The organism is Paraburkholderia sp. FW306-2-2C-D06C (assembly GCF_058781505.1).
Map to the genome: position 1 here is coordinate 1 of NZ_JBYSWU010000041.1, position 57,065 is coordinate 57,065.

Here is a 57,065-nt window from a genome sequence, read left to right on the forward strand (position 1 = left end):
CCCGCCCCCGACGCACTCCCATTCCTGGCACCGCTATCGCCCGCGCTACCTGACGAAATCCCGTTCCCGTTTCCCTTTCCGCTCCCACTGCCGTTCTGCGAACCGGTCGCCGATGTCGAGCCAATAGCCGCAGTCATCCCAGTCCCGCCAGCCACCACCAAACCGTCGTATTCGCGCTTGCAACCAATCGTGTCGACTATTGGACAATCGGTCGGCAAAGCTTGCGCCAGCGTCGGCCTCGCCGAGTCGGTCGGCGGCGCGACAGGTGCCGCCGGATTAGTTTGAGCACCAGCCATCGCAGCATACAGACTCACGGCAACTGCCAGGACCGCCTTGCATGTCCCCAATGCCCTTGTTTCCCCTTTGTACTTTTTCATTTCCCTCTCCTAACCATCTTACAAAGTCAGATTCATATAGCCAGCGAATCTCTGTTCACTGTCGAAAGTGAAACGTCAAAACCTGTTCACCAGTGCTTCGCGCCACTCGAAAATCGCGTCGCGCCCGGCATCTTTCTCGCGGAAAAGCCCGGTCCGATTTGATATGCCCTGAGAGAAACCGTTGGCTGTGCGCGAACAAAGTCGTGGAAAGATCACAGCAGGACTTGATGGAAGTTCACGTTATGCAGAGATCAACTCACCGACCGTGCGCTACCCCACGCAAAGCGATATCGCCAGCTTTTTTCAATCAAATTCGCAGTCGATTCGTCAAATAGCGTCATTTCCCGATCTTGAAGACCGCTACATTTTTTCTTCGATCAGGCAGTCCGAATGGTTATTTTTATTTAACATTCAGCCCGCCTCGGCATATGAATCAGGCGGTTGTACTTCGGGGCCGAGCCTTGGCGCAGAAGCCGCATGAAGGTGCGACCGAGGTCTGCTTTCGAGGCGGGAAACAGGCGGCGAAACGACGATGAAGCGTTCGAACGCTTCATATAAGCGTTTATCCGAACATAGGGGAGAGATTAGAAGGGCGGGAGTGAGGGCAATCACACAGACAGCGCAAACCGAGCGGGTTTACTCTGCCATCCAATTGCCCTTTGTCTGTCAGTATTACGCTGAATACGGCGCTCGAATCAAAGCGCCGCAATTACGCCGCCACCGACATACAAAATATGTCCATTGACGAAATTCGATGCATCGCTGAATAGAAAGACCGCGGCGCGTGGGAACCAATCGGCACGCGGTAACCGGTCAGAACCGGACCGTCGGCGCCGGGTGCGCCGAGAAAATCAGCAGCGCCGCCAGCGACAGCAAACCGAACATCACCGCGCGACTGTTGAAGTGCGTCGTCAGCGGCAACAACGCGATCGACGCGCCACCGGCACGGGTGCCCTATAAGAGCAAGATGTGGGCGAACGTGAGGCGCGCGTCGACATGGCGTAACAGCAGATTGCCTGGCACTTCGAATAACACGTGCGAAGGCCTGTTGCGACAACTGGCGGTTGACGCGGCGAGGGCCGATTGAGCGCCAGCGGGACTGCGCGCCGCTCCGCTCCGCTCCGCTCAGCTCAGCTCAGTTCAGTTCAGTTCAAACAGTCCCGCCCCGCTCAAGCCACCTCGACCACGATCTTGCCTCGCGCGCTGCCGTCGGTCAGCGCGTCATAAGCCTGCTGTGCCGAACCTGGATCGAAGCGGCGCGCGTCGAGACGCGGCGCGAGCTTGCCTTCTTCCGCGAGCCGCGTCGCCGTGCGCAGCATTTCGCCGTGATGCGCGCGGCCTTCGCCGGAAAGCAGCGCGTGCAGCGTGAACACACCCGAATACGTGGCTTCCCTAAACGAGAGTGGCGCCAGCGCATGCGTGCCCCAGCCGAGCGCGCTCACCACATGGCCGAAGTGCTTCACGGCGGCAAACGAGGCATCCAGCGTCGCCCCGCGCCGGCTCGGGCCGCGGCAGTTCAGTGAGTTCGAGCGGACCGTTGTATTGCTTCAGAACCAGCGCTTGCACGGACATGATGGTTTCCCGGAGGTTGGCGACGATTGTGTCGATACGCGCATAATCGTCCATGCGAAAAGGCAGCCGCGCCGACCTGGCAGCGGCGTACACGGGCGAAGACGGTGGCGCCGGTCAGACGCTCATCAGCATGGACAGCGCCTTCGGCGCGCTGCCCGACGTCGTGTGGATCAAGCGGATGCTGCCGCAAGCGCGCGTTGCGTTCGGCAGCAACAATCGCGGCGCGCAGGCACGCATGTGCGCGGAAGGCGCGGGCCTCGCGGTGCTGCCGTGCCCGCTCGGCGACAGCACGCCCGGCCTCGTGCGCATCGAACTGAACGAAGCGCCGCCGGGCCGCTACGTCTGGTTCGGCCTTCACCGCGACTTGCGGCGCCTGGCACGGCTGCGGGCGCTGCTCGATATGACGATCGAGGCCGTGGGTCATATTTAGCGCGTCGGTGAAGCGCATCGATTGAGCACGTCGCAAAGTCGTGACAGCCGCTCTCGAAGCAGTGACATCAGGGGCCGCGTGATTCATCAGGGGAAAAATTGGCGCGTCCCGATGCGGCTGGAAATTTTCAAACGGGGACTACCGTGTTCTATTTTTTTGCGATTCCTGTGGTCGTCATCTTTCTGGTCAAAGCCCGCTTTGGACTATTGATCGGACTACTCAGCGGCGTGGCGACACTGGTCACCGAATACGTGCTCGTCTCCTGGCTCGGAGGAAGAGCGATGCGCAAGCAAGCCGCTCTGGCGGCGGCATCCGGCGCGGCTGCGCACGCGCAGCCGTCGGCCGACACGCTCGCGCTGGCGGCATCGCTCGCTGCGCCGGCCGCGCCGGCCACGGTCGACACCAGCGTGCGCGTCTGGCGGCCGACCGATCGCTACCTGCCGGTCGACGAATTACCTTACCCAATCGGCCGCCGTTCCTTCGACGAGCGCGACAACGAACAATTGCTGCCCAGCTATATCGGCGAGACCGCCTGCTTCGATCGCATCGGGTTCGCTTTGAGCGATAACGTCAAGCGCGAACCGAACGCCGAAGCGCTTTTACACAAGCAGTTGTACGAGGGCTTCAGGGAAGCGATCGGCTCGTATCTGGACATCGAAACAGGCGAGGACGGCACGCCGGCCGCGATGGTCAGTTTCGATGAGCTGGCGACGTTTCCCACCTTCGCGCACTTCAGGAACGGCTCGCGCGCGCTGCTTACCGCTGCGTTCCGCTCGCGTGACGCGGTGTGGGGCGGACTGCGCCACGACGGCGAGAGCTTTCGCTTCCCGCTCGGTCATCTGGTCGGCATCCGTTTCATGGTGTGGGTGCCCGCGCGCGGCGGTGGCGGGTATACGGTCGATCTCGTCTTCAACGTGCCGCGCAAGCAATCGGCGCTGAAAGGCCCCTCGCCCTACAACTCGTTTTACACCGGCTTCAACCTCGATTTGCCCTACTCCGAGCTGAATTCGTTTTCGGTATTTGCCGCCCTCACCGACATCGCACTGCTGTTCGACGTACGCGCGCGATGCGACACGGCATCGGATGTTTGAGCCGCAGCTTGAGCCGCGCTCAGACAGAAAAATAGCGGCCCCAGCCCCCGAGTGCAGGACGTGCAAAGTCTGCGCGATTCGACTGAAGAATTTTCGCTGGTGCTCGGCGACCTGTTCGGTCTCGCCGAGCGGATCAAGCTTCTGCAGGAAGAAATCGCCGCGCGCCTGACCGAACCAGCCAATCGCACGCTCTTCACGCTGACGCTCGTTACGGTCCTCGCTCTGTCGATCAACATCATCGCCGGCCTGTTCGGCATGAACGTCGGCAGCATTCCGCCGGCGGAAAACCGGCACGGTTTCCGGGTCATGGTGATGATGGTGGCGAGCTTCACGGCGCTCGCCGGATCGTGGGGTTTTCGCTGGCGCGCCGGGCGCTGAGCGCGCGCCACGAGGCAACGTCTGTATCAGGCACGGGAACTGCTGCACCCATATTGCGTCACACCCCTGTCCCCGGCCGATTCCGGCGGGGGCAAAGAGGACGGCGACAGCCGAACCTCCCATAACGAACGCATAGGGAGAGCCATCATGCGCAGACGACAATTCATCACCACCACCGGCGCCGTCCTGGCGACGGCGGGTCTTGGCCTCGCCGGCTGCACCACCACGTCTCCGTCTTCGAGCGCGTCTGCTTCGGCCAACGCGGGCAAGCGCGACACGATCAACGCCGGCGTCGATTCAACCCTCGAACGGCTTTATGCGAACGTCTCCGGCTCGCGCGAACTCGTTGCGAAAGCGCGCGGCGTGCTCGTGTTCCCGTCCGTCATCTCGGCCGGCTTCTGGGTCGGCGGACAATATGGCGAAGGCGCGTTGCGCGTCGGCGGACGCACGGCGGGTTACTACAGCACGGTCGCGGGTTCGTTCGGCTTGCAGATCGGCGCGCAATCCAAGGCGCTCATATTCCTTTTTATGACGCAGGATGCGCTCGACAAATTCCTCGGCAGCCAGGGGTGGGCGGCGGGTGCCGACGCGACGGTCGCCGTGCTGAAGGTTGGCGCCAATGGCGCGATTGATACTTCGACGGCTACCAGCCCGGTCGAGGCTTTTGTGCTGACTAATAGCGGGCTGATGGCTGGGGTGTCGCTGGAAGGCACCAAGATTTCACGATTGATTATTTGAGCCAACGGGCCCCTTGCGTAGCGCTTTTTGGTTGTACGCCGCAGGCAAGCAGACAAAAAGCGCCGCGCAGGCAAGAAACAGCGTTTCAGCCGGCTGGCAAGGTCAGCGAGGCCACTTCGCATCGAGGCCGCTGCCGCAAAACATCCGGCGCCAACAGCAGCTTGGCTGCCCTGACCCCGGCGCCCATCACAATCTGAGCGCGCTCCATCACGGCAGCATCGACGAGAATGCGCCAATCGTCCGGCAAGCCGAAGGCCGTAATCCCGCCGAACTCCATTCCGCTATGCTCCACAGCGGCCTCCCGCCTGGCAAACGAAAGCCGCTGCGCGCCAAGCGCCGCCTTCACCGCGCCGTTGATATCCAGACGCAACGACCCCAACGAGACCAGCGCCGCATAGTGCTCGGCGCCCTCCTTCCTGTAGCGAATCACAATCGTATTCGCGCAGTCTTCGAGACCAAAGCCATAACGCGCGCTGAATTCGGCGGTATCGGAGGCGTCGTCGCTGACCGCGAACACCGTGACGCCCCGGACCGGCAACTGTTCGACGACATGCGCAGGCAAATGCGCGCCCAGTTGTTCTGCTGGAATAACGTCCAGCTGCTGTACGAGTTCGTGCGAGTGCATAGGGACAGGAATGTGAGGATCCACCGGCATTCTAACGGCACACCTGACTCGCGCGCGTCAAAGAGACTCGCGGTCCGCCTTGTTATAGTGGCAGGCACACAGTTTGCGAAAAGCCTCGATGCGGGAAACTGCTTCGAGACCACGTCAACACCGCATCCGGTGTCAGGATCCTATTGAGAACACGACCATGGATATGGACACGCTTTCCGCCGACAACCTGCAGATGATGGCCCGCAAGCAGGCCAACTGGGCAATCGGCGCATTCAAACAGTTTGCCGACGACCGCTGCGCAGCCATGGCCGCCAGCATCGCGTTCTATGCGGCGTTCTCGCTGGCGCCGACGCTGGTCATGGTGATTGCCGTGGCCGGCTGGTTTTTCGGCGCAGAAGCGGCGCGCGGCGAACTGTTCGACCACATTCATGGCCTGCTCGGCGACCAGGCCGCCGCGGGCGTGCAAACCATCGTCGAGAACGCGCATCACAGCGGCAACGCGGGCGGCATCGCAGCGATCATTTCGTTCACGATGCTCGCGATCGGCGCATCAGCCACCTTCTCGTCGCTCAACAGCGCACTCAATATAGTGTGGCCCAACACTGGGCCGCGCTCGTCGAGCGTGATGGCGATGGTGCGGGTCCGGCTGATTTCGTTCGGCCTCGTACTGGGTGTCGCGTTTCTGCTGATCGTCTCACTCGTGCTCGATACGGCCATCACCTTCGTCGGCAAGTGGCTCTGGGGCGACTCTCCCTACGTGGTGATCGGCAACCTGCTGCAACTCGGGGTCGGCTTGCTGGTGCTGGCGTTCGCGTTTGCCGGTTTGCTGAAGTTCTTGCCCGATGCCCGGGTGCAGTGGCGCGATGCGTTTGTCGGCGGGATTGTCGCGGCCGTGCTGTTCTCGGCGGGCAAGAAGCTGTTTGCCCTGTATATCGCTCATGCTGGAATGGAGAGCTCGTTCGGCGCGGCCGGCTCGCTCGCGGTGTTGCTGATGTGGCTGTACTTCTCAGCCGCCGTGCTCCTGCTCGGCGCGGAATTCTCGGCGGCGCGCGGCCGCTTGCACGACCCGCGCGGCAAATGGGGCATGCAGGACAACGCGCCCGCAGGCAGCCGCGCAAAGCTCGCTTCGGTGCTGGCTGCGTCGACGGTGTTGGCGGATGCGGCGCCACGCGCAGACGAGAGCGCGGCCAGCAGCGCTAACGCCACCAGCGCCGCTCCCGCGCCCGGCGCGGCGGCGGCGCTTTCCGCCTCCGCTCGAGGCACGGCTTTCTCGCGGGGCCAGGCGCGGCGCAAAGCATCCGCGCGCACTACCGCGGTCAAGATCGGCCGCAGCGTCGTGCATGCAGAAGCGCAAGCCACACGCGCCGCGGCCGTCACGCTGGTGGAAGCGAGCCGCAAAGCCGTCGCGGCAGACCGTTATGTCCGGCGGCATCCATGGGGCTCGGTACTGCTGGCAGCGGTCGCCGGGCTCGCCGTCGCCACGGTGGCGCGCCGTGGCGCTAATGACGACGCAAGCGGTGCGTGAAACGAAGGCCCCACGCCAGTGCCGCAAGTCGGCGCATGTGACCGGAAGCGGCTCGAAGATCGCACGCTCATGCGCCGCGCATTCCACAACCTGAAAGTTATGTCCAGCGCGCTCGTCAACTGAGACGCGTTCCAACTTTTATGCGGCCACTACGGATCCGGCGCAAAAAACAGACGACTAAATTACAAAACCCCTTCAAATAAGTGTCTAAATTGCAGGCACCGAACCCTTCACTGTCAACAAAACAACAATAATGCTCAGTCAACGAATAAATATTGCCAAAACAGCAATAATCCTTGACGTGCTTTAAATACAAGGCGTTGCGCGTTGTGTCACATTTTGGAGACACTCTTTTTTTTCCTGTTCTTGCCGATAGAGACGGTGAGCTATTCTCCTTTCCGCAACAAAGAAACTAATCATCTGCGTGGAGAAATGGATGAAACGAATCGCACTGTCTACCCTCTCGCTGGCGCTCCTCGGCGTCACCGGCGTGGCACACGCTCAAAGCAGCGTTACCCTGTACGGTTTGATCGATGAATCGATCCAGTATGCACACAACACGGCCGTTGCCGGCGTAAACAAGAACCAGGTCGGCTTGGTCGCAGGTAACCTGCAAGGCAGCCGCTGGGGCTTGAAGGGCACGGAAGACCTGGGCGGTGGCCTGAAGACGATTTTCCAGTTGGAAAGCGGCTTCAATCCGAACAACGGCAAGATGGGGAATTACAACAACTCCGACAAGCTGTTCGGCCGTCAAGCCTACGTTGGTCTGACGCACGACAACTACGGTACGCTGACGTTCGGCCGTCAATATGACCCGGTCGTCGACCTCGTTCAGCCGCTGACGGCAGACAACTACTTCGGCAGCACGTTCACGACCCCGGGCGACGTCGACAACAACGACAACAGCTCGCGCACGAGCAGCGCAGTCAAGTACACCTCGCCGGTGTGGAGCGGCTTCCAGTTCGAAGGCATGTATGCATTCGGCGGCATCGCCGGCCAGACGGGTTCGGGCCAGACGTGGTCGGGCGCTGCAACGTACGCAACGGGTCCGTTCAGCATTGCTGCCGGCTATTTCCGCGCAGACAACACCACCTCGGCAGCAGCTCGTGCCCTCAACGGCGGCTGGGCCTCAGCCTCGACGTCGGACGCCACGTTCAACAACCAGGTCAGCAGCGGCTACATCGCAGCGAAGTCGATCGGCATCGCTTCGGTGGCAGTGCAATACGTTACGGGTCCGTTCACGGCCAACCTGCGCTACAGCAATGCGCAGTACAAGCCGGACGCAGCGTCGGGCTTCAGCTCGACCGAGAAGTACAACGTCGGCGGCGCGTACTTCGGCTACCAGGCAACCCCGGCAATGCTGGTGGGCGTGGGCTACATCTACACGAAGGCTAGCGGCGATACGAGCGCAACGTATCACCAGGTCTCGCTGGGCGGCGACTACAACCTGTCGAAGCGCACGGACATCTACTTGGTTGGCGCGTATCAACACGCCAAGGGCAACCAACGCCTTGCGGCAGGTCCGAGCGGCGTTGTGAACGCAGGCGCAGCAATCGGTTCGTACAGCTACAACTCGGCTACCAGCTCGCAAGAAGTCGTCAGCCTGGGCATCCGCCACAAGTTCTAATCGAGCTTGACGGACTGCTGAAGCAACACGCAGCTGAAAACCAGCCACGGGTGATAAACCCGTGGCTGGTTTTTTTTCGTCCGTGGTTTGTGATTTGTGATTTGGCGCAGCGGAGCCGGTCGGCACATGCAAGACCTGGCCGGACGCACGCTCACGCGCGCATGCGTCGCGCGTCCAGGGCGATCTCAACAGAGAATAAAAAAGGCCGCCAGCGAAGCCTTTACAGGCTCGTGACGACCTTGGTGTGATGCTCGCAGCTGAGAGGATTCAGGGAAGCCTCGTCCGCCCTGATTTGACGATCTGACGATCTGACGATCCGGCTAACGCCGCTGAACCTTCCCCTTGTCCGACTGCGCCAGCGTCTGCGCCGGCTTCACTTCGAGTTCGTGCTCCACGCCGTCGGCGCCCACCGGCGCGCGATGCAACACCAGCGCGCGCTCGCGCTGCTGCAGCGGCACATGAGGCGAGTCCTGCCAGTCAGGATCGGGAATCTCGCCGAACACCTGACGCAGCCGCTCGCCCCACGTGCGGTGAATCATCTCGAAGTACGCATTGTCGTGATCGATCGAGACGAAGCGCGTGACGCGCAGCGAATCCTTTTCGTACACCAGCAGATCGAGCGGCAAACCGACCGACAGATTCGAACGCAAGGTAGAGTCCATCGAGATCAGCGCGCACTTGGCGGCTTCGTCGAGCGGCGTGGACGGCGTCAGCACGCGATCGATGATCGGCTTGCCGTATTTGGCCTCGCCGATCTGGAAATACGGATTCACCGCCGACGCCTCGATGAAATTACCCGCCGCGTAGATCATGAACAGGCGCGGCCGGTTGCCCGCGATCTGGCCGCCCAGAATGAAGCTGCAATTGAACTCGACGCCGAATTCCTGCAACGCCTCAGCCTCACGCTGGTGCACGCAACGCACCGCGCGGCCGATCACGCGCGCCGCGTCGGCCATGGTGGGCGCGGTCCAGAGCGTCGGCTGGGCGGTATCGGCCGGCTCGGTGAGTTCGTGCAGCACCGCTTGCGTCAGCGACAGATTGCCGGCGCCGAGCAGCACGAGCATGCGTTCGCCCGGCATCTCGAACACCGACATCTTGCGCGCGGTGCTGATGTGATCGACGCCCGCGTTGGTGCGCGTGTCCGAGAGGAACACGAGCCCGTCGTCGACGGACATCGCGACACAATAAGTCATAAGAAAAAGTACCCGCAAAAAACGACAGAACGCCGCTATTGTAATGCGGCGCGCACATGCCTCGATCGCGTATTACGGCCTTTTGCGGGCCTTTTCTGAACGGCTGCGAGCGCTGACGCGCGTTCGCGCCGCCCTGCCAGGCCCACCGTGGCTGCTATTGCGAGAGCTGCGCGCTGACGCTCACGGACACCTCCAGCTGCTCTTCCAGGCCGCCGATGCGCCGCCCGCGCACCGGCGCGGCGGCTTCATAATCGCGCGCGGCAGCGAGCCGGCAGAAGCGTTCGCTGGCAAACCCGGCATGCGTCACGTCGACGGAAATCCAGCCACTGCCGTCGAGCCACACGTCGACCCACGCATGGCTTGCCGCCTGCGGCACATCGCCCGGTTCGATGTAGCCGCTCACGTAGCGCGCCGGAATGCCGCGTGCCCGGCAGCAAGCCAGCATCAGATGCGCATGGTCCTGACACACGCCGTTGCCGAGCGCGAGCGCTTGCGCGGCAGTGCTGGTCACTTCGGTGATGCCCGGACGGTATTTCACACGCTGCACGATTTGTTCGGACAGTTCGATCAGCCCGCCCGGCGTTGTCAGGACCGGCACCGATTCGGCCAGTTCGCGGACCGCCGCGTCGGCCTCGGTGAGACGCGTCGCGCAGGTGAAGTGCTCGAGCGGAATCGGCCCGACGTTATCGGGCAGCCGGCCATCGATCAGGGCAATCGTGTCGACTTCCCCGGCCACGTGCAGGTGGATCTCGCTATGCGGCTTGTTGATGACCAGCGTGTGCAGCGCGTTGCCGTACGCGTCGAAGGTGGCGTCGAGCTTGCCGGGCGCATCGATGCTCCAGCGCCGCACCACCTGCGAGGCGCCGCTTGCCGGCGTCAGACGCAGTTGCTGGATCGAATAATGGACCGTCGCTTCGTAGCGATAGGAGGTGTCGTGGCGGATCGTCAGGTACATATAAAAAACTCCGTCAGGCGACTGGCAGCATCAGATAGGTGCGAGCAACCAGATTGCCGAGTTCGAACACGCGGGCAAGAAACTGCGTGAGATAAGCGTGCAGGCCGGTTTCGAAAATCTGCCGGATGTCGGAGTACACCAGTTCGGCGCGCAGCTTGCCGGCGAAGCGTTCACACTGATTCGAGCCTTGTGTGCGCAGCATCGCCAGATTCGTGCAGACGCCGTCGAGCGATGCCAGCAGCGAACGCGGCATCTGCTGGTTCAGGATCATCAGTTCGACCACCCGCGCCGGCGTCACCACATCGCGATACACCTTGCGATAGATTTCGAGCGCCGACACCGAGCTGAGAATCGAGGTCCAGTAGTAGAAATCTTCGAGCTGGCGCGCGGCATCGCGTGAATTCGGTTCGACGTCGGCAAAGCGCACGTCGAGAATCCGCGCGGTGTTGTCGGCCCGTTCGAGAAACGTGCCGAGCTGCGTGAAGAAGAACGCGTCGTCTTGCAGCGCGGTGCCGATCGTCACGCCGCGCGACAGATGCGAGCGGAACTTCACCCACTCGAACAGCGCGCCCGGGTTGCCCACGGCCTGACCGGATGCGGTGCGCTCGTTGAACTCCAGCCAGGTGTCGTTGATGGTTTCCCACCATTCGGTCGTCAAGGTGCCGCGCACCGCGCGGGCGTTTTCGCGCGCGGCCTGCAAACACGAATGAATGCTCGAGGGATTGGTCGAATCGGCCACCATGAAATCGAGCACGTTATCGCGGGTCGGTTCGTCGTAGCGCTGCGCGAACGCGGTTTCGAGTTCGGAGATGCGCAACACGGAACGTTGCGCGCGCGATTCCTGCTCCGGCGTCTGCGGCAACAGTTGCGCCTTCAGGTTGATGTCGAGCATGCGGGCGGTGTTCTCCGCGCGCTCCATGTAGCGGGCCATCCAGAAGAGGTGATCGGCGGTGCGGCTTAGCATGACGGCATTCCGTATCTGATGACGCGGGGCCCTTGAACAAGGCCCGCGCTGGTTATCCGTGTGCGCCGGCGGCGTACGTGGTGCGTCGCCGGCTTGTCGGGTTGTGGTTGCGGCTGCAATTGCGATTGCGTGAGCAACTACCTCGGCAGACCCGTCAGTCGACCATCCAGGTGTCCTTGGTACCGCCCCCTTGCGATGAATTGACGACCAGCGAGCCCTCCTGCAACGCGACGCGCGTCAGCCCGCCGGCCACCATCGTGACGGTCTTGCCGGACAGCACGAAGGGCCGCAAGTCGATATGGCGCGGCGCGATGCCCGCGTCGACGAAAGTCGGACACGCGGACAACGCCAGTGTGGGCTGCGCGATATAGCCCGCGGGGCGCGCGATCAGGCGCTCGCGGAACGCTTCGATTTCGGCTTTCGTGGACGCCGGTCCCACCAGCATCCCGTAGCCGCCCGCACCGTGCACTTCCTTCACGACGAGTTCAGGCAGATGCGCGAGCGTGTACGCGAGATCGTCGGGCTTGCGGCACTGGTAGGTCGGCACGTTGTTCAGGATCGGCTTTTCACCGAGGTAGAACTCGATCATGTCCGGCACGTACGGGTAGATCGATTTGTCGTCGGCGATGCCGGTGCCCATGGCGTTCGCGAGCGCGACACGCCCGGCGCGATACGCGGTCAACAGACCCGGCACGCCGAGCGCCGAATCGTTGCGGAAGGCGAGCGGATCGAGAAAGTCGTCGTCGACGCGGCGGTAGATCACGTCGACGCGCTTCGGCCCCTGCGTGGTGCGCATGAACACATAGTTGTCGTCGACGAACAGATCCTTGCCTTCCACCAGTTCGACGCCCATTTGCTGCGCGAGGAACGTGTGCTCGAAATACGCGGAGTTGTACATGCCCGGCGTGAGCACCACCACGACCGGATCGTCGACGCCCTCGGGCGCCACCGAACGCAGCGTATCGAGCAGCAGATCAGGATAGTGAGCGACCGGCGCAATGCGGTTCTGCACGAACAGTTCGGGGAAAAGCCGCATCATCATCTTGCGGTTTTCCAGCATGTAGGACACGCCCGACGGCACGCGCAGATTGTCTTCGAGCACGTAGAATTCGCCCTCGTCGCCGGCGCGCACCACGTCGACCCCGGCGATATGCGCGTAAACACCGAGCGGCACATTCACGCCTTGCATTTCGGGCCGGTACTGCGCGTTCGTATAGACCTGATCGGCCGGCACGATGCCGGCGCGCACGATATTGCGCTCGTGATAAACGTCGTGGATAAACAGGTTGAGCGCCTGCACGCGCTGTCGCAAACCCGCTTCCAGCGTCTGCCATTCGTGGCGCGGAATGATGCGCGGAATCAGATCGAACGGAATCAGCCGCTCGGTCCCCGACAGATCGCCGTTCACCGCGAAGGTGATGCCGACCCGGCGGAACAGCAGGTCCGCTTCGGCGCGTTTGCGCGCGATCGCTTCATTGCCCTGCTTCATCAGCCATCGTTCGAAGCGTGCGTAGTGTGGCCGCACGGCATCGTCATGATGACGCATCTCGTCATAGCATCGCATGTCACGCCCCGCTCTTGTTGTCGGATAGAAGGCGAATGCGCTGCGCATTCGGTGTTCGACAATCGTTGTAGCAAACGCTATGCCATTGAGCATTTTCGCGTGTAAACCGCCGCCTGTGCACGCGAACAGCGCATCCGACCAGCGCGGCTTCGCTGCCATCGTACTGCGACGGCCCATGATGCGCTAGTACGGTGCATGGGCGGCACCGCGGTGTGCCGCGGCGGCCATCGCCGACCGGGCCCGAATCCGCACCAAACGCGCACAGGAGCAGCACAGGAGCGGCGCCGAACACACGCCAGTTTCGTGGTGCGAGGCCGGCTCGCGTGCGGTGCGTTTGCGGTGCGTTTGCGGCGACCCCGTAAAACAACCGGCAACGCGCATGAAAAAATCCCCGCGGATTCGCATCCGCGGGGATTCAGACAACTTGCATGGCCTGCCGGCTCACGCATTCGCCGTGGTTAAAAAACCGCGGCAACGCATGAAGCGCGATCAGGCTGCAGCTGCGTCTTTCAGCTTCTTCAGCGGACGTGCCTTGATGCGCACGCTAGCCGGCTTGGCCGGGAACCAACGCTCTTCGCCCGAGAACGGGTCTTTGCCAAAGCGCTTCTTCTTCGCCGGCACAGCTTGCACGACGATCTTCAGAAGACCCGACAGCGTGAATTCGCCAGCGCCCTTCTTATGCACGGCGCCGAGGATCGTGTCTTCGAGCGCGGCCAGCACGGCCTTGACGGTCTTCGGTTCCACAGCGGCGCGTTCAGCGACGTGTGCAGCCAGCGAGGCCTTCGTGAAGGTGTCCTTGATCGGCGACGGTGCGCTGGACGCCTTCACGGCGACCTTCTTAGCTGCGACGGCTTTCTTCGCAGGGACTTTCTTTGCAGCAACCTTCTTGGTCGGTACCGGGGCAGCAGCCTTCTTGGCCACCTTTTTTGCGGAAGTCGGCATGTTTCTCCTACCTGTTGTGGTCAGTGAATTGCACGAAGCGCACACGGTATGCGCACGCTTCAACGCCGGATTCTACAAGCGCTAATGCGATTTGCGCGACTCTTTTGTGTATAACAGCGCGGGTTTGTTGCGCGGCGCAGACTGCGCAACACATTTTGATGCTTGTTTTAGCGGGTATTTAGCGGGTGAGCGTGCGTCGAAGAGCGCTGCAATACGAACACGTAACGCGCGTTACAGCACGTTTCGATGCATGAAAGCAGACACATTCGAGTGCGCCGGCGATTCGGTCACGGTCAGTCAAGTTCGGTTACACGACGGAAAAAACACGCGCCTCGCAGCGAAAGGATGGCGAGGCGGGAATCGCGTGCGACGCCGTAGCCGGCGCGATCGGCCGGCCTTCGAAGCGGTACTCGCAATCGTAATCGTCCTCGATGATCACCGCGCCGCGTTTCTGCGCCCATTCGAGCAACTCGACGCGCCGTTCGAGACTCATCGGCATACCGAGCGGAAACTGATGCGACGGCGTGACGTAGACGAGCCGCGCCCTGTCCGGCAGCTGCACACGATCAGACCTTCGCTATCCACCGGCACCGGCACCGGCACGACGCGCGCGCCGGTGGCCGTGAAGCAGGCGTGGGCGGGCGCATAGGTCCTTGCCGCCCTTCGCGAGCTTCGTATAGAGCGGCGCGAGCATCGGGCTCAGCAGCATGATCCAGATCGGATTGAGCGCCTGGAACTGCGCGGCGCTCCACGAGAACAGCGTCACGCCGAACCGCGAAAAGCGCGGATCGACGTTGCGCAGCGCGAACAGCGTGAGCGACGTCGACGTCTGCACGCGCACCCTCCGCCAGGCGGGGGAGATTCTGCAAATAGATGCATTCTTCGTCACTCAGGGAATTGACTGAGCGTGCTCAATTACCCGCCCTTACGTGCAATCCGGGATTCGTTTCGCGGTCGCTCCGCGCAAAAATAGCCTTTGACGTCATGCCTTTAAAGGCCTCAGATACTCAACACGCATAGCAGAACGCGCTCTGTGCAAACCGCGGTTCTTGCCCAAATGCCTCGCGAAATCCCTTGGCCCATCGGCCAAATCGGCGGGTGCCCTTTTCGCTTCTGGCAACATAGCGTGTTGTCTAGAAAACGCGTTCCCTTGCACGACCGGCTGCTGAATGCCCGTCATCCCGGCCTGGAGCGCAATCAAACCATATTTACTTATATCAAACAAATTTTGACGGGCTAATTTCCTCCTGCTATGGTCACGACAATTCAAAAGAACAACCCGGCTCTCGAACTCGGCAGCAAAATCCGCGCGTTGCGGCAACGGCTCAAGCGCACGCTCGACGAAACTGCAACCGCGGCGGGTATTTCCAAGCCGTTTTTGTCGCAAGTCGAACGCGGTCTGGCGTCACCGTCCATCACTTCGCTGGCCGGGATTGCCAGTGCACTCGGCGTGACGATGCAGTATTTCGTCGACACACCGAGCGAAGAGCGCTGCGTGTGCCGTGGCGATCAGTTGAAGTTTTTCGGTTTTGCCGACTCCGCCAACCTGTTTGCGCGGCTGACCAATCTGACGGGCGGCCGTCAGCTCGAAGCGATCCTTGTCAGGATGCCGCCCGGGCAGAAGCGTTCGGAAGTCACCACGCATGCCGGTGAAGAGTTTATGTATGTGATCGACGGCGAAGTGCTGTTGATGCTGGAAGGCAAGACGTTCGCGTTGCACGCGGGAGACAGCGCGCACTACGAATCGACGGTGCCGCATAGCTGGACGAACACCGCGCGTGGCGAATCGGTGGTCGTCTGGGTGGGTACACCAAGACTGTTTTAAAAAGCAGGCACCTTATCCGGTTGATCCGGCCATGGATTGCCTGCATTACTCAATGTAAGGAATCCTGCATGTCGGACCAGAAACAAGGGCCGCCCCGGCCCGGGCAAAGCAGATAACCGGGCGCCCCGGCGCCAGCGCGTTTCTCTCTCGACCTTTCCCTGCGATCTCACCCGATGAAAACCCCGTTCGTCTACGCGACGGCGCTGACCACGCTCGTCCTTACGCTTCAGCCTTCCGCCTTCGCCGTCACGGTGCCCGCCGGCGTCACGCTCGCCGCCAGCCAGGAAATGACCCGCCAGGTGCCGACCGAAACCGAGTCGCTCGACCCGGCGCACATCGAATCATGGACCGGCAACACGATCGCGCTCGACCTGTTCGAAGGCCTGACGCGCATCGACGCGGCCGGCGCGGTGGTGCCGGGCGTCGCGCAGTCGTGGACGCGCACGAGCCCCGACACGTGGGTGTTCAAGCTGCGCCACGACGCGCGCTGGAGCAACGGCCAGCCCGTCACCGCGGCCGACTTCATCTATGCGTGGCAACGCGTGCTCGATCCGAAGACGGGTTCGAAGTACACGGTGCTGGTCGAATTTGTGAAGAACGCCAAGGCGATTCTCGCCGGTAAGGCGCCGCTGACAACCCTCGGCGTGCGCGCACCCGATCCGTACACGCTCGAAGTGACGACTGAAGTACCCGCCGCCTTCTTCCCGCAACTGGCCGCCATGCCGACCATGGCGCCGGTCAATCGCGCGACCGTGACGAAGTTCGGCGGCGACTGGACCCGTCCGGGCAACTTCGTCGGCAATGGCCCGTATGCGCTGACCGACTGGCAGCCGAGCAACCGGCTGGTCGGCACCAGAAGCAGCACATACTGGAACGCCAGCAAGGTCGTGATCGCGAAAGTGACCTACCTGCCGATCGAAAACGACGAAACGGCGATGCGCATGTATCAGGCCGGCCAGTTCGACTACACGTATTCGATTCCGTCGGGCATCTATTCGCAGGTGAGCAAGCAGTTCGGTTCCGAGCTGAAATCCGGTCTCCAGATCGCCACTTACTACTACAGCCTGAATAACGAAGACCCGATTTTCAAGGACAAACGCGTACGCCAGGCGCTTTCGATGGTGCTGGACCGCGACCTGCTGACCTCGCGCCTGACCGCGGACGGCGAACTGCCGATGTACGGCCTGATCTCCAGGGGCACGCAAGGCGCCGCGGTCTTCAAGCCTGACTGGGCCGCCTGGCCAATGCCCAGGCGCGTCGACTACGCGCGCAATCTGCTGAAGGCCGCCGGCTACTCGGACGCGAAGCCGCTGACGTTCACGCTCACCTACAACACCAACGATCTGCACAAGAAGGTCGCGCTGTTCGCCACCTCGGAATGGCGCACCAAGCTCGGCGTGAACGCCAGGCTGGAGAACGTCGAATACAAGGTGCTGCTCAAACAGCGCCACGACGGCAAGGTGCAAGCGTCGCGCGACGGCTGGTTCGTCGACTACAACGACGCGATGTCGTACTTCGATCTGATCCGCTGCAACAGCGTGCAGAACGACCAGCGCTACTGCAACCCGCAAGTCGACAAGCTGGTCGATGAAGCCAATCAGCAACTGGATGACGCCAGGCGCACCACCCTGCTCACCCAGGCACACGACATGGCGATGGGCGACTACCCGATGGTGCCGCTGTTCCAGTACTCGGCGGACCGGCTGGTGAAACCGTATGTGGGCGGCTACACGCTGACCAATTACGTCGACCAGCGCGCCACGCAAGACATGTATCTGATCAAGCACTGAGCACGGGAGCACCGTCATGCTGGCCTACACGCTGCGCCGCACGCTCTGGGCGATCCCGACGATTCTCGCCGTGATCACCGCGTGCTATCTGCTGCTGCACCTCACCCCGGCCGGCCCGTTCGACACGGAGAAGCAACTGTCGGCGGCCGTGCTCGCGAATCTCAACGCGAAGTATCACCTCGACGAACCGTTGTGGCTGCAGTACCTGCACTACCTCGGTTCGCTGCTGCACGGCGATCTCGGTCCGTCATTTCGCTACGCCGACTGGTCGGTCAACGATCTGGTGTGGAAAGCGTTGCCGGTGAGTCTCGGCGTAGGCGGCGTGTCGGTGCCGATCGCGCTCGCGATCGGCGTCACGCTAGGCACGCTGGCCGCCGTGCGCCGTGACCGTTTCGTCGATCATGCGGTGATGGTGCTCGGCAATATCGGCAACGTGGTGCCGCCGTTCGTGCTGGGTCCGGTGCTGGTGTGGATCTTCGCGATCCTGCTGAAGACCTCCGAAGGCCACGGCTGGCTGCCGGCCGGCGGCTGGGGCGAAGGCGAATGGCGCTATCGCGTGCTGCCGATCGTGCTGCTCACCTTCATCAACGTCGCCGCGATCGCCCGCGTGATGCGCGGCAGCATGATCGAAGTGCTGTCGGGCAACTTTATCCGCACCGCGCGCGCGAAAGGCCTGCCGGGCCGCACGATCATCCTGCGCCATGCATTGAAGCCCGCGTTGATGCCGGTGGTGTCGCTGCTCGGCTCGATCTGCATCTCGTCGATCACCGCGGCAGTGGTCACCGAATCGGTGTTCGCGCTGCCCGGTCTCGGCCAGCTGGTCGTCAACGGCGCGATCAACCGCGACTACACTCTCGTGCTCGGTCTCGTCGTGCTGACGACCGCCGTGGCCGTGCTGTTCAATCTGCTGGTCGACCTTGCGTATGCATGGCTCGATCCGCGCATCCGGTACTGATCCATGCCCCGCCCTCTTCAATCGACTGCCGCGGCGCTCGATCCGCTCGCGGCCATCGCGAAGGCGCCGCGTTCGCGCGGCCCGCTCGCCACCGCCGCGCGGCGCTTCGTGCGCAATCGTGCGGCCTTTAGCGGCTTTATCGTGCTGCTGCTGATCGTGATCGCTTGCGTGGCCGGTCCGTGGTTGCTGCCGAACGGCCCGATCGATAGCGACTGGAGCGCGATCAGCCTGCCGCCGACGTGGCAAAACATGCACTGGTTCGGCACCGACGAACTCGGCCGCGATCTGCTCGCCCGTACGCTGCAAGGCGGGCGCGTGTCGCTGGAAGTCGGCCTGCTCGGCACACTCGTATCGGGCCTGATCGGCGTCGCGTACGGCGCGAGCGCCGGCTATCTGGGCGGGCGCGTCGACGCAGTCATGATGCGCATCGTCGACATGATGTACGCGATCCCGTACATGCTGATCGCGATCCTGATGATGACGATGTTCGGCCGCGCGTTCTATCTGGTCGTATTGACCATCAGCGCGTTCTCGTGGCTCGACATGGCGCGCGTGGTGCGCGGCCAGACGCTGTCGCTGCGCTCGCGCGAATTCATCGATGCCGCCCGCGCGATCGGCGTGAGTTCGCGCTCGATCATCGCGCGCCACATCGTGCCGAATCTGTTCGGCGTGGTGGTGGTGTATGCCAGCGTGACGGTGCCGAACATCGTGCTGACGGAATCGGTGCTGTCGTTTCTCGGTCTCGGCGTGCAGGAACCGATGACGAGCTGGGGCGTGCTGATTCAGGACGGCGCGCAGAAGCTCGAGTCGATGCCGTGGCTGCTGCTGTGCCCGGCCGTGATGTTGTGCGTGACGCTGTATTGCGTGAATTTCGTCGGCGACGGTCTGCGCGACGCATTCGATCCGAAGGACCGCTGACATGCCGCTACTCGAAGTCAAAGACCTGAGCGTGCGCTTTACGCGCCGCGAGGGCGCACCCGTCGACGCCGTGCAGCGCGTGTCGTTTTCACTCGAAGCCGGCCGCACGCTCGGCATCGTCGGCGAATCGGGATCAGGCAAAAGCCAGACCGTGATGGCGCTGCTCGGCTTGCTGGCCGGCAACGGCAACGTATCTGGCGAAGCGACCTATCGCGGCAAAAACCTGCTGACGATGAACGAAGCCGCGTTGAACAAGATTCGCGGCGACCGCATCGGCATGATCTTCCAGGACCCGATGACCTCGCTCAATCCGTTCCTGACGATCGAACGGCAGATGACCGAAACGCTGCAACTGCATCGCAGGATGTCGCGGCGCGAAGCGCGCCGCCGCGCGATCGAAACGCTCGAGACGGTGCGCATTCCCGACGCCGCGCGCCGCATCGACATGTATCCGCACGAATTCTCCGGCGGCATGCGGCAGCGCGTGATGATCGCGATGGCGCTGCTTTCCGAGCCCGAAATCCTGATCGCCGACGAGCCGACCACCGCGCTCGACGTCACCGTACAGGCGCAAATCATCGAGTTGCTGCGTGAATTGAATCGTGAACGCGGCACCGCGATCATTCTGATCACGCACGACATGGGCGTGGTAGCCGGCTTGTGCGACGACGTGATGGTGATGTACGCCGGCCAGACCGTCGAGCAGGCGAGCGCCGCCGCGCTGTTCGCCGCGCCGACCCATCCGTACACGATCGGCCTGCTGAACGCGCTGCCGCGTCTGACCGACGACGACGACCGTCCGTTGCAAACCATTCCCGGCAATCCGCCGCTGCCCGGCGAAGTCGGCGCGGGCTGCGCGTTCGCGCCGCGCTGCCCGTATTGCAGCGACCGTTGCCGCGAGTCGCGGCCTGCGCTGAGCCCATCGCATCCAGGATCCGTTGCGTCGGGCGCCGTCGCGCCGGGCGCCGTCGCGCCGGGCGCCGCCGCGCTGCGCGCCTGCCACCGTCCGGCGCGGGAAATCATTGAGGCACAACACGCATGAGCGCCACTTCAACCACAAGCCAGGATCCGGCAACGCTGTTGTCGGCCGACAATCTCAAGGTGCAATTCGGCATACCGCGCGGGGGCTTTCCGTGGTCCGGCAAGGCGACGCTGCGCGCGGTGGACGGCGTGTCGTTCAACGTGCGGCGCGGCGAAACCGTAGGCCTCGTCGGCGAATCGGGTTGCGGCAAGTCCACGCTCGCGCGCGCGATCATCGGTCTCGCGCCGGTGGCGAGCGGCAGCGTGCGCTGGCTCGGCGAAGAAACCGTGCTGCCGAACGCAAAACGCGACACCTCGCGTTTGCGCCGCGACGTGCAGATGATTTTCCAGGACCCGCTCGCCTCGCTCGATCCGCGCATGACGATCGAACAGATCGTCGCCGAACCGCTCACTACATTCGGCCAGGATATCGCGCGTGCCGACGTGCAGCGGCGCGTGCTGACCATGCTCGAGCGCGTCGGCCTCAATGCGCAGCATCTGCGCCGCTATCCGCATGAGTTTTCGGGTGGTCAGTGTCAGCGCGTCGGCATTGCGCGCGCATTGATCGGCGAGCCGCAACTGGTGATCTGCGACGAGCCGGTGTCGGCGCTCGACGTGTCGATTCAGGCGCAGATCGTCAACCTGCTGCGCGATCTGCAACGCGAATTGTCGCTGTCGCTGCTGTTCGTCGCGCACGACCTCGCGGTCGTCAAGGCGATCAGCCACCGCGTGCTGGTGATGTATCTGGGACGTGTGATGGAGTTCGGCGACAAACGCGACGTCTATGGCGAGCCGCGTCATCCGTACACGCGCGCGCTGTTGTCGGCGGTGCCGGTGCCCAATCCGGCCGTGGAGCGCGCGCGCCGTCATCTGCTGCTGCGCGGCGAGATTGCGTCGCCGCTCAGCCCGCCTTCCGGTTGCGCGTTTCGCACGCGCTGCCCGGATGCGATCAACGCCTGCGCAGCGGAAATTCCCCAGCCTGTCACGCACGGCGCGAGCGCGACGCGAGTTGCGTGCATTCGCGTGAGCGACGCCCCGAAGGAAGTCCCCTTGGGGGACCGCTAAAGCGAGAAGCGAACCCTCTCTGAAGCACCACCGTATTCCCCGGCGCGGCAGGTCGCCGCGCCGAAGGATGCGTTCGTCCTGACGCCTTTTTCGTTGACGCTTATCCCGTGATCCGCTCGGTGGTCATGGCGCGCGACAAGCCGTGCATGGGCCGGCGCAATGCGACATCGAACGGATTGGTTTGCGGGCCGATCGCCTCCGCCTGGCGCCGCAGCAATTCGACCACCATCGGCAGACGATCGTCGCCGAGACGCGCCGCCAGCGTGCCGACGCTCAACGCCGCCACCGCGACGCCGGTGCGATCCAGAATCGGCACCGCCACGCCTGCCATGCCGTCGAGCACGCCGCTATTACGACCCGCGTAACCCAGCTGGCGCACGCGTTCGATCTCGGTGCGCAAATACACTTCGTCGAGTACGCCGTAGCCGCGAATACGCGGCACGTTGAAGCGAATGATCTCTTCGCGTTCCGCTTCCGGCAGGAACGCGAGAATCGCCAGACTTCCCTGTCCGACACCCAGCGCCACGCGCCCGCCAATATCGCCGGTGAACGAGCGGATCGGAAACGGCCCTTCGCAGATGTCGAGACACACCGCGTCGAAACTGCTTTTGACCAGCAGGAAAATCGTGTCGCCCAGGCTCGCGCAGAGCCGCAGCAACGCGGGACGGCAGAGCGTGCGCATGCCGCTCGGATTGCCGGCCTGCGCGGCGAGCGCGAAGAAATCGACGCTCAGCCGATAGAGCCTCGAGTTTTCGTCCTGCTCGACGATACCTTCGGCGATCAACGCGTGAAGGATGCGGTGCACGGTGCCTTGCGTGAGACCCACCGCTTTCGCCAGACGCGTGACACGCCCGCCGTCGGGCTGCGCTTCGGACAACGCGCGGATGACCGCGAACGCACGCTCCAGCATGCCTGGGCCGGGCGCGCCGCCCGTTTGAGCCGACGCGGCATCCGCATCTCGCGCATCTCGCGCATCTCGCGCATCCCGTTTAGCGGCAGGATTCATCTCGGTTGTTCCAATTTATTTCATTGACCGGAACACTATAGAGGGTTTTATCTTTGAATGGAATATTCGCCCGCCCCCTTTTCCTGCCATGCCCTGTGCAATATTCATAGGGATTTTCCGTACATCATGCAACGGAACAGATGATGCCAGGCACCGCACATATATTCCGTTGGTCGGAATTTTTTCAAATCTTATACCGGCAAACGGAATTTGAAATTGACGCGGCGTAATTTGGCTAGCTAGAGTCGGCTCCATCGAGACAGTTGTCGATTGAACCGGTGTCGAACCAGCAAAAGGCCAGATCATGTCGTTCCTCACACTCACGGACGTAGCAAAATCGTTCGGCGATCTGCAGGCAGTCGCCGACGTGAACCTGTCGGTGGAAAAAGGCGAGTTCGTTTCGCTGCTCGGGCCCTCCGGCTGCGGCAAGACCACCACGCTGCAGATGATCGCGGGCTTCGTCGAGACGACGCGCGGGCGCATCACGCTCGACGGCCGCGACATCACGCACATGAAGCCGAACAGGCGCGGCCTCGGCATTGTGTTCCAGAGCTACGCGCTGTTTCCGCACATGAGCGTCGCCGATAACGTCGGCTTCGGTCTGGAGATACGCAACATCGACAAGGCCGAGCGCAAGGAGCGTGTGCGCGAGGCGCTGGCGCTGGTGCGGCTCGACACGCTCGCGCATCGCTTTCCGCGCGAACTGTCCGGCGGTCAGCGGCAACGCGTGGCGATTGCCCGCGCGATCGTGATCGCCCCGCCGGTGCTGCTGCTCGACGAACCGATGTCGAATCTCGACGCCAAGCTGCGCGAAGACATGCAGTTCGAACTCCGCTCCATTCAACGCAAGATCGGCACGACCACCATCATGGTCACGCACGATCAATCGGAAGCGCTGTCGATCAGCGATCGCGTGGTGGTGATGGAAGCCGGCCGCATCACGCAGATCGACACGCCATACGAAGCCTATGAGCGCCCCGAGAACAGGTTCGTTTCGCAGTTCATCGGCAAGGCCAATATGCTGCCGGGCACGGTGGTGGCGCGCGACGGCGACGCGATCCGCATCGACCTCGGACACGACCTCGCCGAGACCGGACACACCGCGCAACTGCCGGTCCGCGAGCGCGTCGTCGGCGTCGGCGACGCGGTGATGCTGTGCATCCGCCCGGAGAAGCTGCGTCTATGCGCGCCGAACGCGGGACGCCTGCCGGCCACCGTGACGAGCCGTTTCTTTCTCGGCAGCCAGTGGCTGTATCGCGTGGACTGCCGGCTCGGCGAAGTGCTGGTGTGCTGCCAGAACGAAGGCGCCGAGCCGCTCCCGGAAGGCGCGGCGGTCGGCGTCGACTGGAATAGCGAGGCGATCCGCTTCATTCAACGGGATGCGCATCATGGCTAGTACGCTGCCCGCTTCCGACAACAGCAGCACGAAGCCTGGCCCTGCGCGCCGCGCACCGTGGCAAGCCTATCTGCCGTTGTGGCTGATGTGCGCGCCCGCCTTCCTGCTGTTCGCGGCACTCGTGCTGGTGCCGCTCGCGATGACGCTGGTGCTGACCTTCTACCGCTTCGATCCGGCCAGCGGTCCGCTCGCGGCGTTCCAGTTCGGCAATTACGCGGAAGTGCTGAAGTCGTCGTATTTCCACACGATCTTTGCACGCACTTTCGGCATTGCATCGCTGACGACGCTGTTGTGCGTCGTGATCGGCACGCCCGAAGCGTACGTGCTGTCACGCATGCGCGACCCGTACCGCTCGATGTTCCTGCTCGTGATTCTCGCGCCGCTGCTGGTGTCGGTCGTGGTGCGCGCGTTCGGCTGGAGCATGCTGCTCAACACCAACGGTCTGGTGAATCAGGCGTTCGGTCTCGTCGGACTCGGGCCGTACAAGCTCGAATACACCACCTTCGCGATCGTCATCGCACTGGTGCACGTGATGCTGCCGTTCATGGTGATTCCCGTGTGGACGGCCTTGCAGAAACTCGATCCGCAAACCGAAAACGCGGCGCTTTCGCTGATGGCCTCGCCTGCCACCACCTTGCGCCGCATCGTCCTGCCGCAACTCACGCCAGGCATTCTGTCCGGCAGCCTGATGGTGTTCGGCCTGTCGGCGAGCGCCTTCGCGATTCCGGGCCTGCTCGGCGGACGGCGTCTGAAAGTGGCAGCCACCGCTGTCTACGACGAATTCCTCGGCTCGCTGAACTGGCCGCTCGGCGCGACCATCGCGCTCCTGTTGCTGGTCGCGAATCTGATCGTGATGCTCACTTACTACCGGGTTCTGGAGCGCAAGTACGCCAGAAGCATCGGCTAACGCATCGGGTTCAACAAGCGAGCTCAACAAGCGAGCTCAACAAGCGAGCTCAACAAGCGAGCTCAACAAGCGAAATTATCATGAGAAAAAACGGCCCCATCGCGTTGATTTTCCACGCGCTCGTCATTGCCTTCGTGCTCGCGCCGCTCGTGATCGTCGTGCTGGTGGCCTTCACGCCCGACGAAACACTGACGCTGCCCACGCACGGCGTATCGCTGCGCTGGTTCCGCGCGATCCTCAACTACCCCGATTTCATCTCGGCGTTCGTCAATAGCCTGAAGCTGGCGTTTGCCTCGGCGACGCTGTCCCTGATCGTCGCATTGCCCGCGGCGCTCGCGATCGGCCGTGCGCGCTTTCCGGGCCGCGGCTTCCTGAACGGCCTGCTGCTGTCGCCGCTGGTGATTCCCGGCCTCGTGCTCGGCATTGCGTTGCTGCGCTTCTTTGCGCTGATCGGCGCGACCGGTTCGTTTGCCTGGCTGGTGCTCGCGCACATGATCATCATCACGCCGTTCGTGATGCGGCTGGTGCTGGCTTCAGCCAGCGGCCTGGACCGCAGCGTCGAACATGCGGCGCACTCGCTCGGCGCCGATGCGTGGACCACGTTTCGCCGCATCACCTTCCCGATGATTCTGCCAGGCATTACCGGCGGCTGGCTGCTCGCCTTCATCAATAGTTTCGACGAACTGACGATGTCGATCTTCGTCACGTCGCCGCAAACCGTCACGCTGCCGGTCCGCATGTACATGTACGCGACCGAATCGATCGATCCGATGATGGCCTCGGTGTCCGCGCTGGTGATCTTCATCACCGCGGGCGCGATGCTGCTGCTCGATCGCGTGTACGGGCTCAACCGGATTCTGATCGGCCAGCACTGATGCCTTCTACTGCCCTCTCTCACATGCCGCCGAACCTGCCGTTGTCCGATGCCGCCGTGCCCAGGCGCGAGGCGCAATTCGTTCGCCTCGCCGAGACGCAGCGCGAACCGCTGAGCTTCTTTATCGACGGAAACGAAGCCACCGCGCTGCAAGGCGATACGGTGCTGACCGCCGTGTTAATGCAACAACGGCGCGTGCGCGAAAGCGAATTCAGCGGCGCGCCGCGCGCGGGTTTCTGCCTGATCGGCGCGTGCCAGGACTGCTGGATGCGCACCGAGGACGGCACGCGTTTGCGCGCTTGCTCCACGCCGGTTAGCGCGGGCATGCGCGTCGTCACGCAGCTCGCCGGGATTGCCGCGACCGTTGCCGCTGCCGCTGAAAACGGAGACCCACGATGAGCGACGAACGCCGTGCGGTGATCGTCGGCGCGGGACCGGCCGGCGTGCGCGCCGCCGAAACGCTCGTAGCGGCCGGCGTAAAACCGGTCGTGCTCGACGAAAACGCGCGCTGGGGCGGACAGATCTATCGGCAGCCGCCATTGCAAGGCAATTTCAAGCGCTCGAAGAAAGCCCTGTACGGTTTCGAGGCGCACAAAGCCGACGCATTGCACACGACGATGGCCACGCTGCTGCCGCATCTCGACTATCGCCCCGACACCCTCGCGTGGGCGTGCGAACCGGGCCGCCTCGACACATTGCACGCGGGACGCGAGATCAGCGTGCCGTACTCGCATCTGATCATTGCGAGCGGCGCGACCGATCGCGTGTTGCCGGTTCCCGGCTGGACGCTGCCCGGCGTCTACACGCTCGGCGCGGCACAGGTCGCGTTGAAGGCTCAGGGTTGTGCGATCGGTCAGCGTGTCGTACTGGCGGGTACGGGGCCGCTGTTGTACCTGGTCGCGTATCAATACGTGAAAGCTGGCGCGCAGGTGCTGGCCGTGCTCGACACGAGCCCGCTGTCGCAACAGATCGCCGCGGCGCCGAAGCTCGCGCGGCTGCCGTCGACGTTCGCCAAAGGCCTGTATTACGTCGGCTGGCTGACCCTGCGCGGCGTACGGATCGAACGCGATGTGATGTTGACCGGCATTCACGGCGAGCAAGGCGTCAATGCGATCGAATGGCGCGCGAATCGTGCCGGTGCAGGAACCAGGACCAGGACCGGAACCAGGACCGGGACCGGGACCGAAACGCTCGCATGCGACGCGGTCGGCATCAGCTTCGGCCTGAAGCCCGAAACACAGCTTGCCGATCTGGCCGGCTGCCGCTTCCGCTTCGACACGCAGAACCGTTGCTGGCTGCCCGAACTCGATGCAGCCGGCCGCAGTTCCGTACGCGGCCTCTATCTCGCCGGCGACGGCGCGGGCATCGCGGGCGCCGACGCCGCCGAACTCGCCGGCCGCCGCACCGCGCTGGCCTTGCTCGACGACCTCGGCATCGCGCATCCACGCGGCTCCGGCATGCGCGATGCGGCTTCGCTCGAACGCAGCCTGCAACGCATCGCCGTGTTTCGCGCGGGCATCGAAATTGCGTTCGCGCCGCCTGCGCATTGCGCGGCGCAATGGCCCGACGGCATGACCGTGTGCCGCTGCGAAGAAGTCGATGCGGGCACGTTGCGGCGCTGCATCCGCGCTGGCGAGGCGAACGAAATCAACCGGCTCAAGGCGCTCACCCGCGTCGGCATGGGCCGCTGCCAGGGACGCATGTGCGGCGAAGCGGCGCTGACGCTGCTCGCCGACGAAACCGGCCGCCCGCTCGAAGCCGTCGGGCGCTTGCGCAGCCAGCCGCCGGTCAAACCGATTCCGCTGTCGCCCGCGCTCTACGCCGACGGCGTCGCCGGGATTCCCGACGAGGCGCGCGATGAGTGACGCCCTGCACTACGACGTCGCGATTGCGGGCGGCGGTCTCGTCGGCGCATCGGCGGCATTGGCGCTGGCGCGGCGCGGCATGCGCGTCGGCCTGTTCGAGCGGCGCTATTGCGGCGCGCAAGCCAGCGGCGTGAACTACGGCGGCGTGCGCTGCCAGGGACGCCCGGTCGAACAGATGCCGCTCGCGATGCGCGCGCGGCGCGTCTGGGACCGCTTGCCGGAACTGATCGGCATCGACGGCGAGTTTGTCGTGTCGGGGCATTTGCGGCTCGCGCGCAGCGAGTCCGATCTCGCCGCGCTCGAAGCATGGGCCGACATGGCGCGCGATCACGGACTGCACGTGCAGTTGATAAGCGGCGCGGCGTTCCGCCAGCGCTATCCGTGGCTGGGCGCAGCCGCGATCGGCGGCTCGCTGTGTGCAAGCGACGGCCATGCGAATCCGCGTCTCGTGTCGCCCGCGTTTGCGCGTGCCGCGCGAGCCGCAGGCGCCGACGTGCGCGAGCAAAGCGAACTGACCGGCATCCATCACGACGGCACGCGCTTTCAATTGCGCGCCGGCGATGCGCGCATCAGCGCTGACTGGCTGATCAACTCGGCCGGCGCGTGGGCCAACACGGTGGCGGGTGACTTCGGCGAAACGGTGCCGATGAAACCCATCTATCCGAACATGTGGGTCACCGAACCGCTGCCGCTCTTCATCACGCACAACCTGGGCGTGTATGGCGGCGGTATCTACGCGCGGCAAGTGGCGCGCGGCAATTGCGTGATCGGCGGCGGACGCGGACATGGCGACGGCGAATATGGTCAGCCGTCGACGCAAACGACCCGCGCCGTGATGCGCGACGCGTGCGCGTTGCTGCCCGCGCTGCGCGATGCGTTGCTGATCCGCACGTGGAGCGGTGTCGAAGGCAGTACGCCCGACAGCAATCCGATCATCGGCGCGAGCCGCACGGTGCCGCGTCTGTTGCATGCGTTCGGATTTTCGGGCGGCGGTTTTCTGCTCGCGCCGGGCGTCGGCGAAATCCTCGCCGACCTCGTCGTCGACGGTGCGACTGCGACTCCGCTCGACGCTTTCTCGATCGACCGCTTCGCTGCCGTTCCTACTTCGTCCGTCACCTAGTTGCCCTTTATTTGCCGCTTATTTGCTGCTTATTTGCCGCTTATTTGCTCTTTATTTGCCAGCCATTGCCCTTTAGCCGAAACTCAGGAGCCCCTCAATGAAACTGTTCAGAACGATCGCTGCGCTAGCTGCGTTGTGTGCGTTCGGCGCAGCCGCGCCGGCGTGGTCGCAGACCAAAACCATCTACATCGGCATGAACGGCGGCCCGATGGAAAAGGCCTATACGAGCCAGGTGCTGCCCGACTTCGAGAAAGCCAACAACGTGAAAGTGGTCGTGGTGCCGGGCACCTCGTCGGACATTCTCGCCAAGCTGCTCGCCAATAAAGCCAATCCGCAGATTCACGTGGTGTTTCTCGACGACGGCGTGATGGCGCGCGCGGTCAGCATGGGCGTGTGCAAGAAGCTCGACGATGCGCCGGTGCTCAAAGAACTGTATCCGTTCGCGCGCATGAAGGACGACATGGGCGCGGGCGTGCAACTCGGTATGACCGGTATCGCGTACAACAAGAAACTGTTCGCTGAAAAAGGCTGGGCGCCGCCGACCTCATGGATGGATTTCGCCGATCCGAAGTACAAGGGCAAAGTGGTGTTTCAGTCCGCTTCGAGCAGCACCTTCGGTCTGCACGGCTTTCTCGCAATCAACCGTTTGATGGGCGGCAGCGAGCAGAACGTCGAACCCGCCTTCACGAAGTGGGCGAGCACGGTCGGCCCGAACGTCGTCGAGTACGTGCCGAATTCGGCGAAGATTTCCGAAATGGTGCAGACCGGCGAAGCGGGTCTCTTCCCGCTGACGCCGACCGCCGTCGGCGATTTGCAGGACAAGGGCATTCCGGTCGGGTATGTGAACCCGAAGGAAGGTCCGGTGTTGCTGCTGGTCGATCTGTGCGTGGTGAATAACGACCCGGACCCGCTACTGGCGCAGAAACTCGCGCAGTTCCTGTTGTCCGCGCCGGTTCAGACGAAAGCCGCCGAGGCCGGCAAGCAGATTCCGACCAACCGTCTCGCGAAGATGACGCCGCCGATGCAGCAAAGCCTCGGCAACGTCGAAGATCTGGTGCGTAAGGTGACCGTGGTGGATTGGGACACGATCAATGCGCATCGCGCGCAGTGGGATACGCGCTGGAACCGGCAGATCGAGCGTTAAGCCTTCCTGGCTGTAACGACCCGCGCGCCTTGTTTGCTGCGAGGCGCGCGCGTTTTCATTGGAGCCGCCGCCGAACTCAGCGCGGGCACCGAACCGGTTGGACCCGGCATGCTTTACCTCCGATCGTCAAGCTGCTATCCGCATACGCCGAGGTCTACGACGTGCGGGTCTGGCGCGCTTCGTAGGTCTTCAGATGACTATAGGCGATGCGTAACAACGACAGCCCGTGTTCGCCCTTCTGCGCGTCGCCGCCGCGCGAGATCAGGTCGCCGAGAATATGATCCGCCTCGGTATGCGAATGGTTTTCGACGTCGCGCAGCATCGAAGCCGTCAACGGCGAAGGCGTGAAGAGCGTCTGGGTCGCCCGTCCGTCGAAGTCGGAGCCCATCGTGAAGCCGTTGTGTTCGGCGACTGCCCGGCACTCGCCGAGCAGAATTTCGATGATGCGCTTGCCGTCCGGCGCGGCCAGAATCTCGCCCACCGAGCCGCGCATCAAGCACGTGCTGGCCGCCAGTGCAGCGAGGAACACCCACTTTTCCCACATGCGCAGCAGGATGTTGTCGCTGACCACCACGTCGAAATTCGCACCGGTCATCGCGTCGGCGATCGCTTGCACGCGTTCCGATGTGCCGCCTTCCAGTTCGCCGAATGTGATCGCGTGCATCTCGTTCAGATGCACGACCTGCTGTGCGGCGTTGAGCGTGGCGGCGATCACGCACTGACCGCCCAATACGCGCGATGCGCCGAACTTTTCCGTCAGCACGTCGATATGGCGCATACCGTTGAGCATCGGCAGAATCAGCGTCGATTCGCCGGCCAGCGGCGCGAACGAGTCGATCGCGTCGTCGAGACTGTAGGCTTTGCAACCCAGCAGCACCAGGTCGAACGGCTCCGCGCTGACACCGGCGAGTATCGTTTTGGGCTCGCGCAGCGTGAGATCGCCGCGCACGCTGTGGATCACGAGACCGTCACGCTGGAGTTTCTCCGCGCGACCGGGGCGCACCAGGAAGGTCACGTCCTGGCCGGCTGCCGCGAGACGTCCGCCGAAGTAGCCGCCCACGGCGCCCGCACCCACTACTAGAATTCGCATCTTTCGCCTCTCCGATAGATTGGGTCACGCGTTCCGCGCTGCCAGGCGCGCCTCGCGCGCCGTGTACGCAGTGCCTGTGAAGAATGTAGCAAAGATTGAAGATCCGCATCGGGGCGCGAGTGCCGGACCGGCTTGCTGCAATGCACCGCGGCATACGTCAGACCAATATCAGACCCATGTCGGATCGATGGCGGCGCCCGTGCGGTCTCCTACGATCTCCCGCGATCTCCTGCCCGATGCAAAGAACGATCAACGAGCCGGCAGCGTGCCGCACACCGTGTCCTCGTAAAGCGCGAGCATTCCGGGCACCTCCACGGCCACACAGACCTTGCACGCCGGCCGGCCATCCCAGGCTGGCGCGGGCACCGGCATCGCCGACGGCTTCTGGATGGTTTGGCCTGCCGCAATGCCGTCCGTCAGCACGCGCACGGGACCGCTGCGGGTCGTATAAAGATGCGGCGCGAGCACATACGCCACCGCCGACGAATCGTGCACGTAAATTCCCGCGAGATGCGCGCTTTGCTCGTGAAAGGCTTCGTAGTGCCGCGACACGTCCCACACGAAACGCCCCGCCTCGCCGCCGCGATCGCGGATCGAGGCGAGATAGTCGTGACTCATGATGGTTCGCTGCGTGACGTCGAGCCCCACGATCGCCACCGGCCATGGTGCGCCGAACACGATATCGGCGGCGTCGGGGTCGCCGAGAATATTCGCTTCCGCGGCGGGTGTCACGTTGCCCAGCACGCCATCCGTGCCGAACGCGCCGCCCATGATGACCACCTGCTTGACGAGCTCAGCGATCTGCGGATCTTCGGCGAGCGCCAAGGCAAGGTTCGTCAGCGGGCCGACCGCGATCAGCGTGACTTCGCCGGGATGGGCGCGCACGGTGTCGATGATGAAACGGTGCGCGGAGCGTGTCTCGACAACGGCTTCGTGAGGCGTGCCGAGCGCGATGTTGCCGAGGCCGTTGTCGCCGTGGATCCACGCCAGCGGCTCGGGCGCCGCGCGTTTGAGCGGCGCTGCGGCGCCCTGCGCGACCGGCACGTGCGGCGCAAAACGCGCGGTCAGAAACCGCGCGTTGCGCGTCGTGGTCTCGATCGTGGCATTGCCGAATACGCTCGTGAGACCAAGCAGTTCGATGTCAGGATGCAGCGCCTGAAAAACCAGCGCCATTGCATCGTCCACACCGGGATCGGTGTCGTAGATAACCTTGTGCTTGCTCATAGATAGAACGCGTCCGGCAGTTGTTCGCGCGCGGTGGTGTCGCGCGTGGCGCCGCGCAGATTGCCGAGGCGGATCGGCAATTCAGGGCCGCCGAGTTCGATGATCACCTGGCGGCACGCGCCGCACGGCGCGATGGGGCCATCCGTGTCGCCGATCACGGCGAGCGCGGCGAACTGGTCGCGCTGATAGCCCGCGGCGATGGCGCTGAAAAACGCCGTACGTTCCGCACAATTGCACAGTCCGTACGAAGCATTCTCGACGTTGCAGCCGTCGAACACGTGGCCGTCTCTCGTCAGCAGCGCAGCGCCGACCTTGAATTTCGAATACGGCGCGTAGGCTTTTTCCCGGGCCACGCCCGCGCGTTCCAGCAGTTGTTCCATGTTCATGCAGCGGTCCTCGATTCAATTGAGCGTAACGAACATGCCCGCAATCGTAGCGCTCATCAGGTTCGAGAGCGTCGCGGCGAGCACGACACGCAGGCCGTAGCGCGCGACTTCGGCACGGCGCTCCGGCGCGACGGCGCTGAAGCCGCCCGTCAGCACCGCGATCGACGCGAAGTTCGCGAAGCCGCACAACGCAAACGACAGAATGGCAATGGTACGCGGATCGAGCGCCCGCAGGCCGGCCGCGCTCACGCTCGCGGCGTCTTTCAGGTACGGCGACAGCGACGCATAGGCAACGAACTCGTTGAGAATGATCTTCTGCCCGAGAAAATTGCCGGCCAGTGCAGCCTCGTTCCACGGCACGCCGATCAGATACGCGAGCGGCGCGAACACGGCGCCGAGAACCGATTGCATCGACAGTTGCGGGTGGCCGAACCAGCCGCCGATACCGCCCACAACGCCGTTCAGCAAGGCGATCAGTCCGACGAACGCGATCAGCATCGCGCCCACCATCACGGCGATTTTCAGGCCGACCGTCGCGCCGGAACTCGCGGCTTCGATGACGTTGGCGGGACGCTTCTCCTCGAAGTTGAGGTTATCGAGCTGCACGCGGCTCGGTTCGGTCGACGGGTGGATGATCTTCGCGAACAGCAGGCCGCCGGGCACGGCCATGAACGATGCAGCGAGCAGATAGTCGACCCGCACGCCGAGGCCTGCATAGCCCGCGAGCACCGACCCGGCAATCGCCGCCATGCCGCTCGACATCACCGCGAACAGTTCGGCGCCGGTCATGTCGCGCGCGAACGGCTTGACCACGGCAGGCATTTCGCTTTGGCCGAGAAAGATCGTGGTGACCGCGGAAAACGATTCGAGCTTCGATACGCCCAGCAGCTTCTGGAACAGTGTGCCGAGCACGATCACGATCCAGCGCATGATGCCGAGGTAGTACAGCACGGAGATCAGCGCGGTGACGAAAATGATGGCCGGCAGCACACGCACGGCGAAAATGAAACCGCCGTCGCCGAAGACCTGGAACATCCTGGATTGCACGAGGCCGCCGAACAGGAACTCGATGCCCGCATTGCCATAGCCGAGCACGTGATTGACGCCGGACGCAGCGGCCGCGAGGATCGTCTTGCCGATCGGCACGAACAGAATGAACGCCCCGATGCCGATTTGCGCGAGCAGCGCCGTGCTTACAGTTCGTAAGCGGATAGCGCGGCGGTTGGTGGAGAAGATGAATGCGATGAGCAGCAGAACGGCGATGCCGAGCAGGTTTCGAGCGATCAGGGCCATGTCTCTCTGTGTTCTTGTGAAAGTGGCAACGATGCTAAACGAAACCGATGCTGGAGAAAAAATATTAATGGAAGCTCGACGTCGATTTGCTGATAAAACCTCGTGAGTCATGCAACGCGCATTGGGGCGGCGAAGGGTCGGCAAATTGGCGGCAAAGCGCGTGGCTTGCACGGAGCCGATATGTTCGTCGGCTCCGTGCAAATGACGGCAACACGGCAACGCGCCCGCTCCCGCCCGCGCCGCCACGCTCAGATCAGTTCCAACGCCAGCGCAATCCCCTGCCCGCCGCCGATGCACAGCGTAACGATGCCGCGCTTCAGGCCGTCGCGGCGCAGCGAATGAAGCAGCCGCGTAGTGAGCACCGCGCCGGTTGCGCCAATCGGATGACCGTGCGCGATTGCGCCGCCTTGCACGTTGATCAGCTCGTCCGCGATGCCGAGTTTGCGCGCCACCGCGATCGGCACGGCAGCGAAGGCTTCGTTGATCTCGAAGCGCTCGACATCACCCAACTGCCAGCCGGCGCGCGCCAGCGCCAGTTGCACGGCTGGCACCGGACCGAGACCGAACATGCCTGGCTCCACTGCCGCGACGCCATAGGCCACCAGCCGTGCGAACGGTTCGATGCCGCGCGCTTCGGCGAATCCGCGCTCGGCGACCAGCATCGCCGCCGCGCCGCTGTTCAATCCCGGTGCGTTGCCCGCGGTGATCGTGCCGTCGGGACGAAACGCCGGACGCAGATTGGCCAGCGTTTCGACGGTCGTGTCCGGGCGCGGTTGTTCATCGCTCGTGAAACGCTGCGGGCCTTTGCGTCCCTGCGTTTCCACGGCGACCAGCTCGGCATTGAAGTCGCCGCGCGCCTGCGCCGCGGCAAAGCGTTGTTGCGAACGCGCGGCCCAGCGGTCCTGTGTTTCGCGCGCGATGTCGAATTGCGCCACGAGGTCTTCGGTATGCCAGCCGGAATGCTCGCCGGAAAACGCGTCGTTCAGGCCGTCGCGCAGCAGGCTGTCATGGATTTGCGCGTTGCCCATCCGGTAGCCCCAGCGGCTGCCGTCGAGCAGATACGGTGCACGGTCCATATTTTCCATGCCGCCCGCCACGGCCGCGTCGCCGAAACCCAGCCAGATTTCCTGCGCCGCCGACGCAATCGCCTGGGCGCCCGAGCCGCATACGCGGTTGACGGTCAGCGCCGGCACGGCCACCGGCACGCCGCCGCCGATCGACGCCTGGCGCGCCGGATTCATCTTGTTGCCGGCCTGAATCACGTTGCCCATCACCACCGACGCCAACGCCGCCGCATCGAGACCGCTGCGATGCAGCGTCTCGCGCACCGCGATCGCGCCGAGTCCGGTTGCGGGCACATCTTTCAGCGCTCCGCCGAACGCGCCGATCGGCGTTCTCACCGGATTGCAGATCACCACTTCTCGCGTACTCATTGTTTCTCTCCAGTTGGACTACGACTGCGTTTTGCCACTGCATTTACCGCTGCTTTTACCGCTGCTTTTATCGCTGCATTTACCGCGGCATTTGACGCCCGTGCATCAGTTCGCCGACGCGGCCGTGACCGTGTCAGGCACATCCCAGCCGCCACCCAGCGACCGGTACAACGCGACGGCCGCGAGCGCGTGCTCGCGTTTGGCCTGGTTCAACGATTCCGCGTCACGCAGATACGCTTCCTGAGCGGCCAGCACATCGAGGAAACTCGACGCGCCGCCCTTGTACAGCTCGCTCGACAGACCCAGCGCGTGATTCGATGCATCGAGCGCGCCGCCCAGGCGCTCCACCTGCACCGCGCCATTCACCAGATCGCTGCGGTTGTCCTCGATTTCCTTGAGCGCTTGCAACATGGTTTGCTGCAAACCGAGTTGCGATTCGCGCATACGGCTCTCGCTCGCGTCGATGTTCGCGGTGATGCGGCCGGCGTTGAAAATCGGACTCGCCGCGCTCAATGCCGCGCTGAACAGGTTGTCGGTGAGCGTCGGCAAGCCGAGATACGACGACGCCAGCAGGCCGTCGGCGAGATTGAGCTTGAACTGCGGATAGCGCTGCGCCTTCGACACGCCCACTTCCGCCGCGCGCTGTTCGACAGTGGCATACGCATTGCGGACGTCGGGACGCTGCAGCAGTGCTTCGGATGGCAGCGTCTGCGGCACGCTTTGCGCGGGCACCGGAATCTCGCGTGCATTCGCGAGCAGCAAGTTGTCGACGCTTTCCGGCGTGCGCCCCGAATACACCGCGATCAGACTCAACTGATGCTGCACGATCGATTGCACGCGCGGAATCTGCGCCTGCAAATCCTGCAACTGATTCTGCGCGCGGGAAACGTCGAGTTGCGTCGACAGCCCGAAATGCAAACGCTCCTGCGTGAGCTTCAACGCACGAGCGCGGATCTGCTCGTTGTCGCTGAGAATCTGCAATTGCGACTGTGCCCAGCGCAGATCGATATAAGCCGCCGCCGTGTTCGCCGCGAGCGCGAGACGCAGCTGATTCAGGGCCGCCTGACGGCCCGACACCTGCGCCTGCGCCGCGAGCACCGCGAGACGCTCGCCGCCGAAGACGTCCGGCGTCCAGCTCGCCGTCACGCCAACCCCGGCCTCACGCACATAACCGAGCGGCGGCGGCGTGTTCTGGCGTGCGTCGGAAGCGGTGGCGCCGGCGTTCAGTTCGGGCAACAACGCAGCGCGAGTCTGCGTCGTCAGGTCCTGCGCCTGCTTTACGCGCTCCACCGCCGCCTGCACGTCGAGATTGCCGGTCAGCACCGATTCGACCAGTTGATGCATCACCGGGTCGCCGAATTGCGTCCACCAGGTGCGCGCGGTCACACTGTCTTGCGGCGCGTCGACGTTCCATGCGTCCGGCGCGACGGTTTGCACCGTGCGCGGCAGGTCCGCGTGCGTGGCCGGTTGCACCGCGCACGCGGCAAGGCTGAGCAGGGCCGCGCTCGCCAGCGCTTTCATAACGATCGATTTCATGCGGGTTCCTCAATGAGCGTCAGGGGGCGGCGCGGTGTTGCCGAACGGTCGGGAAAACGCCACGCTGAGCAAACCGACCACAAAACACAGCGACAACGCGAAAAAAGTGTCGGAAAAAGTCAGAACCAGCGCTTCGCGCATCAACAATGCATGCAAGGCACCGAGGCCCGCGTTCGCCGCATTGAGCGCATCGCCGCCGACTGCCGCGAAATGCGCGCTCTGCTGCCGCAAAATCGATTCGACAATTGGACGGCCGGCGCTCACATGCTCGTCGAGCCGCTCGTAATGCAGGTTCAGGCGATCGTTGAGCATCGTGCTGCTGACGGCGATGCCGATCGCGCCGCCGAGATTGCGCATCAGGTTGAACAGCCCGCTTGCCGAGCGCAGCCGCGACGGCGGCAGCGAGCCGAGCGCCATCGTCACGATCGGCGGAATGCAGAACTGCTGGCCGATGCCGCGCAGCGCCTGCGGAATCAGCAGCTCCTGCCAGCCCCATTGATTCGTCAACGGCACATACAGATAACAGCCGACGCCGAACAGCACGAGCCCGGCTATCATCAGCAAGCGCAGGTCGATAACACGGGCCAGCGTCGAATAGGCAGCCAGCGCCAGCAGCTGAAAGCAGCCGACCGACAGCAAGGCCAAACCGATCTGCAACGAATCGAAGCCACGCACGCGCGACAGAAATACCGGCGTCAGAAACACCGCGCAGAAAATCCCGATTCCGGTGATGAACGACAGCAAGCTGCCGATGCCGAAGTTGCGAATCGCCAGCGCGCGCAAATCGACGATCGGCTCTTTCGCCGTGAACGCATGCACGATGAACAGAAAGCCGCAGATCGCCGAGACCCATGTGCACAGAATGATCACGTCGTCGCCGAACCAGTTCTTGCGCGGGCCTTCTTCCAGCACGTATTCGAGGCAGCCGAGGAAACCGGACATCAGCAGAATGCCGAGGTAATCGCCTTTTTTCAGCAGCGAAAGATCGACCTCGTCGATATGAACGTACTTCGGCACCATCAGCGTGACGGCGAGGCCCGGCACCAGGTTCAGATAGAACAGCCAGTGCCACGACCATTGCGACGTGATCCAGCCGCCGATGACCGGACCGACGGTCGGCGCGAGCGACGCCAGCGCGCCGATGGTGGTGGACGCGATCAGCCGCTGTTTGCCGGGGAACAGCACGAACGCGGTGGTGAACACGGTTGGAATCATCGCGGCGCCGAGCGCGCCTTGCAGGCCGCGGAACAGGATCATCGAGTTGATGTCCCACGCGAGGCCGCACAGCATGCTGGTGATCGTGAAGCCGAGCGCGGAGAACGCGAACAGCCAGCGCGTCGAGAACACGCGCGTGAGCCAGCCGGACATCGGAATCACCAGAATTTCGGCGATCAGATACGACGTCTGTACCCACGAGAGTTCGTCCTGACTCGCGGACAAGCCTCCGCCGATATCTTTGAGCGACGACGCAACGATCTGGATATCGAGCGTCGCCATGAAAAAGCCGAGGCACATCAGCGCAAACGCGAAGACTTTGGTGCGCGTCGGCTGATCCGCGGGATTGACGGGATGGGAGGGATGGGCGTGGCTCATGATCGTTATCCGCGGGCCGGTACGTTGTTCGTGTCGACATGGACCTTCACCGTCGCCGACAAACCGGGGCGCAGCACGCCTTGCATGTCTTGCGGCACGGTCAGACGCACCCGCACCGGCACCCGCTGCACGATCTTCGTGAAGTTGCCGGTGGCGTTTTCCGCGGGCAGCACGCTGAAGGTCGCGCCGGTCGCGGGTGCCAGGCTCTCCACCACGCCGCGAATCCGTTTGCTCGACGCATCGAGATCCACATCGACGCTGTCGCCGACGCGCATCTTCTTCAACTGGTCTTCCTTGAAGTTGGCGTCGATCCACAATCCGTTCGACGGCACCACCGTGAGCAGCGAAACGCCGGTATTCGCCAGCAGGCCGACGCGCGCGGTGCGATTGCCGACATAGCCGTCGATCGGCGAACGTATCGTCGTGTACTCGACATTCAAAGCCGCGACGCGCTGCGCGGCCTGCGCGGTTGCGATGCGCGCCAGGGCGTCGCCGATCTGCGCGTCGAGCACGGCGATCTGGCGTTGCGCTGCGGTCAATGCCGCGCTGCTGCGGTCCACCGCGGCATGTGCCTTGGTCAGATCGGCCTCGGCCCGTTCGACGACCTGGCTCGATACCGCATCGTCTTTCACCAGCTCGCGATAGCGCGTCTGATCGGCCGCGCTACGCGTCAACTCGGCGCCCGAGGCGCGGACCTCGGCGGCCTGCTCGTTGATGGTGGCGAGCTGCAAGGATTTCTTCGCCTGCAATTCGATGACCGCGGCTTGCGCGCTCTGCACTTCGGCGGTGGCTTGCGCGAGGCGGGCGTCATAGTCGCGCTCGTCGAGCCGGATCAGCACCTGGTTCGCGCGCACGAACTGGTTGTCGCGCACCAGCACATCAGTCACGAAACCATTCACCTTCGGCGCCATGACCGTGACGTCGCCGCCGACATACGCATCGTCGGTGGTTTCGACAAAGCGGCCGGCGATAAACCAGTACGACGCGGCGATCGCCAGCACGGCGAGCACCGTGAGGATCGCCAGCAGCATCCATGGAATACGCCGTGCGGCTTTGGCGGCAGTGGCCGCGCTGGGCGGTGCAAGAGTCGAGGGTGTAGTGGACATGATTAAATGTGCGTATGCACTGGTTAGGCTGAAAAAAACGGCGCGGTTCTGCTGCGCCGGCCCTGCTCCGCTGGCTGCGGGCTTCAGACGGAATCTCGTGTCATCGCGAACAGTTCGCCGCGCAATGCTGCCGCGCGTTGCTCGCCGAAACGGTGCTCGAATTCGGCTTGTGCCGCATACCAATGTTCGCGTCCCGCCTTGAGCCGCGCTTCACCTGCGGCAGTGAGCGAAATCGACAATGCCCGCACGTCCTGGCCGAGCGTTTCGCTCGACACCAGCCCGTGGCGCCGCAGCGGCTGGATCGTGCGGACCAGCGTGGTGCGCTGCATGCGCATGGCTTCGGCCAGTTGCCTCATCGTCATCGAACCCTCACGCCTTAAGCGCCCCAACAGCGAGTACTGCGTGATCGTGAGGCCGACATGCGCAAGATGGCGGTCGTAAATCTGCGATACGTAGCGCGCGGCCTGACGGATCGCAAAGCAGTCGTCGTCGAGTATGCCTTTCATTGCCGCGCTTCCTTTTTTAAAAGTGCGTATGCACACAACAAGACGTACTGAAGCTCGCCGGAACGAGCTTGTGCGCCTTTTAGCCTGTGATGCTGAACAACTCGGAGCGCAGCGCTTTCGCGCGCGCGTGGCCGAACTTTTCTTCGAACTCGTCCTGCGCGGCCCGCCAGGCGATGGCCGCCTGGTCGAAGGTCGTTTCGCCCTTTTCCGTGAGACTGAACAGATACGTGCGGCCGTCGTGCTCAGCCGCTTCGGCGCTCAGCAGACCGTCGCGCTGCAAAGGTTTCAACGCGCGGACCAGCGTAGTGCGCTCCATCACCATGGCGTCCGCGAGGTCCGCCATCGGCGTATTGGGCGTGCGCGCCAGCTTCGCGAGGATGGTGAACTGCGCGGCCGTCAGCCCGACCTGGCCGAGATGGCGTTCGTAGATCTGCGTGACGTGCCGCGCCGCCTGGCGCAGCGCGAAACAGTTGCATTCGTCGTAAGAGAGAGGGCGGTTCATGCTGTGCAGTCTATATGTGCATACGCACAGAGTCAAGTTTTTTGTGAATTCGCGCATGTGGGCGGCGGCGAAGTCTTGACTCAGGAGAGACGCCGGCCGGCGTATCGGAACACGAACTTGCTGGAGAACTGGAAGACCGGGGGATTACCCGGGAACTACAACTGCAACTACAACGCCTACAACGCCAGCACCGTCACCCCCACCTCCACCCGATGCGCCCCGCCGCCAAGAATCATCCCGCGTAGCAGCGACACATCGCTGTAATCGCGCCCGATCGCGAGCGTCACGTGATCCATATCGGCGAGCACGTCGTTAGTCGGATCGAGATCGATCCAGCCGCTGCCTGGACAATACACAGACACCCACGCATGCGACGCATCCGCCCCGATCAACCGCGGCTGCCCTGGCGGCGGATCGTTACGCAGATAACCGCTCACATACCGCGCCGGCAAACCCAGCGAGCGCAGGCAGCCAATCATCACCTGCGCGAAATCCTGGCACACGCCGCTCTTCAACTCGAAGGCGCGGTCGGCGGGCGTATCGAACATCGTCGCGGAGGGTTTGTATTCGAAGTCTTCGTGAATCCGGTGCATCAAATCGATCGCACCCGCCGCGATCGGCGTGCCCGGTGGAAAGCTGGACAACGCATAGTCGCGCAGCGACGGCCGCGGCACGATATTCGGCGACGCGAAACAGAATTCGGTTTCACGCCGGAATTGGCCGCCGACGCGAAAGCGCAGCGCGTCCGCCACGTCTTCCCATTCGGGTGTCGCGAGCGGATCGAGGTCGGTCCAGCGCGGCGTGAGCGCCACCGTCGTTTCGCTCACCAGTTGCAGGCGTTCGTGCGGAGCGTCCAGAGCGAAGTACAGCACGTCGTTGCCGAATGCATCGATACGGCTATTCAGATACGACGGCTCCGGCTCGATCCGCTCGCTATGCGACACCACGCGCTGCCACGCGCACACGATCGGCCGGATCGTCGCGAGATGCTGTGCGGTCTCGACGTAGGTCGAGTAGTGATAGGTGGTGCGATGCGATACGGACAATACGGTTTGCGCGCTCTTCATGACCACACCTGCGATGCAACGGTACTCGCGTGACTGAAATAGCGCGCGCTGATCTCATGCGCCGCCGCGGCGACAAAGCCGCCGACCTGATCGCAGACCGCGATCTGGTCGGCGTAGGCGCCGTCTTCGTCGGTCGCACACAGACGTTCGAGCGTCGGCAACGATCCGGCGGGCGGCATCAGGTCCGCGAACGGACGATGCCGCATGCTGCCCGCCGCCACCGCAATCTCGTCGAGCTTCTTGCGCAGGCGCTCATAGACGCCATACAGGGCGCGCGGATTGGTCGGCTCGATGACCAGCAGATCGAGCAAGGCAGGCACTTCGAAGCGGCCCGGATAGAGCGCGCGATACGTCAGCGTGCTGTCGAACAGCTGCAACAGCAGATCGAAGCCGGCGGGCGTGGCGAGCCGGCCCTTGTCGGCGACCACGCGCAGAATCGACGTCATCGCCGCTACGCGTTCGATGTGCCGCCCCGCGAACAGCAGGCGCCAGGCTTCGTCGCGCGTCATGCGGTCGCCTTGCGCGCCGCTGATCGCCGACAGTTGCACCGACAGGCGCTCGAGCGCACTCATCAGCGTCACGCGGTCATAACGGTCGATGCGCTCGATGCGCTCAGCGCGGCCGTTGCCTTGCGCTCCATTGCCGTTCGAGCCCGTAGCCGGCAGCAGTTCCTGCAACGCATCGCGGAAGTCGTTACGCGCCGCGAGAATCGTGCGCCAGTGATCGTTCGACAGACGCCCACGCACCTCGCCATTCGAACGCGCTTGCCACGCGAGGTTCTGGCCGATGCTCGCGGGGCCGGTGGCCTCGCTCAGGTTCGCGACCAGCGCACGCTCGAACGCTTGCGGCGAGTTCGGCGAAAACATGTCGCCGGCCTGCACGAGACCGCAGTGGACGGCGAGCTCGACCAGCGTGGGAAACATCGCGTCGGCATCGTTGCCTTCCAGCGAGTCGAGAATCAGCCGCAGGAGCCGCACGTTGTTTTCGGAGCGTTCGCCGTAGCGTCCGGCCCAGAAGAGATTTTCCGCCGCCCGGCTCGACACGGTCCGATGCTTGCGCGCGAGGTCCGCGGGTTGCATCGGCGAAGGCAGCAGCGTGAAGGTCGAAGTGGGCTGGCTCGACAGCACCCACGTATCGACGCTGCTGCCGCCGTACTGCATCGAGACGGTCGCCTGGCGTTCGGCGGCCATCCGCGTGAAGCCGCCGGGCATCACATGCCAGCCGCCGTTGAAATCGGCGATCGCGTACACGCGCAACACCGAGGGGCGGCGGCCAAGCGTGCCCTCTTCGTAGCGCGGCGTGCACGAAAAGCGCAGCGGCTGCTGGATCGTGAAGGTGTCGGGCATGGCTTCGATGCGATCGCGCCACGCCGCGAGCCGCTGCCTGCCCTGCTCGACGCCGGGCGGCGCGTCGCGCGGCGCGACCGGCCACGTCGGCACGACGAACGCTTCGTCCAGACGCGCGAAGGCGTGCTCGCGCGCCGCATCTTCGCCGCACCACCAGGTCGGCACGCTCGGCAACACGAGATCTTCGTCGAGCAGGACCTCCGCAATGCCCGGCAAAAAACCATGCAAAGCCGGCGATTCGACGAAGCCCGAGCCCGGCACATTCGAGACGATCACGTTGCCCGCGCGCATCACCTGCAACAGACCGGGCACGCCGATGGTGGAATCGGCGCGCAATTCGACCGGGTCGCAGAACGCATCGTCCAGACGGCGCAATACGACGTGCACGCGTTCGAGACCGGCGAGCGTCTTCAGATACAGCATGTCGTCGCGCACCGTCAGGTCCTTGCCTTCGACCAGCGTGACGCCGAGATAACGCGCGAGAAACACGTGCTCGAAGTAGGTTTCGCTAAACGGCCCCGGCGTGAGCAACGCGATATGCGGCGAAGTATCTTTTGCCGCTGAGTCGTGCCGCATGGTGGCCTGCGCCGCCTGCGCGAGCGTCGCGATCAGTTGCGAATAGGTCGGCGCGAGGCGGCTCACGTGCATCGTGCGGAACGGGTCGGCGAACAGGCTCGACACGATCAGCCGGTTCTCGAGCGCATAGCCGAGGCCGGACGGCGCCTCGGTGCGGTGCGCCATCACGGTCCACTCGCCGCTCGGCGGGCGCGCCAGATCGAGCGCGACCACTTGCAGGTACTGGCCGCCCGGCGGCGTGTAGCCCTTCACCGAACGCAGATAGCCCGGATGCCCGAACACCAGCGCGGGCGGCAACTGCCCGCGCTGAAGCAGGGTCTGCGGCCCGTAGATATCGGCGACGATCGCATTGAGCAGATGCGCGCGCTGCGTCACGCCCCGCTCGATATGCGCCCACTCGGCCTCGCTGATCAGGAACGGCAGCAGGCCGAGCGCCCAGGCCCGCGGCACGCCGTTGTCCGCGTAGACGTTGTAGCTGATGTCGTTGTCGCGGACCTGCTGCGTGACCGAAGCACAGTTGTGGTCCAGCCGCGCGATACCGTCTTCGCCGAGCCGCTCGAAAAATTGCCGCCACGGCTCGCGCAGCGCGCCCGACACGTCGCGCAACTCGTCCCAGTGTCCTTCGTAGGCCGGCAACAGCCGCAGCAGGGATGAAGCGTCCGCGCGCGCCGCGGACGCTTCGAAGGGAAAAGTCGATTGAAAGGCCAAGATCGTGTCGGTTTAAAGTTCTGCTGCGTTTTACCAGTAGCGCAAGTCCAACGTGAACGGAAACTCGAGGCTGCGCTGCGGCGTGTCCACCGCGAGCGGCCCCGGCGTATGCCCGGACGCGAAGAAGCGTGAGCGCCGCCGGCTTTCCGCCTCGTAGGCGTTAACCGGGAAGGTCTCGTAATTGCGCCCACCCGGATGTGCGACATGATACTGGCATCCGCCCACCGAACGGCCACTCCATGTATCGACCAGATCGAAAGTGAGCGGCGCGTCCACACCGATGGTGGGATGCAGCGCCGAGGGCTGCGACCACGCGCGAAACCGCACGCCGGCCACATACTCGCTGACGCGGCCGGTCGGCTGCAACGGCACCGGCACGCCGTTGACGGCCAGTACATGGCGGTTGCCGTTCAAGCCGAGCGCGTGCACTTCGAGCCGTTCCACCGACGAATCCACGTACCGCACCGTCCCGCCCGCCGAGCCCTCCTCGCCCATCACGTGCCACGGTTCGAGCGCGTTGCGGATGGTCAGCGCGACGCCGTTTACCGTCGCCTCGCCGACCAGCGGGAAACGGAACTCGAAGTGCGGCGCGAACCAGCTGCTGTCGAACGCAAAACCGGCCTCATTCAATTCGCCCAGCACATCGTCGAAATCCATCTTCACGAAGGTGCCGAGCAGGAACCGGTCGTGCAGCTCGGTGCCCCAGCGCGTGAGCTGCTGCGTGTACGGCGTGTGCCAGAAACGCGCCACCAGCGCGCGCAGCAACAACTGCTGCACGAGACTCATGCGCGCATGCGGCGGCATTTCGAAGCCGCGCAATTCCAGCAGGCCGAGGCGGCCGGTCGGGCCATCCGGCGAATACAGCTTGTCGATGCAGAACTCGGCGCGGTGCGTGTTGCCGGTCACGTCGATCAGGATGTTGCGCAGCGACCGGTCGATCATCCAGGCCGGCAAACTCGCGCTTTCGCGCCCGCCGAGCAGGTCGATCTGCCGCTGCAATTCGCGGAACGCCACCTCCAGCTCGTAGACCTGGTCGTTACGCGCCTCGTCGACGCGCGGCGCCTGGCTGGTCGGCCCGATAAAGAGCCCTGAGAACAGATACGACAGCGACGGATGGTTGTGCCAGTACGCGATCAAACTGGCGAGCAGATCGGGACGGCGCAGGAACGGACTGTCGGCCGGCGTCGCGCCGCCGAGCACGAAGTGATTGCCGCCGCCGGTCCCCGTATGCCGGCCGTCGGTCATGAACTTCTCGGTGCTCAGATAGGTTTCATGCGCCGACTGATACAGATACTCGGTGTGACTGACCAGTTGGTCCCAGCTCGACGCCGGGTGAATGTTCACCTCGATCACGCCCGGGTCCGGCGTCACCTGCAACACTTTCAGGCGCGGGTCGCGCGGCGGCGGGTAGCCTTCGACAATCACCTGCATCCGCAACTCGGCAGCCGTCGCCTCGATTGCGGCGAGCAGCTCGAGATAGTCGTCGAGTTCGGTGAGCGGCGGCATGAACACATGCAGCAGCTTGTCGCCGCTGCCGAACGCCTCGGTCTCCGCTTTGGGACCGGCGGCACGTTTCGGGTCGCGCGCTTCGACGCAGATCGCCGTGCGAATCGTCTCCTTCGACGACTCTCCGCGGGCGGGCGCCCGCTGCGGGTCCGGCGCGTAGGCCAACGCGCCGCTGCCCGGCATGCCGCTCAGCAAGTCCGCCGCCGAAGACGACAACGCAGCCGCATTGCGCGCGTCGGCGGCGGTCATGTTGCGGGATTCGCCTTCGTACTGCATCCGCAATTGCACGGCCGAGCGCAACGGCGCCGGGGGCGCAAACGGATCGTGGGCGTGCTGATACGGATAGTCGGTCTTCGACACCCACGGCAATGAGTCGAGCGGCAGGCGATAGCCCATCGGCGAGTCGCCGGGGATCAGGTACATGCGTTCGTCGCGCAGGAACCAGCGGCCCGTGACCCATGTCGGCGGCTGATGCGGCACGTCGCGTTCACGGGCGAGCGGCAGCACGTAGCCGGTGGCGCTCGTCAAACCGGCGTCGAACACGCGCCGCAAGCGCGCACGCTCCATTTCGTCGTCCAGACGCGCATCGAACGGGTCCACGTTGACCGGCAGACGGCGCTCGCGCCACAGGTAGTACCAGGCGTCCTCGAAACCGGCGTGGATGCACTCCTCGTCGAGCGACAGCTTGCCTGCCAGATGCGCGAGGAAACGCTGTGCGTCCTCGGCGGTGTAGGCGCCCGGCGCGCGTTCGTCGGCAAACAGCGACGGGTCTTGCCAGCACGGCTCGCCGTCGGCGCGCCAGTAGAGCGACATCGCCCAGCGCGGCAGCTGCTCGCCCGGATACCACTTGCCCTGGCCGATATGCAGAAAGCCGTTCGCGCCGTAACGCGCGCGCAGCTTGTCCATCAGCGCCACCGCATAGCCGCGCTTGGTGGGGCCGAGCGCGTCGGTGTTCCATTCGGCGGCGTCGCGGTCGCGCACCGACACGAAGGTCGGCTCGCCGCCCATCGTCAGGCGCACGTCCATCTCGCCCAGCTGCTGGTCGACCTGCGCGCCCATTTGCAAGACGTCGCTCCACACCTCTTCGCTGTACGGCTTGGTGACGCGCGGCGTCTCGAGCACGCGCTCGATCGACATGATGTGCTCGAACTCGACTTCGGATTCGTCGACCGCGCCGGAGATCGGCGCCGCGCTGCCGGGTTCCGGCGTGCAGGCGACCGGAATGTGCCCTTCACCGGCAAGCAGGCCGGAGGTCGGATCGAAGCCGATCCAGCCGGCGCCCGGCAAGTACACCTCGCACCAGGCGTGCAGATCGGTGAAGTCGACTTCGGTGCCGCTCGGGCCGTCGATGGACTTGGTATCGGGCGCGAGCTGCAATAGATAGCCGGACACGAAACGCGCCGCCAAACCCAGTTGCCGCAAAGTCTCGACCAGCAGCCAGCCCGAATCGCGGCACGAACCCGACGCATGGGTCAGCGTTTCTTCGGGCGTCTGCACGCCCGGCTCCATGCGGATCAGATAGCGGATTTCACGCTGCAAGCGTTGATTCAGTTCGACGAGGAAGTCGGCGGTGCGCTTGGGCGTCCGGTCGATACTCGCGACAAAATCGGCGAAGCGCGGCGTCGGGGTGCGTTTGACGAGGTATGGCGCGAGTTCCTGCGCGAGGCCCGGCGCATACTCGAAGGGGAATTGCTCGGCGGACGGTTCGAGAAAGAAGTCGAACGGGTTGTAGACCGCCATCTCGGCGACCAGATCCACGGTCACCTTGAATTCGCGTGTCTTCTCGGGAAACACGAGACGCGCCTGATAATTGGCGAACGCGTCCTGCTGCCAGTTGATGAAGTGCTCGGCCGGTTCGACCCGCATCGAATACGACAGAATCGGGGTCCGGCAATGGGGCGCAGGCCGCAGACGCACGACCTGAGGCGACAGTGCAACCAGCCTGTCGTAGCGATAATGTGTGACATGATTCAACGCGACGCGTATGGACACACTGGACTCCTGGGACAAGGGATGGCAGCCCGCCAAAAGCAAGCTTCATGCCGTGGATCGAAAAACCGCGTGAGTTATCTGTACCGCCCGGATGACAGCCTGCTTTGAAGTCTGCCGCGTCTGCCGACCGTCCGGTCGATCGAACAGCGCGTCTTTCCACTGCCTTTTCCGGCCCGGCGCACCAAAGCGGCGCAGCGCCGATGCACGATCATGCACGTAATGTGCGTTAAACCAGTGACGTCTGGCAAATGCGGCATGAAGATTGCGGAGTCTCCGAACGATGAAAACCTTCCACTGCAATCGCTGCTCGCACCTCGTGTTCTACGAAAACGTTCGTTGCGAACGTTGCGACGCGCTGCTCGGCTATGTGCCGGAACTGGCCGAAATCAGCGCCTTCGAAGAAGCCGGCGAAGGGCGCTGGCGCAGCCTGCATCCAGGCGCCGGGGGGGCGCTGTTCCGGCAGTGCCACAACTATGCCGTCGAAAACATCTGCAACTGGATGATCCCCGCCGATTCGCCCGACGCGCTGTGCCACGCCTGCCAGCTGACGCTCACGATTCCGAATCTGGGCACGACGGACAACCGGTTCTACTGGTATCGGATGGAAGTGGCGAAACGGCGTCTGCTGTACACGCTGGCCGCGCTCGGCCTCGACGTGCCATCGCGCCAGACCGATCCGGAGCACGGCCTCGCCTTCGAATTCCTCGAAGACAGCGGCGATGGCGAAAAGGTGATGACCGGCCACGACAACGGCCTGATTACGCTGAACATCGCCGAAGCCGACGACGCCTACCGCGAAAGGGTCCGCACCGCGATGGGCGAGCCATATCGCACCTTGCTCGGCCACTTCCGCCATGAGTCGGGCCACTACTACTTCAGCCAGCTGGTGGAGAACGACCCGCGCTGGATCGAGCCGTATCGCAATCTGTTCGGCGACGAACGCGCCGACTACGGCGAGGCGCTGCTGGCCTACTATCGCAATGGCGCGCCGGCCGACTGGCAGACGTCCTTCATCAGCGCGTACGCCACCATGCATCCCTGGGAAGATTGGGCCGAGACGTGGGCGCACTACCTGCTGATCGTCGACGTCCTGGATACGTCGACCTCATATGGCGTCGCGCTGTTGCCCGACGACCCGAGCGAGCCGACGCTGACTGACCGCACGCCTGTGGAGGACGCCAGCTTCGAGAATCTGATGAAGCGCTGGTTTCCGCTCACGTATGTGTTGAACAGTTTGAACCGCAGCCTCGGGATGCCCGATGGCTATCCGTTCACGCTGGCCGCGCCGGTAGTGGACAAGCTGCGCTTCGTGCATCGGGTTGCAGCGGCTCACGCAAAGCCGCAGGCCTCAATCCGGACAATGGCCCCGTCAGCGTTGCCGCTCCAGTCCGGACCCGTCCCGCAGACGGCGCCGCCCCAGCGCGCGGCGCCGCGCCGCTAACGCTCAATACGCAACGTAAGGACCGGCGCCGCCCGGCGTCGTCTGCTGCTCGACGGCGGCATACACGTTACGGCCGTAGAAGAACGGCAGTCCCCAGTCGAAGATCGTCGACGTCACGAACGCCGGGCCGGCCAGCAACGGCAGCGCCGCATCGCCGCTGTACGTCTGCGCGATCGCCATGGCGTTGCCGACATTGAACGTGACCGCACTCGTGATGCCGTTCACGCCTTCGATCGTCGCACTGAGCTGCTCGGTCGAACTCGGGCAGTAGTACGCGCTATTCGGACTCGCGCACACCGGCAACGCGCTGGTCTGAAAGAACAGGCCGGTCGAGCCGCTGTCCAGGATGCTGCGCGAATACGTCCTGCCGTTCTGCACCGTCGTGAAGGTGCCGTTGGACGGACTCACGCCGATCACCTGCGCGTTGCCGAGCGTATTGTTGGCCTGCGTGCCGATGCCGAACACCAGTTGCCCGGTCACCGACGGTGCCCCGCCCGACACCGTCGGCAGGCTCAGGACCGAACCGTTGTTGTCGGTGGCGAAGTAGGGAATCGGATTGGCGACCTGCAGCGCCTCGACCAGAGGAATCGCCGTGCAAGCCGAGCCGCTGCAGCCGTAATAGGTGCCGGGCACCGCCTGCTGAACGCAGGCCGCGCCGCAGTCGTGCTTGAACACGCCGATGCCGAGCACGCCGTTGGCCTGCAACGCACCCGGCGTGTTGCGCGGCGAGCCTACGCTCGCGCAATCGGCCGGCACGGAAGCGTAGCCCGGGTCGATCAACTGGATCGGCAACGAGGCTGCTGTTTCGCCGGCGATCTGCAAGTCGGCGAGCTTCACCGGACCCCACGTGTAGCCGTCGAAGAACTGCATGCATTCGGCGACCAGGTTGCCCGAGCCGTCCTTCTGCTGCGGCAGCGTCATCGATGCGGGCAATTGCGATGCGAACACGCGCAAGCCCCACGAACCGGTATCCACCAGCACGTGATCGATGGTTTCGCACTGGCTGGTGCCGGGCGCGCAAATCGTGACGCTGACGAACGGCATGTTCGGCACGCCGCTCACGCCGGAATCGACGCTGACCCGCACCGCATTGGCCGCCACCACTTGTGGCGAAGGCGATGTATTGGTGACGGTCGGGCCGGCCGAGGTGCTGGCCGAGGTGCTGGCCGAAGTGCTGGAATTGGCCGACGTGGCCGAGCCGCTGGAGCCGCCGCCCCCGCCGCCGCAGGCACTGACCAGCAACGCGAGCAGCGCCGCGCACAACAGGGTGATGAACGAAGACGTATGACGCATGAGCGCTCCGTTATTGAATGACGCCGAGGTCGACACCCGCGGGCACCGCGTGCGGCAGATACGCATGGCCGGCGAACGCGCGCAGATGGCCGCCGGAGTACACCACCAGATCGCTGCTGGAAACCGCGAGCGGCGTTCCGCTGCGCGTTGCGGTGGCCGCGGCGTACTGGTCGAACGCGGCGCCCAGCACGGACTTCAGATCCGGCAGCGTCGGGCCTTCCCACGCCACACCGAAGACGATGCCGTTGGGCGCAACGTACTCGCGCACCAGCGTGCCGGACGGCATCGTCAGCAGGTGCACCGAGTACGCGCCTTGCGCAGTGGCCGTATGAGCGACTGCACGCATGCGCGTTTGATCGCTGTCGACGGTGCTGACGTTCTGGCCGAGCGTGGCATGCGCGGCAAACGACAGCACGCAGCTTGCCCCGAGCATTGCGCGAGCAATGCTGATAGAGAGCATCGGTTTCAAGAGAATTCCTTCGAGGTGAAACGCTCGTGCCCGGCGCGCAGCCGATCACGAACGACGAACTAGGGGCGCACTCCCCGACTGGCGGCGCCAGTGCTGCATTCACACCAGTGGGGTTGCGTGAATGCGTCTACGGAGTGGCGGCGCGAAACTTTAGGCGGCGCGCGACGGCACAGCAATCGTTTGCGAGGCGATTCAAACCTTCAGCCGCCTTCGGGCCGCTCGAGCGCGTTTGATTTTTGCGGACGATGTCCATGAGGGGCGGCGCTTCGGCGCAGATATTCGCGACGTATGCGGTTTAAAGCGAACAGGTGTGTGACAACGCCGCGCGGCGGCAGAAAAATATCGATGCGCCGCGCATGTCGATGCAAATGTAAGCGGATGCCGAATAAATCGCCGTTTATTGCCGTTTTCCTCTGACAATAACCGTCGAACTGGATGGCCTGTGGATGAATGGAAAAGGCCTGTTTGAAACCAGATTCCCGAGGCAAAAAAATACCGCGGATGACCTGATGGCCGATCCGCGGCACCGATACTTCGTCCGGCCACGTCATACCCGAATCGGTCGACGCGCCCTTACTTCTTCTGTTGCTGCAAAAGCGACTTGAGCTCCTGCACGTTTTCTTCCACACGCTTTGCGATCACCGCATACGACTCGGCTTGAGTCTGATACGCGGCTTGCGCGAGTTGCTGCATATCGGCAAGCGACTTATGCAGACTTTGCTGGATCAGCTCGGCGGTTTTCGCCGAAGGCGCAGCGCCCCCGGTGGACAACTGCCCCGTCAGCGATTGCAATTCGCTCAGCGTGGTGCGCAGCATCTCCGCCTGTTTCTGCGCAAGCGACTGCATGCCTTGCAAGGCGGTTTGATTGGCCTGAACCAGCGCTTCGACGTCCTTGCGTCGCGCGTCCATGATGGCGGGCACGTCGAAGCCGGGGAGCTTGAACTGCTCCAGCATTTTGGTGAAATCGCCAAACGGATTGGCGGCGTCAGGTCGGTCCATGCGAAATCCTCCTTAACGTATTGGATACTCGCCGACCGGGCATCGCCGCGCTGCACTTCTCTTGGCAGATGACCGGTGGCCTCGCGTGTGCCGTGCGTCCCGCGAACGCTTGCTGCTTGTGGGGTCGGACGGCACATCGCGTCAATCATGCGCTATCCGGCGTCATTGCGCCAGCGGGCACACCCTGGCGTCGGCCGTGCCATGCCGGTTCGCGTTGCCGGCTCCGCCGGCCTGTCCGCAAGGTTTGGTAAGTTACAACGCAAGCATCAGTAACCTCGCGCAAGCTCATGTCGGCTATCGTTGCTGATACGCTGGCGCACTGTAGCGCCGGCGTTGTCTCGATGGGAGCGAGATCATGAAAAAAGGATTAGTGAGTGCGGCGCTGGCCGCCGTATTGACCCTTGTCGCGGGAGCCGCGCTTGCACAGGAAGCACCACCGCCGCCCGCAGCGGTCCATGCGTATGACGAGCCGCATCGCGGCGACGGGCGGCCGCCTCACGGACCGATGGGTCCGGGCTTCGCGGTAGTCAACGATCTGGAACAGCTGCGCCGCCTGTACGCGATGAGCGGACGTGAAGGCGACATCGTCGCGGTGTATCACGAGGTGTTGAACAAGACGCAGGATCCGATGCTGCGCCACTACGTCTACGACTCGCTCGCTCGTGAGCAGTTGAAGCCGGCCAACCCGGAGCAGGCCATCGCGACGCTGCGCACCAGTCTCACGGAAGACCTGGCCGCGGCGAACAAGCCGCCACGCGACGCAGCGGCGGGTATCCAGCCGCCTGCCATGCCGCAGTAAGCAGTAAGCAGTAAGCAGTAAGCAGTAAGCAGTAACCCGTCACCGACGCCACCGCGTAGGCAGGTTGCAATGCAGCCACAAAAGGCGCGTTGCAACCCGGCGCAACGCCTGCGCGGTTGGAAGCGCTCCCGCACAAAAACAGCCGTTTAAGCCGGCGCGCTACGTTGGCTTTCGCACATAGCCGCTTATTGCTCACTTTTTATCTTCCACCGGCTGATTAGGATAAAAGCACAGCAACGCTCGTGCCGGGTGAAAAATGCGCTACCCCCTGAACATGGCCATCGCCGCCGCCCTTCTCGTCTTTGTTCTTTGCTGCGGCATGCAGCTCGTCCTGAGATGACGTCCTTGCGCAGCGCTTTACACGCCCGCTTTGCTCAACTCGTGCGCGCGTCGAAGTCTTTCGCGACTGTTGCTCAGGTGCATCCGCATGGCGGCGCGTGCGTCGTCCGGATCCTGACGTTCGATTGCCCGGTAAATCAACTGATGCTCGCGCAGCACATTGCGCAGATGTTCGACATGGTCGAGCTCCGCGATCTCGGCGGAACCTAGCCGCGTGCGCGGACTCACCGCGCGTCCGAGTTGACTGAGAACGTCGAAGAAGTACCGATTCCCGCTGGCTCGCGCGATCTGCAGATGAAACTCGATGTCATGCGCCAGCACGTCGGTACTGCCCCGCTCCAGTTCGGATTCGAAACGCTCCAGCGCGCTGCGCATCTGCTTGAGATTCTGCGCAGTGCGCCGCGCCGCCGCAAAAGCAGCGGATGCCGCCTCGACGTCGATCCGGAACTCGATAATGGCCATCACGTCGAGCATGCTGGACAGGTCGGCGGCAGGCAGTTGCATCGGCTCTTCCGCGGCCGGCGTCAATACGAATGTGCCGATGCCGTGACGCGTCTCAACCACTTTCGCCGCCTGCAGGCGCGAAATCGCCTCGCGAACCACGGAGCGGCTCACGGAGAGCTGCTTCATCAGCGCTACTTCTGTCGGAATGCGGTCTCCCGGCCTAAGCGATCCACGGCGGATTTCCTCGGAAAGGGTGGCCACCACCTTCTCAGTCAGGCTGCTCATTTTGTAGCTTGTTGCCTCATCAACTGGAAAAGCACACGTTGCGCGTGCGTCACGTCATCTGACGTCTCGATAGGGCCATCATAACGTAGTCCAAGTCGATGACCGATAGAATCCATGTCATCAGATGTCTTAGTTTACCCGCTTGAAATTCAACATCAGTGCGCGAATTCCGGCCCATCGGCTGTAATAAAGGCGTAAAAGGCCAGGGTAAACACTCCGTAGGAAAGTAAAAACGGAAAAAGTAGACTGTCGTCTGACAACGTATCTCACGCCTTTGAGAGAAGATAGTTCCCGCTGCTGCCGGATGCGGCGCGTTGCGTTCGATCAGGCCGTCGAATCGGCCGACACTGGAGACAACCTTGACATCTGCTCCCGCCACCGCGGCCGGCCCGCTCGAATCCGCGGTTTCCAAGGTCAAGCGGCACGTGCTGCCGCTCTTTCTGATCATGTTCATCGCGAACTATATCGACCGCGTGAACATCGGCTTCGTCAATTCGCACATGCAGGCGGATCTTGGGATCGGCGCCGCCGCGTATGGACTCGGGAGCGGCTTGTTCTTCATCGGCTACGCGCTGTTCGAAGTGCCGTCGAACGTCCTCATGCAGAAATACGGCGCCCGCGCCTGGCTCACGCGGATCATGGGCACGTGGGGCGTGGTGGCCGCGACCATGGCTTTCGTCTGGAACGACACGTCGTTTTACGTGCTGCGCTTCCTGCTGGGCGTCGCCGAGGCCGGCTTCTTCCCCGGCGTCGTTTTCTATTTCACGCAATGGCTGCCGCAGAAAGAGCGCGGCAAGGCCGTCGCGGTTTTCCTCGCCGGCTCGGCGCTGGCATCGGTGCTGTCCGGCCCGATTACGGGCGCCTTGCTGTCGATTCGCGGCTTCGGACTGCACGGCTGGCAGTGGATGTTTCTCATTGAAGGCGGGTTTTCGGTTGGCCTGTGCGCCGTGAGCTGGATGTTGCTGAAGTCGCGCATTCGCGACGCCGCTTGGCTGACGGCCGAAGAACAGCAAGTTCTCATAACGACGATCGCCGCCGAGCAGGCCGAGCGCGACGCGCTCGGCGCTGCGCACCTGCCGACGGCAAAACTGCTGAAGGACCCGCAAATCCTTCTGTTCTGCTTTCTCTACTTCGCGATTCAATTGACGATCTACGCGGCGACCTTCTGGCTGCCGACGATTATCAGGAAGATGGGTGGACTGTCGGACTTCGAAGTCGGCATCCTCAACGCGATACCCTGGCTCATTGCAATGTTCGCGATGTACTGTTTCGCGATGTTGTCGGCCAGGTGGCGCTTCCAGCAGGCATGGCTCGCGGCTGCGCTCGTCATCGCGGCTTGCGGGCTGTTCGCTTCGACATCCGGCAACCCTGTTCTGTCGTTCGTGGCGATCTGCTTCTCCGCGATCGGGTTCAAGGCCGCTTCATCATTGTTCTGGCCGATTCCGCAAGGGTATCTGGATGCGCGTGTCGCGGCCGGCGTGATTGCACTGATCAACTCGGTCGGCAACCTCGGGGGGTTCTTCGCTCCTGCTGCTTTCGGCTACCTGCAACAGCACACCGGCTCGATTTCCGGCGGCCTGTACGGGCTGGGCGTGGCATCGCTCGTCGCGGCCGCAGCCGGCTTCCTCACCCGCAATCGTCTCGTAAATCGTGACGCGCCGGCGCAAGCCGTGCATAGCAAAGCCCACTGACTTCAAGGAATAGCCAGGCATGAGCAACGCGCTTTCAGCCTCAGTTTCAGCCTCAGTTCCGGCCTCAGTTCTGGCCTCAGTTTCGACGCTCGCTTCAATGCCCGGCACCGCACACCCAAACGGCTCCCGCCAGTCGGATTCCTAACTTAACTGGTCCAACCACCATGTCCACGAATACCTTCCAATCGAATGCCACCCCGACGGTCGTCGAGCTGCGCGTCGTTCCAGTCGCCGGCCGTGACAGCATGCTGATGAACCTGAGCGGCGCGCATGGCCCGTTCTTCACGCGCAACATCGTCATTCTGCGCGACAGCGCGGGCAACACCGGCGTCGGTGAAGTCCCCGGCGGCGAGAGCATCCGCAAGACCATCGACGATGCGCGTCCGCTCGTCGTGGGTCAGTCGATCGGCAACCTTCAGGCCGTGCTCAACAAAGCGCGCACGCAGTTCGCGGACCGCGACGCCGGCGGACGCGGTTTGCAGACTTTCGATCTGCGCACGACCATCCATGCGGTGACCGCGCTCGAAGCCGCGCTGCTCGATTTGCTCGGACAGCATCTGGGCGTACCGGTTGCCGCACTCCTCGGCGAAGGCCAGCAGCGCGACGAAGTCGAAATGCTCGGCTATCTGTTCTACATCGGCGACCGGAAAAAAACCGCTCTGCCGTACGCCGGCGGCGCGGACGGCAGCGACGACTGGGAGCGTCTTCGCACCGAAGAAGCCATGACGCCCGAGGCCGTGGTGCGCCTCGCCGAAGCCGCACAAGCGCGCTATGGCTTCAACGACTTCAAGCTCAAAGGCGGCGTGCTTCCAGGCGACGCCGAAATCGAAGCGGTCACGGCGCTCGCCGAACGATTCCCGACAGCGCGCGTGACGCTCGACCCGAATGGCGCGTGGTCGCTGTCCGAGGCAGTTCGTCTTTGCCGCGACCAACACCACGTGCTGGCCTATGCGGAAGACCCCTGCGGCGCCGAGAATGGTTATTCCGGCCGCGAAGTGATGGCTGAATTCCGCCGCGCGACCGGCTTGCCGACCGCCACCAACATGATTGCGACCGACTGGCGCCAGATGGGCCACGCCATCCAGCTGCAATCGGTGGACATCCCGCTCGCCGACCCGCACTTCTGGACGATGCAAGGCTCGGTCCGCGTTGCGCAGATGTGCAATGAGTGGGGATTGACGTGGGGTTCGCATTCGAACAACCACTTCGACATTTCGCTCGCGATGTTCACGCAGGTCGCCGCCGCCGCGCCCGGCAAGATCACCGCTATCGATACCCATTGGATCTGGCAGGACGGCCAGCGCCTGACCCGCAACCCGTTGCAGATCGTAGGCGGCAAAGTGAAAGTGCCGGACAAAGCGGGCCTTGGCGTCGAGCTCGATCTGGACGAAGTGGAAAAAGCGCACGCCCTGTATCAGCAGCACGGCCTGGGCGCTCGCGACGACGGCGTCGCGATGCAGTTCCTGATTCCGAACTGGAAGTTCGATAACAAGCGTCCGTGTCTCGTACGCTAAAGCAAAACCTCCTTCGGCCGCGGTCCTCGTGGCCGCTGCTTCTTGCCATAAAAGACGTGAATACACGATG

Annotated in this window: 49 protein-coding genes and 6 pseudogenes (1 of these 55 running past the window's edge); 26 read left to right on the plus strand and 29 right to left on the minus strand. The window is 63.7% G+C overall.

The features are described from left to right. Both AC3WLT_RS25970 and AC3WLT_RS25975 read left to right on the plus strand, forming a co-directional pair. Nucleotides 1-285: pseudogene (locus AC3WLT_RS25970) on the plus strand (hypothetical protein); the annotation flags it as partial. A gap of 273 nt (nt 286-558) precedes the next feature. Beyond that, nucleotides 559-858 (plus strand): hypothetical protein, encoded by a 300-nt coding sequence (locus tag AC3WLT_RS25975; RefSeq protein ID WP_492594549.1) that lies wholly within the window; start codon nt 559-561, stop codon nt 856-858. 214 nt (nt 859-1,072) lie between these two features. Here the strand turns inward: AC3WLT_RS25975 and AC3WLT_RS25980 are convergent. Beyond that, nucleotides 1,073-1,159 (minus strand): annotated as a pseudogene (locus AC3WLT_RS25980) (gluconate 5-dehydrogenase); the annotation flags it as partial. A 387-nt stretch (nt 1,160-1,546) separates the two neighbouring features. Next, on the minus strand, nt 1,547-1,897 hold the full coding sequence (locus AC3WLT_RS25985) for a zinc-binding dehydrogenase (RefSeq protein ID WP_492594604.1): 351 nt from the start codon (nt 1,895-1,897) through the stop codon (nt 1,547-1,549). Nucleotides 1,898-2,019: 122 nt separating this feature from the next. Between AC3WLT_RS25985 and AC3WLT_RS25990 the strand changes: the two are divergent. The 4 genes and pseudogenes from AC3WLT_RS25990 to AC3WLT_RS26005 all read left to right on the plus strand — a co-directional run. Beyond that, nucleotides 2,020-2,379, plus strand: a pseudogene (locus tag AC3WLT_RS25990) (LysR substrate-binding domain-containing protein); the annotation flags it as partial. 143 nt (nt 2,380-2,522) lie between these two features. Continuing rightward, nucleotides 2,523-3,470: a hypothetical protein gene (locus AC3WLT_RS25995; RefSeq protein WP_492594550.1), complete on the plus strand. Its 948-nt coding sequence runs from the start codon at nt 2,523-2,525 to the stop codon at nt 3,468-3,470. Nucleotides 3,471-3,524: 54 nt separating this feature from the next. Continuing rightward, nucleotides 3,525-3,848 (plus strand): annotated as a pseudogene (locus AC3WLT_RS26000) (CorA family divalent cation transporter); the annotation flags it as partial. A 147-nt stretch (nt 3,849-3,995) separates the two neighbouring features. Continuing rightward, the gene (locus AC3WLT_RS26005; RefSeq protein WP_492594551.1) at nt 3,996-4,586 is read left to right on the plus strand and encodes a BPSL1445 family SYLF domain-containing lipoprotein; all 591 of its coding nucleotides are present in this window, start codon (nt 3,996-3,998) and stop codon (nt 4,584-4,586) included. A gap of 85 nt (nt 4,587-4,671) precedes the next feature. On the opposite strand, the gene AC3WLT_RS26010 is transcribed toward AC3WLT_RS26005, so the two are convergent. Further along, nucleotides 4,672-5,211 carry a YbaK/EbsC family protein gene (locus tag AC3WLT_RS26010; RefSeq protein WP_492594605.1) on the minus strand — a complete coding sequence of 180 codons (540 nt, stop codon included), beginning with the start codon at nt 5,209-5,211 and terminating at the stop codon, nt 4,672-4,674. Between the two features lie 187 nt (nt 5,212-5,398). Here AC3WLT_RS26010 and AC3WLT_RS26015 point away from each other — a divergent pair, with 187 nt between their 5' ends. Next, complete coding sequence (locus tag AC3WLT_RS26015; RefSeq protein ID WP_492594552.1) at nt 5,399-6,727, plus strand: YihY/virulence factor BrkB family protein; 1,329 nt, start codon at nt 5,399-5,401, stop codon at nt 6,725-6,727. 436 nt (nt 6,728-7,163) lie between these two features. Continuing rightward, the gene (locus tag AC3WLT_RS26020) at nt 7,164-8,354 is read left to right on the plus strand and encodes a porin (protein ID WP_492594553.1); all 1,191 of its coding nucleotides are present in this window, start codon (nt 7,164-7,166) and stop codon (nt 8,352-8,354) included. A 320-nt stretch (nt 8,355-8,674) separates the two neighbouring features. On the opposite strand, the gene AC3WLT_RS26025 is transcribed toward AC3WLT_RS26020, so the two are convergent. The 7 genes and pseudogenes from AC3WLT_RS26025 to AC3WLT_RS26055 form a co-directional block, all read right to left on the minus strand. Next, a complete protein-coding gene (locus AC3WLT_RS26025; RefSeq protein WP_492594554.1) occupies nt 8,675-9,547 on the minus strand; it encodes a proteasome-type protease in 873 nt (290 codons plus the stop codon). Nucleotides 9,548-9,701: 154 nt separating this feature from the next. After that, nucleotides 9,702-10,502, minus strand: a complete 801-nt coding sequence (locus AC3WLT_RS26030) for a transglutaminase family protein (RefSeq protein WP_492594555.1) — start codon at nt 10,500-10,502, stop codon at nt 9,702-9,704. Between the two features lie 13 nt (nt 10,503-10,515). Then, nucleotides 10,516-11,466 (minus strand): alpha-E domain-containing protein, encoded by a 951-nt coding sequence (locus AC3WLT_RS26035; RefSeq protein WP_115100448.1) that lies wholly within the window; start codon nt 11,464-11,466, stop codon nt 10,516-10,518. Nucleotides 11,467-11,620: 154 nt separating this feature from the next. Further along, nucleotides 11,621-13,030, minus strand: coding sequence for a circularly permuted type 2 ATP-grasp protein (locus AC3WLT_RS26040; RefSeq protein WP_492594556.1), 1,410 nt, complete (start codon nt 13,028-13,030; stop codon nt 11,621-11,623). 489 nt (nt 13,031-13,519) lie between these two features. After that, nucleotides 13,520-13,972, minus strand: a complete 453-nt coding sequence (locus AC3WLT_RS26045) for an HU family DNA-binding protein (protein WP_492594557.1) — start codon at nt 13,970-13,972, stop codon at nt 13,520-13,522. Between the two features lie 379 nt (nt 13,973-14,351). Beyond that, nucleotides 14,352-14,620, minus strand: a pseudogene (locus AC3WLT_RS26050) (MocR-like pyridoxine biosynthesis transcription factor PdxR); the annotation flags it as partial. After that, nucleotides 14,619-14,807: pseudogene (locus AC3WLT_RS26055) on the minus strand (POT-type proton-dependent oligopeptide transporter); the annotation flags it as partial. The pseudogenes AC3WLT_RS26055 and AC3WLT_RS26050, both read right to left, overlap by 2 nt. Before the next feature lie 417 nt (nt 14,808-15,224). Between AC3WLT_RS26055 and AC3WLT_RS26060 the strand changes: the two are divergent. From AC3WLT_RS26060 to AC3WLT_RS26085, 6 genes are all read left to right on the plus strand, one after another. After that, nucleotides 15,225-15,797 carry a cupin domain-containing protein gene (locus tag AC3WLT_RS26060; RefSeq protein ID WP_492594558.1) on the plus strand — a complete coding sequence of 191 codons (573 nt, stop codon included), beginning with the start codon at nt 15,225-15,227 and terminating at the stop codon, nt 15,795-15,797. A gap of 173 nt (nt 15,798-15,970) precedes the next feature. Then, on the plus strand, nt 15,971-17,587 hold the full coding sequence (locus AC3WLT_RS26065) for a peptide ABC transporter substrate-binding protein (RefSeq protein ID WP_492594559.1): 1,617 nt from the start codon (nt 15,971-15,973) through the stop codon (nt 17,585-17,587). Between the two features lie 16 nt (nt 17,588-17,603). Next, nucleotides 17,604-18,542 carry an ABC transporter permease subunit gene (locus tag AC3WLT_RS26070; protein ID WP_492594560.1) on the plus strand — a complete coding sequence of 313 codons (939 nt, stop codon included), beginning with the start codon at nt 17,604-17,606 and terminating at the stop codon, nt 18,540-18,542. Between the two features lie 3 nt (nt 18,543-18,545). Next, nucleotides 18,546-19,460 (plus strand): ABC transporter permease, encoded by a 915-nt coding sequence (locus AC3WLT_RS26075; protein ID WP_492594561.1) that lies wholly within the window; start codon nt 18,546-18,548, stop codon nt 19,458-19,460. Between the two features lies 1 nt (nt 19,461). Then, nucleotides 19,462-20,502: an ABC transporter ATP-binding protein gene (locus tag AC3WLT_RS26080; RefSeq protein WP_492594562.1), complete on the plus strand. Its 1,041-nt coding sequence runs from the start codon at nt 19,462-19,464 to the stop codon at nt 20,500-20,502. Beyond that, complete coding sequence (locus AC3WLT_RS26085; protein ID WP_492594563.1) at nt 20,499-21,545, plus strand: ABC transporter ATP-binding protein; 1,047 nt, start codon at nt 20,499-20,501, stop codon at nt 21,543-21,545. Before AC3WLT_RS26080 ends, AC3WLT_RS26085 begins: the two co-directional genes overlap by 4 nt. A 100-nt stretch (nt 21,546-21,645) precedes the next feature. On the opposite strand, the gene AC3WLT_RS26090 is transcribed toward AC3WLT_RS26085, so the two are convergent. After that, nucleotides 21,646-22,551 carry an IclR family transcriptional regulator gene (locus AC3WLT_RS26090; protein WP_492594564.1) on the minus strand — a complete coding sequence of 302 codons (906 nt, stop codon included), beginning with the start codon at nt 22,549-22,551 and terminating at the stop codon, nt 21,646-21,648. Between the two features lie 304 nt (nt 22,552-22,855). Between AC3WLT_RS26090 and AC3WLT_RS26095 the strand changes: the two genes are divergently transcribed. From AC3WLT_RS26095 to AC3WLT_RS26125, 7 genes are all read left to right on the plus strand, one after another. Continuing rightward, on the plus strand, nt 22,856-23,947 hold the full coding sequence (locus AC3WLT_RS26095; protein ID WP_492594565.1) for an ABC transporter ATP-binding protein: 1,092 nt from the start codon (nt 22,856-22,858) through the stop codon (nt 23,945-23,947). Next, the gene (locus tag AC3WLT_RS26100; protein ID WP_492594566.1) at nt 23,940-24,854 is read left to right on the plus strand and encodes an ABC transporter permease; all 915 of its coding nucleotides are present in this window, start codon (nt 23,940-23,942) and stop codon (nt 24,852-24,854) included. Before AC3WLT_RS26095 ends, AC3WLT_RS26100 begins: the two co-directional genes overlap by 8 nt. Nucleotides 24,855-24,934: 80 nt before the next feature. Then, nucleotides 24,935-25,729 (plus strand): ABC transporter permease, encoded by a 795-nt coding sequence (locus AC3WLT_RS26105; protein ID WP_492594567.1) that lies wholly within the window; start codon nt 24,935-24,937, stop codon nt 25,727-25,729. A 23-nt stretch (nt 25,730-25,752) separates the two neighbouring features. After that, entirely contained in the window at nt 25,753-26,127 is a 375-nt protein-coding gene (locus AC3WLT_RS26110) for a (2Fe-2S)-binding protein (protein WP_492594606.1), read from the plus strand. Then, a complete protein-coding gene (locus tag AC3WLT_RS26115) occupies nt 26,124-27,593 on the plus strand; it encodes an FAD/NAD(P)-dependent oxidoreductase (RefSeq protein ID WP_492594568.1) in 1,470 nt (489 codons plus the stop codon). The genes AC3WLT_RS26110 and AC3WLT_RS26115 overlap by 4 nt, the downstream gene beginning before the upstream one ends. Then, on the plus strand, nt 27,586-28,713 hold the full coding sequence (locus AC3WLT_RS26120; protein ID WP_492594569.1) for an NAD(P)/FAD-dependent oxidoreductase: 1,128 nt from the start codon (nt 27,586-27,588) through the stop codon (nt 28,711-28,713). The genes AC3WLT_RS26115 and AC3WLT_RS26120 overlap by 8 nt, the downstream gene beginning before the upstream one ends. Nucleotides 28,714-28,810: 97 nt before the next feature. Then, nucleotides 28,811-29,857, plus strand: coding sequence for an ABC transporter substrate-binding protein (locus tag AC3WLT_RS26125; RefSeq protein ID WP_492594570.1), 1,047 nt, complete (start codon nt 28,811-28,813; stop codon nt 29,855-29,857). A gap of 154 nt (nt 29,858-30,011) precedes the next feature. Here AC3WLT_RS26125 and panE read toward each other — a convergent pair whose 3' ends face one another. From panE to AC3WLT_RS26190, 13 genes are all read right to left on the minus strand, one after another. Then, the gene (gene panE, locus AC3WLT_RS26130; protein WP_492594571.1) at nt 30,012-30,947 is read right to left on the minus strand and encodes a 2-dehydropantoate 2-reductase; all 936 of its coding nucleotides are present in this window, start codon (nt 30,945-30,947) and stop codon (nt 30,012-30,014) included. A gap of 249 nt (nt 30,948-31,196) precedes the next feature. Further along, nucleotides 31,197-32,171, minus strand: coding sequence for a nucleoside hydrolase (locus AC3WLT_RS26135; RefSeq protein WP_492594572.1), 975 nt, complete (start codon nt 32,169-32,171; stop codon nt 31,197-31,199). After that, nucleotides 32,168-32,557 (minus strand): cytidine deaminase, encoded by a 390-nt coding sequence (locus tag AC3WLT_RS26140; protein ID WP_492594573.1) that lies wholly within the window; start codon nt 32,555-32,557, stop codon nt 32,168-32,170. The genes AC3WLT_RS26135 and AC3WLT_RS26140 overlap by 4 nt, the downstream gene beginning before the upstream one ends. A 15-nt stretch (nt 32,558-32,572) precedes the next feature. After that, entirely contained in the window at nt 32,573-33,850 is a 1,278-nt protein-coding gene (locus AC3WLT_RS26145) for a NupC/NupG family nucleoside CNT transporter (RefSeq protein ID WP_492594574.1), read from the minus strand. Between the two features lie 248 nt (nt 33,851-34,098). Further along, nucleotides 34,099-35,283, minus strand: coding sequence for a thiolase family protein (locus AC3WLT_RS26150; RefSeq protein ID WP_492594575.1), 1,185 nt, complete (start codon nt 35,281-35,283; stop codon nt 34,099-34,101). Nucleotides 35,284-35,388: 105 nt separating this feature from the next. Continuing rightward, nucleotides 35,389-36,819: an efflux transporter outer membrane subunit gene (locus AC3WLT_RS26155; protein WP_492594576.1), complete on the minus strand. Its 1,431-nt coding sequence runs from the start codon at nt 36,817-36,819 to the stop codon at nt 35,389-35,391. 9 nt (nt 36,820-36,828) lie between these two features. Then, a complete protein-coding gene (locus AC3WLT_RS26160; protein WP_492594577.1) occupies nt 36,829-38,412 on the minus strand; it encodes a DHA2 family efflux MFS transporter permease subunit in 1,584 nt (527 codons plus the stop codon). 5 nt (nt 38,413-38,417) lie between these two features. After that, entirely contained in the window at nt 38,418-39,518 is a 1,101-nt protein-coding gene (locus AC3WLT_RS26165; protein WP_492594578.1) for an HlyD family secretion protein, read from the minus strand. 83 nt (nt 39,519-39,601) lie between these two features. Beyond that, entirely contained in the window at nt 39,602-40,024 is a 423-nt protein-coding gene (locus AC3WLT_RS26170) for a MarR family winged helix-turn-helix transcriptional regulator (RefSeq protein WP_492594579.1), read from the minus strand. A gap of 79 nt (nt 40,025-40,103) precedes the next feature. Further along, entirely contained in the window at nt 40,104-40,526 is a 423-nt protein-coding gene (locus tag AC3WLT_RS26175) for a MarR family winged helix-turn-helix transcriptional regulator (RefSeq protein WP_492594580.1), read from the minus strand. 176 nt (nt 40,527-40,702) lie between these two features. Continuing rightward, nucleotides 40,703-41,593: a transglutaminase family protein gene (locus tag AC3WLT_RS26180; RefSeq protein WP_492594581.1), complete on the minus strand. Its 891-nt coding sequence runs from the start codon at nt 41,591-41,593 to the stop codon at nt 40,703-40,705. Further along, the gene (locus AC3WLT_RS26185) at nt 41,590-44,223 is read right to left on the minus strand and encodes a circularly permuted type 2 ATP-grasp protein (protein ID WP_492594582.1); all 2,634 of its coding nucleotides are present in this window, start codon (nt 44,221-44,223) and stop codon (nt 41,590-41,592) included. Before AC3WLT_RS26185 ends, AC3WLT_RS26180 begins: the two co-directional genes overlap by 4 nt. Nucleotides 44,224-44,253: 30 nt before the next feature. Beyond that, nucleotides 44,254-47,721: a transglutaminase family protein gene (locus AC3WLT_RS26190; protein WP_492594583.1), complete on the minus strand. Its 3,468-nt coding sequence runs from the start codon at nt 47,719-47,721 to the stop codon at nt 44,254-44,256. A 280-nt stretch (nt 47,722-48,001) separates the two neighbouring features. Between AC3WLT_RS26190 and AC3WLT_RS26195 the strand changes: the two genes are divergently transcribed. Continuing rightward, a complete protein-coding gene (locus tag AC3WLT_RS26195) occupies nt 48,002-49,162 on the plus strand; it encodes a zinc-binding metallopeptidase family protein (RefSeq protein WP_492594584.1) in 1,161 nt (386 codons plus the stop codon). Nucleotides 49,163-49,165: 3 nt separating this feature from the next. Here AC3WLT_RS26195 and AC3WLT_RS26200 read toward each other — a convergent pair whose 3' ends face one another. From AC3WLT_RS26200 to AC3WLT_RS26215, 4 genes are all read right to left on the minus strand, one after another. Then, nucleotides 49,166-50,455 carry a DUF3443 domain-containing protein gene (locus AC3WLT_RS26200; RefSeq protein WP_492594585.1) on the minus strand — a complete coding sequence of 430 codons (1,290 nt, stop codon included), beginning with the start codon at nt 50,453-50,455 and terminating at the stop codon, nt 49,166-49,168. Between the two features lie 10 nt (nt 50,456-50,465). Further along, nucleotides 50,466-50,915: a DUF2844 domain-containing protein gene (locus tag AC3WLT_RS26205; protein ID WP_492594607.1), complete on the minus strand. Its 450-nt coding sequence runs from the start codon at nt 50,913-50,915 to the stop codon at nt 50,466-50,468. A 209-nt stretch (nt 50,916-51,124) separates the two neighbouring features. Beyond that, entirely contained in the window at nt 51,125-51,475 is a 351-nt protein-coding gene (locus AC3WLT_RS26210; protein WP_492594586.1) for a hypothetical protein, read from the minus strand. Nucleotides 51,476-51,497: 22 nt separating this feature from the next. Continuing rightward, nucleotides 51,498-51,923 (minus strand): phasin family protein, encoded by a 426-nt coding sequence (locus AC3WLT_RS26215; RefSeq protein ID WP_492594587.1) that lies wholly within the window; start codon nt 51,921-51,923, stop codon nt 51,498-51,500. A 355-nt stretch (nt 51,924-52,278) separates the two neighbouring features. On the opposite strand from AC3WLT_RS26215, the gene AC3WLT_RS26220 reads away from it, so the two are divergent. After that, on the plus strand, nt 52,279-52,722 hold the full coding sequence (locus tag AC3WLT_RS26220) for a hypothetical protein (RefSeq protein WP_492594588.1): 444 nt from the start codon (nt 52,279-52,281) through the stop codon (nt 52,720-52,722). Between the two features lie 357 nt (nt 52,723-53,079). Here the strand turns inward: AC3WLT_RS26220 and AC3WLT_RS26225 are convergent, their stop codons facing one another. Continuing rightward, nucleotides 53,080-53,790: a FadR/GntR family transcriptional regulator gene (locus tag AC3WLT_RS26225; RefSeq protein ID WP_492594589.1), complete on the minus strand. Its 711-nt coding sequence runs from the start codon at nt 53,788-53,790 to the stop codon at nt 53,080-53,082. A gap of 359 nt (nt 53,791-54,149) precedes the next feature. Here AC3WLT_RS26225 and AC3WLT_RS26230 point away from each other — a divergent pair, with 359 nt between their 5' ends. The 3 genes from AC3WLT_RS26230 to kdgD form a co-directional block, all read left to right on the plus strand. Further along, a complete protein-coding gene (locus AC3WLT_RS26230) occupies nt 54,150-55,481 on the plus strand; it encodes an MFS transporter (RefSeq protein WP_492594590.1) in 1,332 nt (443 codons plus the stop codon). A gap of 164 nt (nt 55,482-55,645) precedes the next feature. After that, nucleotides 55,646-56,995: a glucarate dehydratase gene (gene gudD / locus AC3WLT_RS26235; protein WP_492594591.1), complete on the plus strand. Its 1,350-nt coding sequence runs from the start codon at nt 55,646-55,648 to the stop codon at nt 56,993-56,995. A 67-nt stretch (nt 56,996-57,062) separates the two neighbouring features. Beyond that, on the plus strand, nt 57,063-57,065 hold the start of the coding sequence (gene kdgD / locus AC3WLT_RS26240) for a 5-dehydro-4-deoxyglucarate dehydratase (protein WP_492594592.1). The gene runs 915 nt beyond the window's last position; only the first 3 of its 918 coding nucleotides appear in the window; its start codon is at nt 57,063-57,065; the stop codon falls past the right edge of the window.

What these genes read in the sequence shown, in the direction of transcription:
- AC3WLT_RS26030 (WP_492594555.1), bottom strand. Translation starts at nt 10,502, where the DNA reads ATGTACCTGACGATCCGCCACGACACCTCCTATCGCTACGAAGCGACG.
- AC3WLT_RS26010 (WP_492594605.1), bottom strand. Translation starts at nt 5,211, where the DNA reads ATGCACTCGCACGAACTCGTACAGCAGCTGGACGTTATTCCAGCAGAA.
- AC3WLT_RS26215 (WP_492594587.1), bottom strand. Translation starts at nt 51,923, where the DNA reads ATGGACCGACCTGACGCCGCCAATCCGTTTGGCGATTTCACCAAAATG.
- AC3WLT_RS26155 (WP_492594576.1), bottom strand. Translation starts at nt 36,819, where the DNA reads ATGAAATCGATCGTTATGAAAGCGCTGGCGAGCGCGGCCCTGCTCAGC.
- AC3WLT_RS26035 (WP_115100448.1), bottom strand. Translation starts at nt 11,466, where the DNA reads ATGCTAAGCCGCACCGCCGATCACCTCTTCTGGATGGCCCGCTACATG.
- AC3WLT_RS26120 (WP_492594569.1), top strand. Translation starts at nt 27,586, where the DNA reads ATGAGTGACGCCCTGCACTACGACGTCGCGATTGCGGGCGGCGGTCTC.
- AC3WLT_RS26170 (WP_492594579.1), bottom strand. Translation starts at nt 40,024, where the DNA reads ATGAAAGGCATACTCGACGACGACTGCTTTGCGATCCGTCAGGCCGCG.
- AC3WLT_RS26205 (WP_492594607.1), bottom strand. Translation starts at nt 50,915, where the DNA reads ATGCTCTCTATCAGCATTGCTCGCGCAATGCTCGGGGCAAGCTGCGTG.
- AC3WLT_RS26075 (WP_492594561.1), top strand. Translation starts at nt 18,546, where the DNA reads ATGCCCCGCCCTCTTCAATCGACTGCCGCGGCGCTCGATCCGCTCGCG.
- AC3WLT_RS26105 (WP_492594567.1), top strand. Translation starts at nt 24,935, where the DNA reads ATGAGAAAAAACGGCCCCATCGCGTTGATTTTCCACGCGCTCGTCATT.
- AC3WLT_RS26200 (WP_492594585.1), bottom strand. Translation starts at nt 50,455, where the DNA reads ATGCGTCATACGTCTTCGTTCATCACCCTGTTGTGCGCGGCGCTGCTC.
- AC3WLT_RS26090 (WP_492594564.1), bottom strand. Translation starts at nt 22,551, where the DNA reads ATGAATCCTGCCGCTAAACGGGATGCGCGAGATGCGCGAGATGCGCGA.
- AC3WLT_RS26100 (WP_492594566.1), top strand. Translation starts at nt 23,940, where the DNA reads ATGGCTAGTACGCTGCCCGCTTCCGACAACAGCAGCACGAAGCCTGGC.
- AC3WLT_RS26145 (WP_492594574.1), bottom strand. Translation starts at nt 33,850, where the DNA reads ATGGCCCTGATCGCTCGAAACCTGCTCGGCATCGCCGTTCTGCTGCTC.
- AC3WLT_RS26110 (WP_492594606.1), top strand. Translation starts at nt 25,753, where the DNA reads ATGCCGCCGAACCTGCCGTTGTCCGATGCCGCCGTGCCCAGGCGCGAG.
- AC3WLT_RS26195 (WP_492594584.1), top strand. Translation starts at nt 48,002, where the DNA reads ATGAAAACCTTCCACTGCAATCGCTGCTCGCACCTCGTGTTCTACGAA.
- AC3WLT_RS26070 (WP_492594560.1), top strand. Translation starts at nt 17,604, where the DNA reads ATGCTGGCCTACACGCTGCGCCGCACGCTCTGGGCGATCCCGACGATT.
- AC3WLT_RS26065 (WP_492594559.1), top strand. Translation starts at nt 15,971, where the DNA reads ATGAAAACCCCGTTCGTCTACGCGACGGCGCTGACCACGCTCGTCCTT.
- AC3WLT_RS26040 (WP_492594556.1), bottom strand. Translation starts at nt 13,030, where the DNA reads ATGCGATGCTATGACGAGATGCGTCATCATGACGATGCCGTGCGGCCA.
- AC3WLT_RS26095 (WP_492594565.1), top strand. Translation starts at nt 22,856, where the DNA reads ATGTCGTTCCTCACACTCACGGACGTAGCAAAATCGTTCGGCGATCTG.
- AC3WLT_RS26160 (WP_492594577.1), bottom strand. Translation starts at nt 38,412, where the DNA reads ATGAGCCACGCCCATCCCTCCCATCCCGTCAATCCCGCGGATCAGCCG.
- AC3WLT_RS26150 (WP_492594575.1), bottom strand. Translation starts at nt 35,283, where the DNA reads ATGAGTACGCGAGAAGTGGTGATCTGCAATCCGGTGAGAACGCCGATC.
- AC3WLT_RS26015 (WP_492594552.1), top strand. Translation starts at nt 5,399, where the DNA reads ATGGATATGGACACGCTTTCCGCCGACAACCTGCAGATGATGGCCCGC.
- AC3WLT_RS26135 (WP_492594572.1), bottom strand. Translation starts at nt 32,171, where the DNA reads ATGAGCAAGCACAAGGTTATCTACGACACCGATCCCGGTGTGGACGAT.
- AC3WLT_RS26025 (WP_492594554.1), bottom strand. Translation starts at nt 9,547, where the DNA reads ATGACTTATTGTGTCGCGATGTCCGTCGACGACGGGCTCGTGTTCCTC.
- AC3WLT_RS26020 (WP_492594553.1), top strand. Translation starts at nt 7,164, where the DNA reads ATGAAACGAATCGCACTGTCTACCCTCTCGCTGGCGCTCCTCGGCGTC.
- AC3WLT_RS26220 (WP_492594588.1), top strand. Translation starts at nt 52,279, where the DNA reads ATGAAAAAAGGATTAGTGAGTGCGGCGCTGGCCGCCGTATTGACCCTT.
- AC3WLT_RS26180 (WP_492594581.1), bottom strand. Translation starts at nt 41,593, where the DNA reads ATGAAGAGCGCGCAAACCGTATTGTCCGTATCGCATCGCACCACCTAT.
- AC3WLT_RS26225 (WP_492594589.1), bottom strand. Translation starts at nt 53,790, where the DNA reads ATGAGCAGCCTGACTGAGAAGGTGGTGGCCACCCTTTCCGAGGAAATC.
- AC3WLT_RS26175 (WP_492594580.1), bottom strand. Translation starts at nt 40,526, where the DNA reads ATGAACCGCCCTCTCTCTTACGACGAATGCAACTGTTTCGCGCTGCGC.
- panE (WP_492594571.1), bottom strand. Translation starts at nt 30,947, where the DNA reads ATGCGAATTCTAGTAGTGGGTGCGGGCGCCGTGGGCGGCTACTTCGGC.
- AC3WLT_RS26165 (WP_492594578.1), bottom strand. Translation starts at nt 39,518, where the DNA reads ATGTCCACTACACCCTCGACTCTTGCACCGCCCAGCGCGGCCACTGCC.
- AC3WLT_RS26060 (WP_492594558.1), top strand. Translation starts at nt 15,225, where the DNA reads ATGGTCACGACAATTCAAAAGAACAACCCGGCTCTCGAACTCGGCAGC.
- AC3WLT_RS26125 (WP_492594570.1), top strand. Translation starts at nt 28,811, where the DNA reads ATGAAACTGTTCAGAACGATCGCTGCGCTAGCTGCGTTGTGTGCGTTC.
- AC3WLT_RS26045 (WP_492594557.1), bottom strand. Translation starts at nt 13,972, where the DNA reads ATGCCGACTTCCGCAAAAAAGGTGGCCAAGAAGGCTGCTGCCCCGGTA.
- AC3WLT_RS26080 (WP_492594562.1), top strand. Translation starts at nt 19,462, where the DNA reads ATGCCGCTACTCGAAGTCAAAGACCTGAGCGTGCGCTTTACGCGCCGC.
- AC3WLT_RS26140 (WP_492594573.1), bottom strand. Translation starts at nt 32,557, where the DNA reads ATGAACATGGAACAACTGCTGGAACGCGCGGGCGTGGCCCGGGAAAAA.
- AC3WLT_RS26005 (WP_492594551.1), top strand. Translation starts at nt 3,996, where the DNA reads ATGCGCAGACGACAATTCATCACCACCACCGGCGCCGTCCTGGCGACG.
- AC3WLT_RS26085 (WP_492594563.1), top strand. Translation starts at nt 20,499, where the DNA reads ATGAGCGCCACTTCAACCACAAGCCAGGATCCGGCAACGCTGTTGTCG.
- gudD (WP_492594591.1), top strand. Translation starts at nt 55,646, where the DNA reads ATGTCCACGAATACCTTCCAATCGAATGCCACCCCGACGGTCGTCGAG.
- AC3WLT_RS26115 (WP_492594568.1), top strand. Translation starts at nt 26,124, where the DNA reads ATGAGCGACGAACGCCGTGCGGTGATCGTCGGCGCGGGACCGGCCGGC.
- AC3WLT_RS26210 (WP_492594586.1), bottom strand. Translation starts at nt 51,475, where the DNA reads ATGACGTGGCCGGACGAAGTATCGGTGCCGCGGATCGGCCATCAGGTC.